This window comes from Streptomyces sp. NPDC056347, assembly GCF_042262625.1.
GTDB lineage: Bacteria > Actinomycetota > Actinomycetes > Streptomycetales > Streptomycetaceae > Streptomyces.
In genome coordinates, this window is the sequence record NZ_JBHJQP010000049.1 from 1 (window position 1) to 46,055 (window position 46,055).

The following is a 46,055-nucleotide window of genomic DNA, read 5'->3' on the forward strand; positions in this document are numbered from 1 at the left end:
CCCGTACGCCGTGGCGTACGGGCCCGCTCCGTCGTCGGGCGGCTATCTCTGCTGCTCGTGGGTGTAGAAGAGGTAGAACGCGGTGATGAACATGCCGAGGCCGACCGAAAGGCCCAGCATCGAGGAGCGCAGGACGCTCGACCCGGTCAGCCCGACCAGCAGCCCGATCGCCGCCGAGGTCAGCACCCCGTAGGCCAGCCCGCGCACCAGGGGAATCATCCGGTGCTGGACCTGGCCCACCGCGAAGCAGAGGACGGCCAGCACCACCGCGGTGATCAGGCCGTACCAGAACTGGCGGTAGCCGGTCGCGCCGTTGTTGCGGAGGATGAACGAGGCGTACAGGCCGTACGCCCCGCCCAGTACGACGGGGATCGCCCAGGAGAGCGCGCTGTGCCCGCGTGTCTGTACCCGCGGTCCCGAGCGGCCGCGCGTCGGCATTGCTGCGTGTGTGGACATGGCGGAGTTCTCCTTCCGTGACTCCTGTCCCTCCAGAGCACACCCGGCCGGGTCACCCGGCAACTCGGATGGCGTACGGCCCGGGGCGTGCCGCCCGTCCGCGGGATTCCCTGGGAGGGTGCGGACCTATCTCTCGGCGGCCTGTTCGGCGGTACTGGTGGTGCTGCTCGCCGTCCTCGTCCCGGTCGGCGCGCTCTCCGCCTGGGTCGCCCTGGAGATCGACAACACCGACCGTTACGTCGACGCCGTGGCCCCGCTCGCCGACGACCCCGACGTCCGCGGCACCGTCGCCGACCTCATCACCGACGGGGCGATGCAGCAGATCGACGCCGGGCCGCTCCAGGGCGCCGCACGCGACTTCCTCCACCAGGCCGTGCTGTCGTTCACCACCACCGACGCCTTCCGGGACGCCTGGACCACCGCCAACCGCACCGCCCACGAAGCCGTCACCGCCGCACTGGACGGCAGCACCGGCGAGGCCGTGACCATCGACCTGGCACCCGTGACCGAGCAGGTCAAACGGAACCTGGAGGAGAACGGGGTGCCGTTCGCCGACCGCATCCCGGTCCAGCACACCGACATCACCCTGATCTCCGCCGACCGGGCCGACCAGCTGCGCCAGAGCTTCCGGCTGCTGCGCGGCGGCAGCGTGTGGCCCGCCGTGGCGACCGTGGTGCTGGCCGTCCTGGCCGTGGCGGGCGCCTGGGCGCGCGGCGACGGCCCGGGGCACCGGCGCTCCGGGACCGCCGCGCTGCGCGCCCTCGCGCTGACCGGGCTGGGCTTCGCGCTGGGGGCGCTGGTGCTGCGCGCGGTCGTCGCGTTCGCCAGGGGGCGGGTGCTGTCCGAGGTGCCGGGGGACGAGACGGCGGGGGCGGCGGCGGTGTACGACGCGCTGACCGGATCGCTGCGCACGACCGCGTGGACGGTGTGTGCGGCGGGGCTGGTGGTGGCGGTGGTCTGCGCGGTGCCGGCATGGCGGCGAAGGGCCGTGGACGGCGGGAAGAACCCGGGGCACGGCGTCGACGTGCGGTGAGGGGCGGGCCGGGGAAGAGTGGGTCCCGTGAGTGCCGGACCCGGGGGCGACTGAGAGGCCTTCCGCATGCGAGCCATAGCCGTCGGCGCGTTCCGGGCCGACCCCGAACTGGTGGAGCTGCCCAAGCCCGAGCCGCAGGCCGGAGAGGTGCGGGTCAGGGTCGAGTACGCCGCGCTCAACCCGTCCGACTGGCGATCGGCCGAGGACGCCCCGGACGACGGAACGCCGCCGCGGGTGTTCCCGCTGGTGGTCGGCGTCGACTTCGCCGGCCGGGTCGACATGATCGGCAGCGGGCTCAACCGCTTCCGGGTCGGCGACCAGGTCTTCGGCCGGGTGGCCGACCCGAACCCGACCGGGGGCGGCAGCTACTGCGACTACGTCTCCGTACCGCAGGACTCCGCCATCACCGCCGTACCGCCCGGCCTCTCCCTGCGGGCCGCCGCCGCGCTGCCGTCCGCCGGGATGGCCGCGGCGCAGCTCCTGGACACGGCCGCGCTCCGCGGCCACGAGACCCTGCTGCTGATCGGTGCGGCGGGCGGCGTCGGCAGCTATCTGACCCAGCTCGCCTCGGCCCGCGACATCCGGGTCATCGCCGTGGTGCGCGGGGACGAGCACCGGCGGATGGCGGAGCTGGGCGCCGCCGTCACGATCGACACCCTCGCGCGCCCGTTCGGCGCGGCGGTGCGCGAGAGCTGTCCGGACGGCGTCGACGCCGTGGTCGACCTGGTCTCCGCCACTCCGGAGGCCTTCGCGGACCGGGCCGCTCCGGTGCGGCGCGGTGGTGTCGCCGTCACCACCCGGGGCGTCGCCGCGGGGGCCGCGCTGCCCCGGGGAGTGACCGGGATCGACTTCCGGCTGGAGCCCAGCCCGGTGCTGCTCGACGTGCTGGCGGCGGGGGCCGCGGAGGGCGTGCTGCGGGTGCCCGTCGACGCCGAACTCCCGCTGGAGAACGCCCCGCAGGCCCTGGACCGGAACCGGACGGGCGGGGCGCGCGGCAAGACCGTGATCGTGCTCTGAGCCCCCGCCGTACCTCACTGGCCGGGGTCGGCTCCCCGCAGCCGGTCCATCTCGCGTCGGTCCCGTTTCGTCGGGCGGCCCGCACCCCGGTCCCGTACGGGGACCTGGACGGCCAGCTCGCGCGGTGGTGGCGGCGGACTGTTGTCGACGTAACACTCCACCGCCACCGGCGGGCCGACCCGCTTCTTCACGATCCTCGACACGACCACGATCCGGTCGCGGCCCGCGTGCCGGACCCGTACCTCGTCGCCGACGCGCACCGTCTGGGCGGGCTTGGCGCGCTCACCGGCGACCTTCACATGACCCGCGCGGCAGGCGGCTGCGGCCTGCGAACGGGTCTTCGTCAGCCGGACCGACCAGATCCAGACATCGACCCGAACACTGCCCTCCGCCTGCGGCGCCTCACCGGAAACCATGGGTCCGACTGTAGAACGCGGGAGCCGCGGGCGGGGGGACCGGCCGAAGTCGCCGGTCCCCGGGGGACCGGCCCGAGCCGTCGGTCCGTGGGGGATCAGCCGAAGTCGCTGATCACTTCCGCCATGTTGTAGCTGTAGACCTCGCGCTTGCACGACCCGCAGACACTCGGCGCGTGTTCGCTCAGTGACCACAGCTGCGGCGCGAAGCCGTCACCGCGGCCGTGTGCGAGGTAGAGGTCCTCGGGGCCGAACGACGACTGCAGGGTCTTCGCGTTGCCGACGAGCTGGGACGTTCCGTCGACGGTGCCGGGCGTGGCCTGGAGCAGCCGGCCGTTGCTGGTGGCGTTGGAGCGGTGGAAGTACCACTTGCCCTCGTACCGGGTGACGCCCTGGATCTTGTGCCACAGGGCCTCGCCGTTGAACGTGGCCCCGGTCGGCAGGCCGTACGCCAGGTCCGCGTCGGCGACGGTGCCGGGCGCGCCCTCGACCGCGGCGGTCAGCGCCGTCATCGGGTACGTGCCGACCCGGCCGGGGCTGGTGCCGCCGTTGTTGGTGTTGCAGTACTCACCGAGGATCATGTGGTCGGTGTCGGTGCGGTCCAGCGAGATGTACGAGGCCTTGGGGCGGCCGGTGGCGTAGCACTGGTTGCCGCCGGTCTCCCCGCCGTTCTTCGCCGTGCTGAACTTCAGCGTGGCGACCTGCGGCATGACGTAGCGGTAGCCGTAGCCGTACCAGACGTTGTTCTGCCGGCCGATGCGCCGCTTGTCGACGACGTTGCTGGTGAGACCGTCCGGGGTCTTGTCGTCGACGTCGGCCTTGTTGTCCGGGTTGAGGTCCATGATCTTGCGCAGGTCGAAGACGCGCATGCCGTTGGCGGTGTCGGCGACGTACAGGTAGTTGCCGTACCAGACCATGCCGCCGGCGTGGATGCCGTTCTGCGCGGCGCAGGACGCCGTCACCGTGCCGACGCACTTGCCCTCGCGGGCGTGCAGGGCGTCGAAGGAGATGTGGTCCTTGGAGTTCATGTACGGCCAGACCAGCAGGACATGGCGGTACATCTGGGTGGCCTGGTTGAAGAAGCTGACCCGGATGCCCTTCTCGTTGCAGGCGTCCGTGGTCGTGCTCGCCAGACAGTTGCCGGCACCCGAGGCGTAGTTGCTGCGGCCCGGGTTCTGCGCGTCATAGGCGGCCACCGCGATCGGATCGGAGTTGGACGTGCCCCAGTCCTCGTCCTCCTGCGCGTCCGAGACCCCGGTGATGGCCTGCGGCACCCACTCCGAGGAGGAGGCGTCGTCGCTCTGCCAGCAGACGCGGTGGTTGACCGCCAGGTCGGAGCCGTAGATTCCGGCGGTGCCGCAGGCGCTCTCCCAGCCGGCGGGGCGGTTGGCCTGCTCCATCAGCTCGGTGAGGCCCTGCTTGGGGAGCGCGGCGTCGAGCTTGGTGACGAGCCCGGAGATGTCGCTCCCCGTGACCAGCTTGAAGTCCCCGGCCCGGCCGGGGACGGGGGCGGCGGCGAGGGCGGAGGCACGCGGGGCGGGGGTGGTGGCCGCGGTTCCGGTTCCGGTTCCCGCCAAGTCGTCCTGCTCGGACTCGGATTCGTTCTCGAAACCGTCGTCCGGCATTCCCTCGTTACCCGTCGCGGGGTCCTCGGCGGCCCGCATCGCGGACGGGGCTCCGGCGGCCGGGGCGGCCACCGCACCGGCCGCGGGAACGAGGCCGGAAAGCATCGCGGCGGCTACTGCCGCACCGATGGCAAAGCGTGTTCTGCGCATTGGTTTTCCCACGTGGGAGCCCTTCTTGGAGATCTGTTCCGGATAACGGACAACGGTGTGCCCGCAATTGATTCGGACACACCGCGCGGTCACGTTAACAAGGCATCTCACGAGCCGATGAGCAGATTTGACCGACATACATCAGCCCCGCACGTCATACGCACAGGACTCGTCCAGAGAGCCGCGCCACCGAAGGGCCGGATCCGGCCGCTAACCTTACGTATCCGTCCTGGCCAGGGATCAATTCCGGCAGGTCGGACATTTCTCGCACTCAACTCACGCGAAAGGCCTCGCCCATGGGCATTCGGAGCTTGCTGCGCAAGGTGTTCGGCCGTGACCGCGCGGAGCAGGACGCACCGACGGCCACGGTGCCGCCCCAGACCGGACGCACCGCGCCCACGGAATCGGAGCCGCAGGCGGAAGTGAAGGCGGAGTCGGAGGCGGAAACGGAAGCGGAGCCCGAGCCCGTCACGGCTACGGCTACGGCTACGGCTACGGCTACGGCGGACGGGTCGGCCGCGGAGTCGGCTCCGGCCCCGGCGGCCAGGGTCTCGGTACCGGCCCCGGCCTCCCCGCGCTCCCTCGGCGACGACGGCGATGCGGTCTCGGACCTGGTGGCGGCCGCCTTCGACCGGCCGTCCCTCTCGACGGTCCCGGCACAGGGCTCGGCCCCGAAGCCGGAGTCGACCGAGCCGGAGGCGACGGAGACGAAGGCCGAAGAGACGAAGGCCGAAGAGACGAAGGCGGAGGCGCCGAAGGCCGAGAAGCCGGCCGCAGAGCCGGAACCCGAGCCGGAACCGGCCCCGGAACCGGTCGAGGAGCCCAGGGCCGACGTCGAGCCCGAGCCCGAGCCCGAGGCCGTCAGGACCGAGATCGCGCCCGAGCCGAAGGCCACGCCCGAGCCCACCCCCGCCCCCGCGCCGGTCGAAGCCGAAGCCGAGCCCACCCCCGCGCCCGAGCCGGTCCAGACAGAGGTCGAGCCCGAGCCGGTCAAGGCCGAGGCCGCCCCCGAGCTCGAGCCGGTCAAGGCCGAGGCCGCCCCCGAGCCGGAGGCCCCCAAGACCGACATCACGCCCGAGCCGGAGGCCACGCCCGAGCCCGTCAAGGCCGCGCCCGCCCCCGAGCCGGTCGAAGCCGAAGCCGAGCCCGAGCCCGCCAAGGCCGAGCCCACCCCCGCCCCCGCTCCCGAGGTCCCGGCCACCACCACCTCGGCCGCCAAGCCCGCGTTCAGCCTCGCGAAGGTCAAGTCCCGCGCTCCCGGGCTCGTCGACGCGTACAAGGCCGCCCAGTCCGGGCTGAAGGCGCACGGGCTGACCGGCCGGCGCGCCACCGTCTACCTGGTTCTCGACCGCTCCGGCTCCATGCGGCCGTTCTACAAGGACGGCAGCGCCCAGCACCTGGGCGACCGCACGGTGGCGCTCGCCGCGCACCTGGACGAGAACGCGACCGTCCCCGTCGTCTTCTTCTCGACGGACATCGACGGCACCGCCACCGTCGGCCTCGCCGACCACGAGGGCCGGATCGACGAGCTGAACGCGGGCCTCGGCCGCCTCGGCCGTACGAACTACCAGCGCGCCGTCGAAGAGGTCGTCACGCACTACGAGGGTTCGGGAGCCACCGGCCCCGCCCTGGTGATCTTCCAGACGGACGGGCCGCCGGACGCCAAGCAGGCCGCCAGGCAGGCACTGGCCGACGCGGCGCGGCTGCCGCTGTTCTTCCAGTTCGTCGCGTTCGGCGAGGAGGACGGCAAGGGCTTCGACTTCCTCCGCAGGCTGGACGCCCCGAACGCCGGCTTCTTCCACGCGGGCCCCGCCCCCCGCGAGGTCCCGGACGCCCGGTTCTACCGCGAGGTCCTCGCCGCGTTCCCCGCCTGGCTCACGGCCCGGGGCGCCGACGCCGAGTCCGCCGCCGAGTCCGCGGCCGGAGCCGAGACCGGCGCCTGATCGACCGGCAGCCGTACGGTCACGGCGAGCCCGCCCTCCGGGCCCGGCACCGCCGTGACCGTACCGCCGTGCGCGACCGCGATGGAGCGCACGATCGAGAGGCCGAGCCCCGAGCCGCGCCCCATCCGGTCCTTGCCCTCACCGCGCCGGAACGGCTCGAACAGCCCCGGGATGTCCGCCGCGTCCACCACCGGCCCGGTGTTGCGCACCTCCAGCAGCGCCCCGCTCCCGGCGGTCACCAGGGACACCTCCACCGTCCCGCCCGGCACGTTGTAGGTGACGGCGTTGGCCAGCAGGTTCCCCACCAGCTGCGCGAGCAGCAGCCGGTTGCCGCGCACCACGCAGAAGTGCGTGTCGGCCTTCACCCCCGGACGCCCCGGACGCTCCGGATGCCGGGCGGTCTCCTCCTCCACCACCAGCGCCAGGTCCACCGCCTCCCGCTCGCCCTCCGCGAGTCCGCGCTCGCTGCGCGCCAGCGACAGCAGCCCCTCGATGAGCCGCTCGCTGCGCCGGTTGTTGTCCAGGAGCGTCTGCCGGGTCCGTACGAGGTCCTCCGGGGTCGGGTCGTCCAGTCCGATCTGGATCGCGGCCCGCTGGGTGGCGAGCGGGGTCCGCAGCTCGTGGGAGGCGTTGGCGATGAACCGCCGCTGGCTGTCGAACGCCTTCTCCAGCCGGCCCAGCAGCGCGTCCAGCGTGTCGCCGAGCTCCTTCAGCTCGTCGTCCGGGCCGCTGGAGGCGATCCGCTCGTGCAGATTGTGCTCGGAGAGCCGCCGCGCCTTCGCGGTCATGGCATGGACCGGCCGCAGCACCCGGCCCGCCGTCCACCAGCCCACACAGACCGCGCAGGCCGTCATCACCAGCAGCGCCGCCACGGACCAGATCATCAGCTGGTGCCCGGCCGCGTCGCTGACGTTGTCGGTGAGGTCGTAGACGGTGGGCGGGCCCAGGCTGCGCCGGGTGATCAGCGGACCGTTCACCGCGTAGCCGGGCTGGACGACGGCCGCGGTGCGGGCGATGTCCCGCGCCTGGGAGTCCGTACCGGCGCGGGAGGCGAGGTTGACGGTGGCCAGCAGCGCCGTGCCGAGGATCAGGAAGACCCCCCCGTACACCAGGGCGATCCGGGCCCGGATCCGGGAGTGCGGCACCCCGGAGAGCCACTTCGCGGGGGGCGTCACAGCGCGTACCCCACGCCCTGCACGGTACGGATCAGGGCCGGCTCCCCGAGCTTGCCGCGCAGCTTGCTCATGCAGACCCGCACCGCCCCGGTGAAGGGGTCGGCGTTGGCGTCCCAGGCCCGTTCCAGCAGCTCCTCGGCGCTGACCGTGGCACCGTCGGCCTCCAGCAGCAGCTGGAGCACCGAGAACTCCTTCGGCGAGAGGTCCAGCTCCCGCCCGTCCCGCGAGGCGGTACGGCGCACGGTGTCGAGCCGGATGCCGTACCGCTCCAGCTGCGGCGGGACCGGGCGGGCGCTGCGCCGCCGCAGCGCCCGGACCCGCGACACCAGCTCGGGGAACTCGAAGGGCTTGCCCAGGTAGTCGTCGGCGCCGAGGTCGAGCCCGGAGACCCGGTCCTCCGTCGAGGCGGCGGCGGTCAGCATCAGGATCCTGGTCCGGGAACCGGAGGCGACCAGCCCGCGCGCCACGTCGTCGCCGTGCACCCGCGGCAGATCGCGGTCCAGGACGACCACGTCGTAGTCGTGCAGCCCCAGATAGGCGAGGGCGGCGTCACCGCTGTACACCGTGTCGACGGCGAAACCGGCCCGGCGCAGCCCGGTGGCGACCAGCTCCGCCAGTATCTCCTCGTCCTCGGCGACCAGTACCCGCATCGTGATGTCCCCTGCCTCGTACACGCGTGTCCACTCCCTCCCAGGATGCGTCTTTCCTACGGGAAGGGATGTTTCGCAAAGGTCTCCGTGCTCCCGGGAGGTTTATCGGTGTGAGCCGGTCCCCCGCAGGCCGTTAGGATTTCGACCATGGCGGCCACTGGATCCGAGAAGCAAGGGGGCGACGGCGTGAAGAGTTTCTACGTCTCGACCCCCATCTACTACGTCAACGACGCTCCTCACCTGGGCCACGCCTACACGACCGTCGCAGGCGACGTGCTCACCCGCTGGCACCGCCAGCGTGGCGAGAAGGTGTGGTTCCTCACCGGCACGGACGAGCACGGTCAGAAGATCATGCGCACGGCCGAGGCGAACGGCGTCACTCCGCAGGAGTGGTGCGACAAGCTCGTCGAGGAAGCGTGGAAGCCCCTCTGGGAGCACCTGAACGTCGCGAACGACGACTTCATCCGTACGACGGAGAAGCGTCACACCGACCGGGTGCAGGAGTTCGTGCAGGACCTGTACGACAAGGGCGAGATCTACAAGGGCGGGTACGAGGGCCCGTACTGCGTGGGCTGTGAGGAGTACAAGCTCCCCGGCGACCTCATCGAGGACGAGAACGGCGTCAAGCTGTGCCCGGTGCACAAGAAGCCGGTGGAGATCCTCAAGGAGGAGAACTACTTCTTCAAGCTGAGCGCCTACGGCCCGAAGCTGATGGAGTTCTACGCCGAGAACCCGGGCTTCATCCAGCCCGAGTCCGCCCGCAACGAGGTCGTGAACTTCGTCAAGCAGGGCCTCCAGGACCTCTCGATCTCCCGCTCGACCTTCGACTGGGGCGTCCCGGTGCCGTGGGACGACAAGCACGTCATCTACGTGTGGGTCGACGCCCTGCTGAACTACGCCACGGCGGTCGGCTACGGCTCCAACCAGGAGAAGTTCGACGCGACGTTCCCGGCCGACGTGCACCTGATCGGCAAGGACATCCTCCGCTTCCACTCGGTCATCTGGCCCGCCATGCTGATGGCGCAGGGGCTGCCGCTGCCCGGCAAGGTCGTCGCCAACGGCTGGCTGATGGTCGGCGGCGAGAAGATGTCGAAGTCGAACCTGACGGGCATCAAGCCGCAGGACCTGACCTCGCACTTCGGCGTGGACGCGTACCGCTGGTACTTCCTGCGCGCCATCGCGTACGGCAACGACGGCTCGTTCTCCTGGGAGGACTTCGCCGCCCGCTACACCTCCGAGCTGGCCAACGACTACGGCAACCTCGCCTCGCGCGTCGCCGCCATGGTCGGCAAGTACTTCGGCGGGGAGCTGCCCGCGGCCACCGCGCCGGGCGACGCCGAGAAGGCCGTCCAGGAGGGCCTGGCGAAGGCCGTCGCCACCGCCGACGCGAAGATCGGCGAGGAGCTGGACTTCCAGGCGGGCATCCTGGCGATCTTCGACTTCGTGAAGCAGGTCAACGGCTACATCACGGAGCAGGAGCCCTGGAAGGTCGCCAAGGACGACTCCGCCGAGGGCCGGGCCCGGCTCGCGACGATCCTCTACACGGCCGCCGAGTCGCTGCGCGGTGTCGCGGTGCTGCTGAACGCCGTGATGCCGGAGACCTCGCAGAAGCTGTGGGAGTCGCTGGGCGCCGAGGCGTCCCTGGGCGCCCTGGCCGACCAGCGCGTGCAGGACGCCGGAACCTGGGGCCGCCTCCCGGCGGGCGCCACGGTGACGAAGGGCGCGGTGCTGTTCCCGCGCCTGGAGGAGAAGCCCGCGTAGGCGGCGTTCACCTCGCACGGAACGGAGGGCGGGACCGCACGGCCGGTCCCGCCCTCCGCCGTGTTCGGCGGACCCGGTTCTTCAGCGGTTCAGTGGCCGCTCACGGCGTACGGGCCCGTTCCGTGGCCCGTTGCCGGTTCAGCGTTCCAGGCCCTCGGCGTCGCCCATGACGACGACGGGTTTCTTCGCCGGGTCCAGGGCGGTCAGGAGGTCCCGCATGCGGTCGGCGGGGAGGGAGACGCAGCCCTGGGTGGGGCCGCCGTGGTCGACGTGGAGCCAGATGCCGCCGCCGCGTTCCTCGCCGAGCGGGCGGGTGCGGTCCAGGGGGGTGGTTCCGGGGGTGCGGTTGTAGTCGATGGCGACGACGTAGTCGAAGGAGCCTTCGAGCGGTTCGCCGTCGAAGCCCTCACCGCCGACGGTGAACAGCGGGTTGTGGTCGTACGGGAACGCCGTGCGGGGCGGGGAGAGGAGGCCGCCCGCGTAGGTGAGGCCGTAGACGCCGACCGGGGAGCGGAGGTCGCCCTGTTCGTGCCGGTCGGTCCAGCCGTCCAGCGCGTTGCGGGCGGGCCAGCGGCCGGTGACGGGACGCCAGCCCCGGGCCGGGTCGTCGCGGGTGTAGAGCACCGCGGTGGAGAGGCTGGAGTCGTAGTCGTCGCCGGTGACGACGAGGGCCTGGCGGGAGCCCGCCGGTATCGCGGCGCGGGTCCTGGGCCCCAGGCCGGGTATCCCGCGCGGCGCGGCGTGCGGGGCGTGGGGCACCGGGGCGGCCCGGACGGGTGCCCGGCCCGGTGGGCCGCCGACGCCGGGCGAGGCCGGGGCGCCCGGCCGCAGGGCGGGGTGCGTGACGGAGGCGTTCTCCGGGGTGCCGCCGCAGCCGGTGAGCAGCAGCAACGCGGCGGCACAGGTGCCTATGCCTATGCCTGTGCGGGTGGAATGCGGGGCGCGCCGGAGGACCGGCGGACGGGACACGGACATGCGGGGCTCCTCGACGGTCGGGGCGGCCGGGGCGGGCGCTCACCGCCACGCACCGGTCCGCCGCCCCCAGTCAACGCCGCGCCGCGCCGGTGCGAATCCGTACGAGGGCCATACGGCGGTATCGCCCGGCCCGCCACGGTGACGGTCCCTCACCGGCCGGCCCCGTACCGCTCCCGTCGCTCGCCGGCCCCGTCGCTCGTCGGCCCCTCAGCTCGCCGGCCCCTCAGCTCACCGGCCCAGGAACTCCGCGCACCGGAACGGCCCCAGCGGCTCGCCCTCCGTCGGGCGGAAGGTGACCCGGACGTCGTCGGCCCTGGTCCTCGGGTCGAGCACCGACTGGGCGCGGGCCAGGGTGCACACCACCTGGCCGGTCTCCTGGTCGCGCCCCGATCCCCCGTACGGTCCCTCCAGCCGCACCGTGACCCGGTCGCCCGAGCCGGTCGCGGAGTAGCCGCCGAGCCGGACGAGGGAGACCAGCTGCTCGCCCCGGTCCGCGGGCGGCTCCGCCGCGCCGAGCAGCTTCAGCGCCCCGTTCAGGTCGTCGATCCTCCGGTCGATCAGGGGCACCGCGCGCAGCCCGTTCGGCGACGCGAAGTACAGCCGCAGGCCCCGGGTGAGCCCGGTGGCGGGTTCGCCCGCCGTCACGACCCCGGTCGGCTGGACCCCGGTCGGCGCGGCCCCGCAGCCGGTCAGCGCGGCGCCCAGGGTGCTCCCCAGTACGGCGGCCGCGGCCGCCCGTCGAAGCCTCATGCCGTCCCCTCGTCCTCTCCGGTGCGCCGCAGCGGCAGCCGGAGCGTGAACACCGCGCCGCGCGGCGCCTCCCCGGACGCGTCCGCCACCTCGATCGTGCCGCCGTGCAGCCGGGCGTTCTCCAGCGCGATCGCCGTCCCGAGCCCGCTGCCCTGCCCGCCGCCACCGTCGTCGTCGCGGTCGGCGGAACGCGTACGGGCCGCGTCCGCCTTGTAGAACCGGTCGAAGACCCGCCGTTCCTCGCCGGGCGGCAGCCCGGGGCCGCGGTCGGCGACCGACAGCACCACCCACGACGTGCCGTCCGCCTCGTGGCAGGTGTCCAGGGTCACGGTGACCGGCGGGGCACCGTGCCGCAGCGCGTTGCCCACCAGGTTCGCGACGATCACGTCGATCCGGCGCCGGTCGACGACCGCCCGTACGCCCGCGCCGAGCTCCGTGCGTACCCGGTCCGTCCAGCCGCGCAGGGCCAGCGACGCCCGTACGGTGTCGGCGAGGTCGGTCTCGGCGGCGTTCAGCCGGGCCGCCTTGGCGTCGAAGCGGGAGATCTCCATCAGCTCCTCGACCAGCCGGGCCAGCCGGGCCGTCTCGGCACCGACGGTCCGGGCGGCCCGGGCCGCGTCCGGGGGCAGCTGGTCGGCGTCCTCCTCCAGGACGGTCGCCACCATGGTCATCGCGGCGAGCGGGGTGCGCAGTTCGTGGGAGACGTCCGCCACGAAACGGCGCGCCCTCGCCTCCTGTTCGCGCAGGTCCGCGTCGGACGCCTGGAGCGCGTCGGCGGTCTCGTTGAACGTCCTGGCCAGGTCGGCGAGTTCGTCGTGCCCGGTGACGGCGACCCGGCTGCCGAGGTCCCCGGACGCCAGCTCACGGGTGGCCCGGCCCAGCCTGCGTACCGGCCGCAGCACCGTACCCGCGGCCAGCAGCGCCAGGACGGCGGCCAGCAGCACCACCGGCACGATGCCCGCCCGCACCGAGTCCAGCAGGGCCGCGGTGTCGTCGCGTTCGGCCCGCAGATCGGTGATCGCGTAGACCTCCAGGCCGGAGGTGCCGCGGTCCCCGTCCGCGTACGTCACCGGCATGCCGACCACCAGATACGGCTCGCCCCGCCACCGCACCCGCTGGAACACCGCGTCGTCGCCGGTGCGCACGGCGGTGCGCAGATCGGCGCCGATCCGGGCCGCCGTGTCGGCGTAGGTGTCGGAGGTGGCGGACAGGTCCCGGTAGCGGACGACGACGATCCGGCCGCCGATGCCCTCCGAGACCAGGGCCGCGAAACGGGCCATCGCCTGCTGGTCGGGCGGCAGGTCGAAGTCGGCGGCCACCGCGCCGACCCGTTCCCGGACGTCGTCGACGGCCGCGTTCTGGGTGCGCTGGAGGACGGCGGTGCGGGCGTCCCGGTAGGCGAGGGCGGTCGCGGTGACGGCGCTGATGAGGGCGACGGCGACGAAGGTGACGACCAGCCGGGTGCGCAGCCCGCCGGCCGGGTGGCGCAGCCGGGCACGTATGCGGGCGGCCATCGGGCTCACAGCGGGCCGAACCGGTAGCCGAAGCCGCGCACCGTCTGGACGTAGCGGGGCTTGGCCGGTACGTCCTCCAGCTTGGCGCGCAGTCGGCCGACGGCCGCGTCCACCAGCCGGGAATCGCCCAGGAAGGTGTGGTCCCAGACCGATTCGAGGAGCTGCTCGCGGCTGAAGACCCGGCCCGGGGAGGCGGAGAGTTCCAGCAGCAGCCGCAGTTCGGTGGGCGGCAGCGGGACGGGTACGCCGTGTTTGGTGACGGTCAGTCCGAGCCGGTCGATCACCAGCCCGGCGAGGTCGCCGCCCCCGGCCGGATGTGCCCCTCCGGTGGGTTCGGCGCGCCGCAGCGCGGCCCGGATGCGGGCCTCCAGGACCGGGGCGGTGACGGGTTTGACGACGTAGTCGTCGGCGCCCGCCTCCAGCCCCGTCACGATGTCGTGGTCGTCGCCGAGCGCGGTCAGCATGATGACCGGCAGGGCCGCCGAACGGGCCCGGATGCGGCGGCACACCTCGAAGCCGTCCATGCCGGGCAGCATCAGGTCGAGCACGGCCAGTTCGACCCGGGCGCCCTGCTCGCCGGCGAGCAGGGCGAGGGCCTGTTCGCCGGTGGCGGCGGTCGACACGCCGTACCCGTGCCGGCGCAGCACCAGCTCCATTCCGTCCCGTACGGACGCGTCGTCCTCGATGAGCAACACATGCGGCATGGGGCCGATTATGTGCATGTCCGGGCCCGTTCCGTCCGGTGTCCGTAGGGACGAATGCGCAGGCCGGGGGCATTGTTACGTTCCCATCATGTGGCCATGGACGGGCCGTCATCCGCACCGGACAACGTGCCGCCCATGAACCTTTCCCACCGAAGGACCGCTGCCGCCCGGCTCCGCATCGCCGCGCTCGTGGCGCTGCCCGTGCTCGCCCTCTCCGTCGGCTGCGGCGGCGGGGACGACGGCGCGGGCGGTACGAAGAAGAGCGACGTGGTCGCCGACGTACCGGACGACGCGAAGCCGTCCGCCTCGCAGGACGACGAGAAGGGGCCGGACAAGCCGGCCGCGGGCCGGAGCGAGTTCTACGACGTCCAGGTCAAGTACGTGCAGTGCATGCGCGCCAAGGGCGGCTATCCGGACTTCCCCGACCCCAGGCTCAGCGGGTACCTCGACTGGGACAGGATCAACGAGATCGGCTCCCAGCCCGGCCGCAACGAGGGCATCAAGGGCGGCAAGAACGGCGCCTGCGTGGCCGAGCTCAGGGCCACCATGGACGCCGAGCCCAAGATCGACCAGCGCAAGGCCTACGAGTCGATGCTGGCGCACGCCGCGTGCATGCGGGACCACGGCGTCTCCCGGTTCGCCAACCCGACGATGAGCGGCGGCATCGCCCAGCCCGGCGGCGACCCCAACCCGGCCTCCCCGACCATCGACGGGGACTCGCCGGCGTACAAGAAGGCCCGCGAGGCGTGCCGGACGAAGCTGCTCGACGGCCTGGACGGCATGCAGTGAGGCGCGCCGCCGCTCTGCTCGCGGTCGGCGCGGTGGCGGTGGCCGCCGCCGTCACCGGGGGATGGCTGTTCCTCGGCGACGGCGGCGCGGGCGCCACCTCGGGCGGCGGCGGTCTGCCGCCCGCCACCACGACCGTGACCCGCGCCGACCTCGTCCGGTCCACCACGGTCGACGGCACCCTCGGCTTCGCCCGGCGCCGCGCCGTCAAGTCCGCCGTCGAGGGCACCGTGACCGTGGCCGCCACCGAGGGCCGCACCCTGACCAGGGGACAGGCGCTGTACGAGCTGAACGACAAGCCTGTCACGCTGCTCTACGGCCCGGTCCCGATGTTCCGCGAGATGAAACTCGGCGACCGGGGCAGCGACGTGCTCCAGCTGGAACGCAACCTGCGCGACCTGGGGTACGGGGCCGGGCTGTACATCGACGTCCGGTACGACGCGGGCACCGAGGCCGCCGTCAAGCAGTGGCAGAAGTCGCTGAACCGGGACGCCACCGGCCGGGTCGGCCAGGGGGACGTGGTCTTCCAGCCCGGCCCGGTCAAGGTGGTCTCCGCCGACGCGGCGCTCGCCGACCGGGTCGGCCCGGACGGGGCGGTGCTGACGATCGCCTCCACCGACCCGGTGGTCCGGGCGGACCTCGACCGGGGCGAGGCGGCGCTCGCCGCGCGCGGCACCCGTGTCGAGGTCACCCTGCCGAGCGGGCGGACCAGGGCCGGGCGGGTCACCGGGACGGTACGGCCCGAGGACTCCGGGGCCGGGGAGGGCCAGGACACCGGGGACGGCGTCACCGTGGAGATCTCCCTGGACGGCGGGGCGCGTGCCGTCAGGGGCGAGGACCCCAAGGCCCCGGCGAGCGTGAAGTTCGTCAGCGAGGAACGCAAGGGGGTGCTCACGGTCCCGGTCGAGGCGGTCGTCGCGCTGCGCGGCGAGAACGGCGGCTACGGCCTCCAGGTCGTCGAGGGCTCCACGTCGCGGATGGTGCGGGTGGAGACGGGCATGACCGCCGACGGGCGGATCGAGGTCAGCGGCCCGGACGTGCGCGCGGGCCTGAAGGTCGGTGCGGCCGCGTCATGAACCCCGACCCGGCGAACCCCACGCCACCCGCGCCGGTACCCCCCGCCACCACGGCGGCCGGCACCCCGTCCACCCCGGTGATCGAGCTGCGGGGCGCCGCCAAGGCGTATCCCGGCGGCGTCCACGCCCTGCGCGGGGTGGACCTCACCGTCGGGCGGGGCGAGCTGCTCGCCGTCGTCGGCCCGTCCGGCTCCGGCAAGTCCACCGTGCTCAACCTCATGGGCACCCTCGACCGGCCCACCGCCGGCACCGTCCGGATCGCCGGTCACGACGTGTCCCGGCTCTCCGACTCCCGGCTCTCCGCCCTGCGCTCCCGCCACATCGGCTTCGTGTTCCAGCACTTCCACCTGGCGGCGGGGCGCGACGCGGTGGAAAACGTCGCGGACGGGCTGCTCTACGCGGGCGTCCCGCCCAGGGAGCGCCGGGCCCGGGCCCGGGAGGCGCTGGCCCGGGTAGGGCTGGACCACCGCCGCTCGCACACCCCGGACGAGCTGTCCGGCGGCGAGAAGCAGCGGGTGGCCATCGCCCGCGCCGTGGTCGGGGCGCCCACCCTGCTGCTGGCGGACGAGCCGACCGGGGCGCTGGACACCGCGTCCGGCTCCGTCGTCATAGAGCTGCTGCACGAGCTGAACGCGGCGGGCACCACCGTCTGCGTGATCACCCACGACAACGAGATCGCGGACGCCCTGCCGCGCCGGGTCCGCTTCAGGGACGGCCGGATCGTCTCGGACCTGTGCTCGGACCCCGGCCCCGTTCCGGCCACAAAGAGCGTGGCACCCCGCACGGAGGAGACCGGTTCATGAGGCAGGACCTCCGGCCCGCCCGCCTCGCCCCGGGCGACGTGCTCCGGGTCGGCGCGGTCGGGCTGCGCGCCCGACGGGCCCGCGTGGTGCTCTCGGCACTCGGCATCGCCATCGGGATCGCGACCATGGTCGCCGTCGTCGGACTCTCCGAGTCGAGCCGCGCCGACCTGATGGCCCGGCTCGACCGGCTCGGCACCAACCTCCTCACCGCCGAGGCCGGCGAGGACGCCCAGGGCGACAAGCTCAAGCTGCCCAAAAACGCGGTCGCGATGGTCGAGCGCATCGGCCCGGTGCGCCAGGCCACCGCCTCCGCCGACATCGACGCCCGCATCCGCCGCAGCGACGTCGTACCCGAGGAACGCACCGCGGGCGTGACCGCCCAGGCGGTCCGCACCGACCTGCTGGCCGCGCTCGGCGGCGAGGTACGCACCGGCGGCTGGCTCGACCGGGCAGGTGAGCGGCTCCCGGTGACGGTGCTCGGCACGGTGGCCGCGGAACGCCTCGGCGTCACCCGCACGGGCGAGACGATCATGATGAACGACGTCCGGGTGGTCGTCGTCGGCATCCTCGAACCGATCGAACTGGTCCCCAACCTGGACCGGGTCGCCATGGTCGGTTTCCCGGCCGCCGAGCGCTGGTTCGGCTTCGACGGCCACCCCACCACCGTCTTCGAGCGCTCCACCGACGCCTCCGTGGAGGACGTGAGGGCGGTGCTCGGCCGCACCCTGAACCCCGGCGACGGGATGGGCGTCAAGGTCTCCCGACCCTCGGACGCACTGGCCGCCAAGGCCGCCACCGACGCCGGACTGACCCGGCTGATGCTCGGCCTGGGCGCGGTGGCACTGCTGGTCGGCGGGGTCGGCGTGGCCAACACCATGGTCATCTCGGTACTGGAGCGCCGCCGGGAGATCGGGCTGCGCCGCGCGCTGGGCGCGACCCGGGGGGCGATCCGGCTCCAGTTCGTCACGGAGTCGCTGCTGCTGTCGGCGCTGGGCGGGGCGGCGGGCGCGCTGCTGGGCTCGGCGGCCACCTACGGCTTCGCCCGGGTCCAGGGGTGGACGGCGGTGGTCCCGCCCTGGTCCCTGGCGGGCGGGCTGGCCGCCACCCTGCTGATCGGCGTGGTCGCGGGGCTGTACCCGGCGGTCCGGGCCGCCCGGCTCGATCCGACGGCCGCCCTGAACGCGACGTAGCCGGTCCCGGCGCGGAAGAGCGGCGGATACGCGAACATCCCCCGGCCGACCCGGCCGGGGGATGTTTCACGTGGAACGACGGACCACCGAAGAGGCGGCGCGGGACTACTTCTCCGTCTTGTCCTCGTCCTTGCCCTTCGCCGCCGCGACCGGCTTGCGGAGCTGGATGTTCAGCTCGCGCAGACGGGACTCGTCCAGCTCCGTCGGCGCGCCCATCATCAGGTCCTGGGCGTTGCCGTTGAGCGGGAAGGCGATCGTCTCGCGAATGTTCGGCTCGTCGGCCAGCAGCATCACGATGCGGTCGACGCCCGGGGCGATGCCGCCGTGCGGCGGGGCGCCGAGCCGGAAGGCGCGGAGCATGCCCGCGAACTCGTGCTCGACGGTCTCACGGTCGTAACCGGCGATCTCGAACGCCTTGAGCATGACGTCGGGCTCGTGGTTCCGGATGGCGCCGGAGGACAGCTCGATGCCGTTGCAGACGATGTCGTACTGCCAGGCAAGGATGTCCAGCGGGTCCTTCTCCTCCAGGTCCTTCATGCCGCCCTGGGGCATCGAGAAGGGGTTGTGGGAGAAGTCGATCTTTCCGGTGTCCTCGTCCTTCTCGTACATCGGGAAGTCGACGATCCAGCAGAACCGGAAGACGTCCTCCTCGAACTGGCCGGCCCGCTTGGCGGCCTCGACGCGGACGGCGGACATGATCTTGGAGACCTCGTCGAACTCGCCCGCGCCGAAGAACACGGCGTGGCCCGGCACCAGCGAGAGGCGCTCGGTGAGGGTCTTGACGTCCGTCTCGGTGAGGAACTTCGCGATCGGACCGGCCAGCGCGCCGTCCTCGCCGACCCGGACCCAGGCCAGGCCCTTGGCACCGTGCTGGACGGCGTAGTCGCCCAGGCCGTCGAAGAACTTCCGGGACTGGCCCGCGGTGTCCGGGACCGGGAGGGCGCGGACGTGCTTGCCGGCGAACGCCTTGAACTCCGAGTCGGCGAAGATGTCGGAGATGTCGACCAGTTCGAGCTTGGCGCGCAGGTCGGGCTTGTCGTTGCCGTACTTCAGCATCGACTCGCGGAACGGGATGCGCGGGAACGGCGAGGTGACGTGGCGGCCGTTGCCGAACTCCTCGAAGAGCTCGGTCATCAGCTTCTCGATCGGCTGGAAGACGTCCTCCTGCTCGACGAAGGACATCTCGACGTCGAGCTGGTAGAACTCGCCGGGCGAACGGTCGGCGCGGGCGTCCTCGTCGCGGAAGCAGGGCGCGATCTGGAAGTAGCGGTCGAAGCCGGAGATCATCAGCAGCTGCTTGAACTGCTGCGGCGCCTGCGGCAGGGCGTAGAACTTGCCCGGGTTCAGCCGGGACGGCACGACGAAGTCACGGGCGCCCTCGGGGGAGGTCGCGGTGAGGATCGGCGTCGCCATCTCGTTGAAGCCGAGGGCCACCATCTTGGCGCGGATGGACGCGATGACCGCCGAGCGCAGCATGATGTTGCGGTGCATGCGCTCGCGGCGCAGGTCGAGGAAGCGGTACTCCAGGCGCCGCTCCTCGTTGACCCCGTCCTCGGTGTTGATCGTGAAGGGCAGCGGGGCGGCCTCGCCCAGCACCTCGACCTCGGTGACCTCGATCTCGATCTCGCCGGTCGGGAGCTCCGGGTTGACGTTGTCGGCACCGCGCGCGGAGACCTTGCCGTCGATCCGGACGACGGTCTCCTTGGTGAGCTTCGACAGCGCCTCGTTGCCGGGCGTGCCGGGGCGGGCGACGAGCTGCACCAGACCGTAGTGGTCGCGCAGATCGATGAAGAGGATGCCACCCAGGTCTCGGCGATTGTGCAGCCAGCCGCTCAGCCGGACGTCGGTGCCGACGTCAGAGGCGCGGAGCTCGCCGCAGGTGTGGGACCTGTACCGATGCATCGTCGTTCATCCAGTCTTCGCGGTTCGGGGTGGATACAGCCACCCCAGGCTACCGCCCGCGCCCGCACCGAATCATTGACATTGACATTTCAAGATCATCCGGACGCGCCCGTCACGGCCTCCCGCGGCGGCACCACGGTGGCATTCGAGCCGCAAATATTCTTAAAGTAGGGCAATGCGCACCGAGGATGTCCTGGCCGCGACCGCCACCGGCCTGTGGAGCTGGGACAACGGCGCCGGGACCGTGACACTCGACGCCGAGGCGGCCCGGCTGCTGGAGCTGCCCGCCGCGGCCGGCGTCTTCCGCGAGTCCGCGGTGCGCTCCCGCTTCCACCCCGTCGACTGGAACGAGATCTACGGCGTGGTCAGCCTCGCCCGCGCCGAGGGCACCCTCGCCGAGGCCCGGCTGCGGATCGTGGACGGCGAGGGCCGGGTGCTGCGCACGGTACGCAGCCGCTCCAGGCCGCTGCCCGCCAGCGACCGGGACTACGTACTCGTCGGCACCCTCCAGGAGGTCCCCGAGCCGCAGCCCGGCGCCACCGGCACGCCGATACCCATCACCGGCGACTGGCGCCGCTCCCGCGAGGCCTTCCTGCTGGACGCCGGGCGGGCGCTGGCCGAGGCGAGGTCGACCGAGGAGGTACTGCGGGTCGCCTCCTCGCTCTCCATGCCGGGCTTCTCGCCGGACGGACTGGCGGTCTTCGGCATCGCGGGCGACCGGCTGACGATCGTCGGGCACCACGGGCACGGCCTCGGCGACGAGGGACCGTTCACCGACATGCCGCTGGAGACCGACTACCCGGCCGCCGTGGTCGTGCGTACCGGGCGGGCGGTCTATCTGCCCTCGCCCGAGGAGTACAGCCGCCGCTTCCCCACCACCTGGCCGCTCGCCGGCCCGTTCGGGCGCCGCTCCTGGGCCTTTCTGCCGCTGATCGTCGCGGGGCGCACGATGGGCGCCTGGATGGCGGGGTTCAAGCATCCGGTCTCCTTCTCCCCGGACGAGCGCTCGGTGCTGACCACCGTGGCGCGGATGCTCGCGCAGGCGCTGGCCCGCGCCGGGGTCGCCGAGACGGAGCGGGAGCTGTCACTGGGGCTCCAGCGCTCGATGATGCCCAGGCTCGGCCCGGGGATCCCCGGGATGACCGTCGCCGCCCGCTACATCCCGACCGGCGGCGGGCTCCAGGTCGGCGGCGACTGGTACGACATGATCCCGCTCCCCAACGGCCGGATCGCCCTGGTCATCGGCGACGTCCAGGGCCATGACGTACGGGCCGCCGGGCTGATGGGGCAGCTGCGGATCGCCCTGCGCGCGTACGCCTCCGAGGGGCACCGCCCCGACGCGGTGCTCTCCCGCGCCTCGCGCTTCCTGTCCGGGCTCACCGAGGCGTACGAGGACGGATCGGCACCCGGCCCCCGCTTCGCCACCTGCCTGTACGCGGAGGTCGACCCGGCCACCGGCACCCTCGACATCGCCCGGGCCGGCCACCCCGACCCGGTGGTGACCACCGCCGACGGGACCGCGATGATCCGGCAGACCGAGGGCGGGCTGCCGCTCGGCATCGAGGAGGACGCCGACTACCCGACGAGCCGGCTCACCCTGGAGACCGGGGAGACGATCATGCTCTGCACGGACGGGCTGATCGAGACCGGCGGCCACGACATGTTCTCCGGCTGGGACCGGCTGCGCCCGGTCCTGGAACAGCACCCGGCCGACCTGGAGAAGCTGGCCGACGCCCTGGTCCAGACGGTGCACGGGCCGGCCTCGCACTACACCACGGGCCCGCTGTCGGACCGCCGGGAGGACGACGTCGCCCTGCTCCTGCTGCGGCGCGACGGCGGCACCGGCCGACGGCCGACGGCCCGGCGCACCGCGCTGACCATCGCGCAGGCCCAGCCGGAACGGATCGCGGCGGCCCGGCGGCAGCTGCGGGACCTGCTGCACGACTGGGCCGATCCGGAGCAGGTCGACTCGGCGGTGCTGATGGTCTCCGAGATGGCCACCAACGTCCTGGTCCACACGGACGGCGACGCGCTGATGCTCGCCCGGGCGACCGGGGAGCACGGCGAGCGGCTGCTGCGGGTGGAGGTGTCCGACGGCAGCGACGAGCTGCCGCACAAGCGGCGCCCGGGGGAGATGGCCTCCAGCGGCCGGGGGCTGGTGCTGATGGAGATGCTCGCCGACGCGTGGGGCGTGGACCCGCAGGGAGCGGGCAAGTCGATCTGGTTCGAACTGAACGAGTCGTTCCCGGACCAGGAACCGGCGCAGCCGTGGGAACCGGCGGACCTGGGCCCGGCGGACCTAGCGGCCCCAGTGGACCGGGCGGCCCCGGAGGCCTGACCGGAGCCGTACGGGCCCTCAGCCCCCGTCCGCGCCGTCCGCTCCGCCCGCGCCGTCCGCCGCCGTCCCCCGGTACCCGTCGCGCAGTTCCCCGAGGATGCCGAAGGCCGCCGCGCAGAGCGGCACCGCGAGCAGCATCCCCAGCAGCCCGGCCACACTGGCCCCCGCGGTGAGCGCGATCATGATCATGGCGGGGTGCATCTGCACCGTACGGCTCTGGATCACCGGCTGGAGCACGTGCCCCTCCAGCACCTGCACCGCGAGCACCACCCCCAGCGCCCAGAGCGCGATCACGACGCCCCGGTCGGCGAGCGCGACCAGCACCGCGACGGCGCCCGAGACGAAGGCCCCGAGGTACGGGATGTAGGCCCCGACGAAGACCAGCGCCCCCAGCCCCACCGCACCGGGCACCCGCAGGACCAGCAGGCCCACGGTGATGCAGACGGCGTCGATCAGCGCGATGAACGTGGTGCCCCGCATGAAGCCCTCGACGGCCTCGAAGGCCCGCCGCCCCATCGCCTCCACCAGTTCGCCGGTGCCGCGCGGGGCGATCGAGTGGGCGAGGTCGCCGGCCCGGTCGGAGTCGCGCAGGAAGAAGAAGGTCAGCAGCAGGGCGAGGATGCTGGTGGCGATGAGCGTGCCGATCAGGCTGAGCCCGGAGAGCAGGCCCCCCGCGGCGCTCGCGCCGAACTTCTCGACGAGCTTCTGCCCGTTGGCCACGAGGCTGTCCACGTCGGTGTTCCCGCCGATCCCGAAGTGGTCGACGAACCACCGGGCGGCGTCCTTCAGCGAGCGGATGATCTGGTCGCCGCTGTCGATGAGCGCGGTGACGACGATGTACCCGGCGCCGCCGACCACCGCGACGAGCAGGACGCAGGTGAGCCCGGCGGCGAGCGAGCGCTTCACCCCCCGGTCGGTCAGCCTGCGGTGCACCGGGCCGAGCAGCGCCGTACCGAGCAGCGCGAGCAGCACCGGGGTGACCGCCGTCTTGAGGGCCACGCACAGCCAGACGGCCACCGCGGCGACCCCGGCGACCAGGAGCAGCACACCGCACCAGGCGGCCGTGCGGCGTGCGCCGTCGGGCAGGAGGGGCTTGTCGGTCTGCACCCTCCCACCCGATCACGGCGCGGGCGGACTGTCCCGCCGGCGTCGCCGTACGGGTGACGGACCGTCACCCGTACTCCGGCTCACATTCCGTGGACGGCGGGCACGGTGCCGAGGCGGCCGGCCTGGAAGTCCTCGAAGGCCTGCTTCAGCTCGGCCTGGCTGTTCATCACGAACGGCCCGTAGTGCGCCATCGGCTCACGGATCGGACGGCCGCCGAGGAGCACGACCTCCAGGTCCGGGGTGTGGCCGTCCTGCTTCTCGTCCGCCCGGACGGTCAGCGCGGAACCGTTGCCGAAGACCGCGGTCTGCCCCATGTGGACGGGGCGGCGCTCCGCACCGACGGTGCCGCGCCCGGCCAGCACGTAGGCGAGTCCGTTGAAGTCCTCGCGCCACGGCAGGGTCACCTCGGCGCCGGGGCGCACGGTGGCGTGGATCATCGTGATCGGCGTGTGGGTGATGCCGGGGCCCTCGTGCCCGTCGAGCTCACCGGCGATGACGCGGAGCAGCGCGCCGCCGTCCGGGGAGGCGAGCAGCTGGACCTGGCCGCCGCGGATGTCCTGGTAGCGGGGGTTCATCATCTTGTCGGCCTTGGGCAGGTTCACCCAGAGCTGGAGGCCGTGGAAGAGGCCGCCCGACATGACCAGGGACTCCGGCGGGGCCTCGATGTGCAGCAGGCCCGACCCGGCGGTCATCCACTGGGTGTCACCGTTCTGGATGGTGCCGCCGCCACCGTTGGAGTCCTGGTGGACGAAGCTGCCGTCGATCAGGTAGGTCACGGTCTCGAAGCCGCGGTGCGGGTGCCAGGGCGTGCCCTTCGGCTCACCGGCCGCGTACTCCACCTCACCCATCTGGTCCATCATGATGAACGGGTCGAGGTACTTGTAGTTGATCCCGGCGAACGCACGGCGCACCGGGAAGCCCTCGCCCTCGAATCCGCTCGGCGCCGTGGTCACGGCGAGCACGGGACGGTCGGTCGCGTCGCCCGGGGCGGCGACCTTGGGCAGGGTCAGCGGGTTTTCGACAGTCACTGCGGGCATTGGGAGCCACCTCCGGGGATCGTTCTGCCTTCAATTTAGTTGAATGGTGAACATCTCGCAAGGCCTCATCCATTCCCGCGCCCGCCGAACGCCTCCCGCCCACCCGTCCGGCGCAACGCGAAAGGGGCCCGCACCACCAGGTGCGGGCCCCTTTCCGAAAGCCGGAGGGCCGGGATCTCGGCCGTACGCCTCAGCCGTACATGCGGCGCATCGCGAAGTCGACCATCTGCTCCACGGCCTTCGCGTCGAAGACCATGCGGTGCTCGCCCTCCATGTCGAGGACGAAGCCGTAGCCGGTCGGCAGCAGGTCGATCACCTCGGCCCCGGTGATCACGAAGTACTTGGACTCCTTGCCCGCGTACCGCCGCAGCTCCTTGAGCGTGGTGAACATCGGGATCACCGGCTGCTGGGTGTTGTGCAGCGCCAGGAAGCCCGGATTGTCACCGCGCGGGCAGTAGACCTTCGACGTCGCGAAGATCTGCTGGAAGTCCTCGGCGGACAGCGAGCCGGTGGTGAAGGCCCGTACCGCGTCACCCAGGGACGGCGGCGAGGGCTCGGGATACAGCGGCTGCTCGCCGTAGCCGCCGCCCATCTGCTGCTGTGCACCCGGGTTCTGGTCGTAGCCGTACATACCGCAAAGAGTAATCGGACACATCGGGGCCTTGAGGGGTTGCGTCTTATTACTGACGGGTAGCATCATCGTAGAGGTCAGCTGATATCCGCGTCGCCAGCTCGTCGCCCGCCCGGCCCGCACCCCTTCCCCGGGGGCGCCATACGCCACTGCTATTGATTACGGAGCCTTCCATGGGGCACTACAAGTCGAATCTCCGCGACATCGAGTTCAACCTCTTCGAGGTCCTCGGTCGCGACAGGACGTACGGCACCGGCCCGTTCGCCGAGATGGACGTCGAGACGGCGAAGAGCATCCTCGACGAGGTCAACCGCCTCGCGGAGAACGAGCTGGCCGAGTCCTTCGCGGACGCCGACCGCAACCCGCCGGTCTTCGACCCCGAGACCAACACGGCCCCGGTCCCGGCGAGCTTCAAGAAGTCGTACCAGGCGTTCATGGACTCCGAGTACTGGCGTCTGGGCCTGCCCGAGGAGATCGGCGGCACCACCTCGCCGCGCTCCCTGATCTGGGCCTACGCGGAGCTGCTGCTCGGCTCGAACCCGGCCGTGTGGATGTACTCCTCCGGTCCGGCGTTCGCCGGCATCCTCTTCGAGGAGGGCAACGACGCGCAGAAGAAGATCGCCGAGATCGCCGTCGAGAAGCAGTGGGGCTCGACGATGGTGCTGACCGAGCCGGACGCCGGTTCGGACGTCGGCGCGGGCCGCACGAAGGCCGTCGAGCAGGAGGACGGCTCCTGGCACATCGAGGGCGTGAAGCGCTTCATCACCTCGGGCGAGCACGACATGTCCGAGAACATCATCCACTACGTGCTGGCCCGCCCCGAGGGCGCCGGCCCCGGCACGAAGGGCCTCTCGCTCTTCATGGTCCCGAAGTTCCACTTCGACTGGACCACCGGCGAGCTGGGCGAGCGCAACGGCGTGTACGCGACCAACGTCGAGCACAAGATGGGCCTCAAGGCGTCCAACACGTGCGAGATGACCTTCGGCGACAACCACCCCGCCAAGGGCTGGCTGATCGGTGACAAGCACGACGGCATCCGCCAGATGTTCCGCATCATCGAGTTCGCCCGCATGATGGTCGGCACGAAGGCCATCGCCACCCTGTCGACCGGCTACCTCAACGCGCTGGAGTACGCCAAGGAGCGCGTCCAGGGCTCGGACTTGTCGAAGTTCATGGACAAGTCCGCCCCCAAGGTCACCATCACGCACCACCCCGACGTGCGCCGCTCCCTCATGACGCAGAAGGCGTACGCGGAGGGCATGCGCTCCCTGGTGCTGTACACCGCCTCCGTCCAGGACGCGATCCAGGAGAAGGAGGCCGCGGGCGAGGACGCCAAGGCGCTGCACGGCCTCAACGACCTGCTGCTCCCGATCGTGAAGGGCTACGGCTCCGAGAAGTCCTACGAGCAGCTCGCGCAGTCGCTCCAGACCTTCGGCGGCTCCGGGTACCTCCAGGAGTACCCGATCGAGCAGTACATCCGTGACGCCAAGATCGACACGCTGTACGAGGGCACCACGGCGATCCAGGGCCAGGACTTCTTCTTCCGGAAGATCGTCCGCGACCAGGGCGCCTCGCTGAACGCCCTCGCCGAGGAGATCAAGAAGTTCCTCGCCGGCGCCCAGGGCAACGAGGAGCTGGCCGGTGCGCTGGACTCGCTCGCCAAGGCCGCCGTCGACCTGGAGGCGATCGTCGGCACGATGATCACCGACCTCACCGCGACCGGCGAGGACGTCAAGAACATCTACAAGGTGGGCCTCAACACCACCCGCCTGCTGATGGCCTCCGGCGATGTCGTCGTCGGCTACCTGCTCCTCAAGGGCGCGGCCGTCGCGGCCGAGAAGCTGCGCGACGCCTCCCCGAAGGACGTGGCCTTCTACCAGGGCAAGATCGCCGCCGCGAAGTTCTTCGCCGCGAACGTCCTGCCGGGCGTCTCGGCCGAGCGCGCGCTCGCCGAGACCGTCGACAACTCCCTGATGGAGCTGGACGAGGCCGCGTTCTGATTCCGCTTCCGCGGGGTCTTCCGCTCCCGCGGGGCTTCTGCACCACCGCACACCGCCGCCCGGGCACGTTCCCGGGCGGCGGTGCCGTCGTACCGGTGCCGGGGGCGCCCCGGACGGCCGGGCCCAGGACCGGGCGGCGATGATCGAGCTGAGGGGGAAATCGTTCGTGGACGACAGGGATTTCGGCACCGGTACGGGCTTCGGCGGTACCGGCTTCGGCGGTACGGGCTTCATGGGTGGGCGGCGGGGGCTGGGAATCCTGGCTGCCGGGACGGCCGTGCTGCTGCTCGCGGGCTGCGGGGGCGGGGACGCCGAGGCCACGGCGCTCGACCGGAAGCAGGTCGCCTCGGTGCTGCCCGACGCGAAGGCCGTACCGGGCTGGCGGAACTACATGAAGCCGGATGCCCAGGAGCCGGTCCCGGACTACCCGCCGTCGGTCTGCCGGGTCGGCCCGAAGGACAAGCGGGAGGCCGCCTGCGAGGAGGTCGCCTTCTGGGGCACCTCGTCCTTCGCGCACGAGCCGGACGGCACCACGCTGAGCTTCTGGGCCCTCGCCTACAAGGACGAGAAGGCCGCGGACACCGCGTACGACCTCCTGGCCGGATGGTACGGCGGGGACCGGGTCGGGGTGGGCGCCAAGGAGGTGGACCTCGGCGACACCGGCGCCGAGCGCGAGGCCAACCGCGCCGAGGTCGGCGCCATGGGCGGACCGGGCACGATCGCGCAGGTGCGGGTCGGAACCACGGTCCTCGGCATCAGCACCGGCACCCAGGGGAAGACCATGATCCCGGACGAGCGGATCAGGGCCTTCGCGGCCACGTTCGCCGAGCGCGCACAGCAGGCCCAGGACGGCGACAGGCCGACGGCGGCCGTACCGAAGGGCTGAGGGGACGCCCGGCGGGCAGCGGCACCGGTGACGACCCGGTACCGACCGCGTCCTGAGCCGGTGACAGCGGTGCGGGCGGCCCGGCCGCGCTCGTTACAGTGAAGAACATGAGTTCCTCCCTCCGCTTCGACCGCGGGCACACCGACGACCTGATGGCCTTCCTGATGGCCTCCCCCTCCCCGTACCACGCCGTGGCCACCGCGGCCGCCCGGCTGGAGAGGGCCGGGTTCCGGCAGGTCGAGGAGACCGCGGCCTGGGACGGGACCAGCGGCGGCAAGTACGTGCTGCGCGGCGGCGCGATCGTGGCCTGGTACGTGCCGGAGGGCGCGGCGGCGCACACCCCGTTCCGGATCGTCGGCGCGCACACCGACTCGCCCAACCTGCGGGTCAAGCCGCTGCCCGACCTCGGGGCACACGGCTGGCGGCAGGTCGCCGTGGAGGTCTACGGCGGAACGCTCCTCAACACCTGGCTCGACCGCGACCTCGGCCTCGCCGGCCGGATCTCGCTGAACGACGGCACGCACCGCCTGGTCAACATCGACCGGCCGCTGCTGCGCGTACCCCAGCTGGCCGTGCACCTGGACCGGTCGGCCAACCCGGACGGGCTGAAGCTCGACCGGCAGAAGCACATGCAGCCGATCTGGGGGCTCGGGGACGTCGAGGAGGGCGACCTCATCCGGTTCGTCGCCGACGAGGTGGGCGTCGACGCGGCGGACGTGACCGGCTGGGACCTGATGCCGCACGCCGTCGAGGCCCCCGCCTACCTGGGCCGGGACCGTGAGCTGCTGGCCGGGCCCCGGATGGACAACCTGCTCTCCGTGCACGCCGCGACCGCCGCGCTCGGCGCCGTCGCCGGGCAGCCGGACGAGTCGCTGCCGTACATCCCGGTGATGGCCGCCTTCGACCACGAGGAGAACGGCTCGCAGTCCGACACCGGCGCGGACGGCCCGCTGCTCGGCACGGTGCTGGAGCGCTCCGTCTTCGCGCGCGGCGGCACGTACGAGGACCGGGCCCGCGCCTTCGCCGGGACCGTCTGCCTCTCCTCCGACACCGGCCACGCGATCCACCCCAACTACGCCGAGCGCCACGACCCGACCCACCACCCGGTGGTCAACGGCGGGCCGATCCTCAAGGTCAACGTCAACCAGCGGTACGCGACCGACGGCAGCGGCCGGGCCGTGTTCGCGGAGGCCTGCCGGAAGGCGGACGTCCCGTGGCAGACCTTCGTCTCCAACAACTCGATGCCCTGCGGCACCACGATCGGCCCGATCACCGCCGCCCGGCACGGCATCCAGACCGTGGACATCGGCGTCGCGATCCTGTCGATGCACAGCGCCCGTGAGCTGTGCGGGGTGGACGACCCGTACCTGCTGGCCAACGCGGTGGCGGCGTTCCTGGCGGGCTGATCCGCCCGCCGTCCGACAGCCCGGCGGGGCGCCGTTTCCCGTAGCGGAAGGCGCCCCGCCGATCGCGCTCAACCCGTCGTCGGCTCCCCGGCACCCCCGATATCCTGGGACTTTCGCCGTGCCCGGCCCCGGGCGCATCCCGCCCGGAAGGAAATCCGCCCGTGGAGTTCCGGCTGCTCGGCACCGTCTCGGTCGACACGTTCACCGGGCCGCTGCCGCTCGGCCCCGCCAAGCGCCGCAGCCTGCTCGCCGCGCTGCTGCTGTCCGCCAACACCCCGGTCTCCATCGCCAGGCTGACGGACTCGCTGTGGGACGACACCCCGCCGCTGCACGCCCGCAGCGTCATCCAGGGCCATGTGTCCCGGCTGCGCGCGCTGCTGGTCGGCGCGGACGCGGAGGCGTACGGGGTGGAGCTGGTCACGCTCGGCGACGCGTACGTCCTGCGGCTGCCGGAGACCCTGCTGGACGCGCAGCGCTTCGAGGAGCTGCTGACCCTGGCCCGGGAGCAGCGCAGCCCGGCCGACGCGGTGCTGATGCTGAAGGAGGCGCTGTCCCTGTGGCAGGGCCCGGCGCTCAGTGGCGCGTTCACCGGACGGCCGCTCCAGGCCGCCGCGCACTCGCTGGAGGAGTCGCGGCTCGCCACGGTCGAACAACTGGCCCGCGCCTACGGGGCGTTGGGGGAGCACAACCGGGCGGCTGCGGTGCTGCGGGCGGAGGCCGTCGCCCATCCGATGCGGGAGTCGCTGGCCGCGGCGCTGATGACGGCGCTCTACCGGGCGGGACGCCAGTCGGAGGCGCTGGACTGGTTCCACCGTACGCGGCGGCTGCTCGCCGACGAGCTGGGCATCGACCCGGGGCACGAGCTGGCCGACGCGTACGCGCTGATCCTGCGCGGCGACCCAGGCCCGGACGCGGGCCGGGAGAGCGGGCGGAACGCACCCGCCGGGCAGGGCACCCCGGCGCACGGCCCGGTCCGGGGCGGCGGCGCCCGAAACGGCGGAGCCGGCAGCGGCGGCGCCGACAACGGGGCGGGTGCGGGTGCCGGGAGCGCGGCCGTGTCCGCCGTACGCCCGGTCGCGGCGGTCCACGACGCACCGTCCACCACCACGAGCCCCGCACCCGCACCGGCCGTGCCCGCGCCCGCCGTCCCGGCGCCCCGGCCGCTCCCCGTGCCGGGCCTGGTCGGCGAGCCGCACCCCACCGATCTGCTGCCCCGCGCGCCCCGCGGCTTCCAGGGGCGGGTGGCCGAGCTGGCCGCGCTCACCCGGGCCGCGGCGGGCGAGGCCCCCGTCTGCCTGGTCACCGGCCCGGCCGGGGTCGGCAAGACCGCGCTGGCCCTCCAGTGGGCACACCGCAACTCGGCCGCCTTCCCGGACGGGCGGCTCTTCGCCGATCTGCGCGGCTTCAGCGACACCGGCGAGCCCGCGCTCATCGAGGTGCTGCGCGAGTTCCTGCTGGCACTCGGCGTCGCGCCCCGCCGCGTCCCGGAGTCCGTGGCGGCCGCGGCGGCGCTCTTCCGTTCGCTGACCGACCGGCGCCGCCTGCTCGTCGTGCTCGACAACGCCCGCCACTCCGCCATCGTCCGGCCGCTGCTGCCGGGCGGCACCGACTGCGTCACGCTGATCACCAGCAGGCACCGGCTGGAGGGGCTCATCGCCTCGGACGCGGCCCGGCCCGTCCCGCTCGACGTGCTCGAACCCTCCGACAGCACCGCCCTGCTGGCCGGTGTGCTCGGCGAGGACCGGGTGCTGGCCGAGCCGGTCGCGGCCCGGCGGCTCGCCGAGCTCTGCGGCGGGCTGCCGCTCGCCCTGCGGGTCACCGCGGCCCGGCTGGCCGGGCGCCCGAGCCGGACACTGGCCGGGATCGCCGACGAACTGGCCGACGAGCGCAGCCGGCTGACGTATCTCGACGTGGACGACACCGGTGTCTCGGCCGCGCTCCGGCTGACCGTGCAGCAGCTGCCGCGGGACGCCGTCCAGCAGCTCGCCCGGCTCGGCCACCACCCCGGCGGCCACTTCGACCCGTACACGGCCGCCGCGCTCGCCGGTACCGACCCGGTCGTCGCGGCCGCGGCGCTGGAACGGCTCGCCGCCGCCCACCTCGTCTCCGAGGTGACGCCCGGACGCTGGGTGCTGCACGACCTGATACGCCTCTACGCCCGCACGATGGACCCCGAGGGGTCGGCCGCTTCGCTCGTCGGCGTCCTCGACCACTACATCGCCACCGCGCTCGCCGCCGCCGACACGGCCGAACCGGGCGGCGAGCCCTGCTTCGTCCTGCCGGAGGACTACCACCGCCCGTGCGCGGTACGGGACTTCGTCGACCGGGAGGAGGCCATGTGCTGGCTGGCGACCGAGCGCGACGAGCTGGCGCTGGCCGCCGTCGCGGCCCGGACCGCCGGGCTCCACGACCGGGCGTGGCGGATCATCCTGCTCCAGTGGCCGCAGGTGGTGTGGCGGGTGCGGGACAGCTGGTCCCCGCTGCTGGAGCTGGCGCTGGACTCGGCCCGCGCCGAGCGGGACACGTACGCCGAGTCGCGGGTGCTGAACCTGCTGGGCTGGGTGCTCACCGAGGAGGGCCGGACCGCGGAGGCCGTCGCCCTGCTGGAGCGGTCGCCCGGCCTGGCCCGGCAGGCCGGTGACCGGCTCGGCGAGGCGACGGCGCTGATCAACCTGGCCGTCGTCCAGGCCGAGCTGGGGGAGCTGGGCACGGCCCTGGAAGGCTGCGAGCGGGCCGTCGGGCTGGCCCGCGAGGAGCGGGACGCGCACACCGAGATGCTGGCCCTCCAGCACCTCGCCCGGATGCAGCTGGCCGCGAACCTGCCGCGCGAGGCCCTTGCGTCCACCCGGACCGCGCTCGACCTGGGCCCGGAGCAGGAGGAGGTGGCCCGCCGGGTGCTGCTGCTGACCACCAGCGGCGAGGCCCGGCTGGCGCTCGGCGAGGAGGAAGAGGGCATCCGGCTGCTGGACACGGCGGCCACGGAGGCGGAGCGGACCGGTTACGACGAGGGCGCGGTGCGGGCCCTGGAGGCGCTGCTGCGGGTGACGGCGCGGCCGGAGTACCGCAAGCGGTACGAGCAGGCGGTACTCCGGCTCACCGACAACGGCTGACCGGCCCGCCGACGGTACGTCAGTGGTGCGGGCGGACCGGTGCCCGTCAGCCCTGCTCGTCGTCCATGCCCGCCAGCACCAGCGGCAGCCGGGACACGCCCGCCGCCTCCACCCTGACCGGTACGCCCCAGTCCTGCTGGTGGACATGGCAGGCCGGGTACTCGTTCGCCGGGTCGTCGTCGCAGGACGCCGCCATCGCCGACACGTGCAGCACCCCTTCGGTGACGCCGTCGGCGAGGACCAGTTCGCGGCAGAGGTCGCTGCCGGCGCCCGCGCCCTCGGCGAGCAGCTCCGGCGGGGTCGCCGAGACCAGCAGCCGGGTCGAGGGCCCGTACCGGGTGTCGAGCTTCTGCCCCGCGGGCGCCCGGAAGACCACGTCGAGCCGGAGCGTGCCCGGGGCGATCGCGGTGGCCGCGCGCCGGGTGCGGTGGGCCCGGTCGGCGACGCGTACCGCCTCCTCGGGCAGGCGCAGCCGGGTCAGCCGGTGCCGGGCGGACTCGACGACGACGAGATCGCCGTCGACCAGCACCGCGGCGCTGGGCTCGCGCAGATCCGTGGCCAGGGTGGTGACCTCGTCGGCCACCGGGTCGTAGCGGCGCAGCGCGTGGTTGTACGTGTCGCAGACGGCGACGGACCCGTCCGGCAGCGCGGTGACTCCCAGCGGGTGCTGGAGCAGGGCCTGTCCGGCGGCGCCGTCGCGGTGCCCGAAGTCGAAGAGGCCGGTGCCGACGGCCGTACGGACGGCGAAGCCGGTCCCGTCCCGCTCGACGTACCGCAGCGCGGAGGTCTCCGAGTCGGCGACCCAGAGCCGCTCCCCGTCGGCGGAGGCGGCGAGCCCGGACGGCTGGGCGAACCACGCCTCGGCGGCCGGTCCGTCGACCAGCCCCTCGTTGGTCGTCCCCGCCGCGGCCTCGACGCGCCCGGTGGCCGGGTCGTATGTCCACAGCTGGTGGACGCCCGCCATGGCGATCCACAGCCGGTCCGCGAACCAGGCGAGGTCCCAGGGCGAGGAGAGGTCGACCTCGCGGGCGGGTCCGAAGGACGGCGAGCCCTGCCACCACTGGCGGCCGGTGCCGGCGAGCGTCGTGGTCTCCCCGTTGGCGGGGTCGAGGGCGCGGACGGCGTGGTTGACCGTGTCGGCGACCGCGATCCGGCCGTCCGGCAGCACGGCCAGGCCCTGCGGCTCGGAGAACCGGGCCTCGCCGGGGCCGCCGTCGGTGAACCCCCTGTCCCCCGTTCCGATGTGACGCCTGACCGTGTCACCGTCACGTTCGATCTCGACCAGGCGGTGGCGGGTGGTGTCGGAGACCAGGAAGCCGCCGTCCGGCAGGGTCAGGGCCTTGCCGGGGAAGCGCAGATGCGTGGCGACCGGCTCCGGCGCGACATAGGGGCCGTCGCCGCGGCGCAGCGTGCCCTTCGCCCCGTGCTCGGCCTCCAGTTCCTCGACCAGCTTCTCGATGGCGTGCGCGTGGCCCTCGCCGGCGTGCTGGGCGACGACGTACCCCTCGGGGTCGATGACGACGAGCGTCGGCCAGGCCCGTACGGCGTACTGCTTCCAGGTCGCGAGCTCGGGGTCGTCGAGGACCGGGTGGTGCACCCCGTACCGCTCGACGGCGTCCACGACGGCCTGGTGATCGGCCTCGTGGACGAACTTCGGCGAGTGCACCCCGATGATCACCAGGGTGTCGCGGTGCTTCTCCTCCAGCTCGCGCAGCTCGTCGAGCACGTGCAGACAGTTCACACAGCAGAAGGTCCAAAAATCCAGAACCACAATGCGTCCTCGCAGGTCAGCGAGGGTGTACTGCTGGTCGCCTGTATTGAGCCAGCCGCCCTTGCCGACCAGCTCGGGGGCCCTGACGCGCGCACGTGTTGCCATGTGAACAGTCAACATCACCGTGGCGTCCCCACATTCCGCGGCTGCCTCGGGGAACCTGTGGGCCATGAGATTCCTGGTGCGCGAACGCCTCTTCGCCGTGGGTGACGACTACTGGATCGAGGACACGGACGGCCGCAAGGTGTTCCTCGTCGACGGCAAGGCCCTGCGGGTACGGGACACCTTCGAGCTGAAGGACGCGCAGGGCCGCATCCTCGTCGAGATCCGGCAGAAGCTGCTCAGCCTGCGCGACACGATGCTCATCGAGCGGGACGGCGAGCAGCTCGCCACGATCAGGCGCAAGCGGCTCTCGCTGCTGCGCAACCACTACCGGGTCACTCTGGTCGACGGCACGGAGCTCGACGTCAGCGGCAAGATCCTGGACCGCGAGTTCGCCGTCGAATACGACGGCGAGCTGCTGGCCCAGATCTCCCGGCGCTGGCTGACCGTCCGGGAGACCTACGGCATCGACGTCGTACGGGAGGACGCCGACGCGGCCCTGCTGATCGCCGTGGCGGTCTGCGTCATCGTCCTCGCCGACAAGGAACGCGAACACGGCTGACGGGGCCGGCCGTTCTCCGATCCTTGCCCTGTTTCACGTGAAACAGGGCAAGGATCGGAGAGCAGGGCAGAGATCGGAGAACGGGGCAGGGCTCAGAGGCCGGGTGCGGCCAGTCCCAGCCGACGGTCCTTGAGAGCCGGGAACTGCTCCCGGATCTCCGTCACCTTCGCCGGGTCGAACTCCACGTCGAGCACCTCCTCGCCCGCGCCCGCCTCGGCCAGCACCTCGCCCCAGGGGTCGACGACGATGCTGTGCCCGGCCTGCTCGACACCGGCGTGGGTGCCCGCGCAGCCGACGGCCAGGACGTACGACTGGTTCTCCACCGCGCGGGCACGGGCCAGCAGCGTCCAGTGCGCGCGGCGCCGCTCGGGCCAGCCGGCCGCGACGACCAGCGTTCCGGCGCCGGCGTCGACCAGGCCCCGGAACAGCTCCGGGAAGCGCAGGTCGTAGCAGGTGGCGAGGCCGAGCGTGGTCTCCGGCAGCGGGACCGTGACCAGCTCCTCACCGGCGCCCATCATCACCGCCTCGCCCCGGTCGAAACCGAAGCGGTGGATCTTGCGGTACGCGGCGGCCCGCTCGCCGGTCGGGGCGAAGACCAGCGCGGTGTTGTAGAGGGTGCCGTCGGCGGCGCGCTCCACGAAGGAACCGGCGTGCAGCCAGACCCCGGCGTCGGCGGCGGCCTTCGCCATGGCGTCGTGCGTGGGCCCCTGGAACGGTTCGGCCTCGGCCTCGAACTCGGTGTACGCGAAGGCGCCCACCGGCCAGAGCTCGGGAAGCACCACCAGATCCGCGCCGCGCCGGTCCATGACCAGCGATACCGCGCGCTCTCTGCGGGCGTCGGCGGATTCGTCCGGGTCTACTGCGATCTGGATGAGGGAGGCGCGCACACTACCACCGTCCTGGCATTCAAGCCGTCAACACGGGCCTACGATCGTCACACGAAAGCACTGCCGGGGTGCCTGATCGCAGCGTAACTTAGCGATTGAACCTCCCACGCAGCCCGCCGCCCGCGCCCAGCTCTCCAGCCCATGCACCGCAGAACCGCACGAGGGGTCCAGTGACCGTCCATCCCAGCCTTCAGACCTATGCCGATGCCTGGACCCACTCCATCGAGTCGATAGCCGAGCTGGTGAAGCCGCTCGCCGAGGGCGAGTGGAACCGCCGTACGCCCTGCCCCGCCTGGTCGGTGCGCGACATCGTCTCGCACATCATCGGCATGGAGTCCGAACAGCTCGGCGACCCGCGCCCGATCCACACGCTGCCGCGCGATCTCTACCACGTGCAGAACGACTTCGCCCGCTACATGGAGATGCAGGTCGATGTGCGGCGGCACCACACCGCACCGGAGATGACCTCCGAGCTGGAGTACACGATCATCCGGCGCGCCCGTCAGCTGCGCAACGAGTCGCGCGCCCCCGAGACGATGGTCAGGGCGCCGCTCGGCGCCGAGCAGACCCTTGAGCTGGCGCTGCGGATGCGGGCCTTCGACGTCTGGGTGCACGAGCAGGACCTGCGGGCGACGCTGGGGCAGCCGGGCAACCTGGACTCCCCCGGCGCCACGATCGTCCGGGACACCCTGCTGGAGGCGCTGCCGAAGGTGGTGGCCAAGGACGCGGGGGCACCGGCCGGTTCGGCGGTGGTCCTCGATGTGCACGGGCCGCTGGAGTTCCTGCGTACGGTCCGGGTCGACGCGGAGGGGCGCGGTTCGGTGGACGGCTCGCCCTCGCTCGGACCCGCGGTGACGCTGGCGATGGACTGGGAGACGTACTTCCTGCTGGCCTGCGGGCGGGTACGCGCGGCCTCGGTCGCCGAGCGGGTCAAGATCGAGGGCGACGAGGAACTGGCCGAGGCGATCCTGCGGAACTTCGCCGTGACGCCCTGACGCCGTCACGCCACGACTCCCCGGAATCAAGGGGCGTCGGAGGGCCGGGGACATGACCGGCGGCGCCCGTCGCGGGACGAACGGACGGGTGCGCCGCCGCTCCCCGCTCACACCGGTACGTGCACGGCCTCCACGCGGCTGACCACATGATGGTCCCGCTCGCGGTGCGCCGCCCTGGAGCGCAGCCGCAGGATCTGTACGACCCCGAGCGCCTCCAGCACGAAGACCGAGGCGAACGCGATCCGGTAGTTGTCACCGGTCGCGTCCAGCAGCACCCCGACGGCGAACAGCGTGGTCATCGAGGCGATGAAGCCGCCCATGTTGACGATGCCCGACGCGGTGCCCTGACGCTCCGGCGGGTTGGCCGGGCGGGCGAAGTCGAAGCCGATCATCGAGGCCGGACCGCAGGCGCCGAGCACCACGCACAGCACGATCAGCAGCCACATCGGCGCGTGGCCGGGGTGGAGGACGGCCGAGGCCCAGAGCAGCGCCGTCGCCGCGACGGTACCGAGGGCCAGCGGGGCGCGGGCCGCGTGGTGGCGGGCGATGACCTGCCCGTAGATCAGCCCGAAGACCATGTTGGAGAGCACCACCAGGGTGAGCAGCTCACCGGCGGTGGACCGGCTGAGTCCCTGCGCCTCCACCAGGAACGGCAGCCCCCACAGCAGCAGGAACACCATGGCCGGGAACTGGGTGGTGAAGTGGACCCACATGCCGAGCCGGGTGCCGGGCTCGGCCCAGGACGCGGCGATCTGACGGCGTACGTAGGCGGCGCCCGCGTGCTCCACGGGCGGCGGCTCGTGGCCCTCGGGGTGGTCCTTCAGGAAGAGCAGCAGCAGGACGAGCACCACGACCCCGGCGACGGAGCTGCCGACGAAGGTGGTGGTCCAGCCGAAACCGTGCAGGGCCCGGGCGATGAACAGCGTCGAGACAAGGTTGCCCGCCATCCCGAAGAGCGCCGCGATCTGGCCGATCAGCGGACCGCGCCGGGCCGGGAACCAGCGGGCGCCGAGCCGCAGCACGCTGATGAACGTCATCGCGTCGCCGCAGCCGAGCAGCGCCCTGGACGCCAGCGCCGTCCCGTACGAGGGCGAGAGCGCGAAACCGAGCTGGCCCAGGGTGAACAGGACGGCCCCGAGCGTGAGGACCTTCTTGGTGCCGAGCCGGTCGACCATCAGGCCGACGGGTATCTGCATGCCCGCGTAGACGAGCAGCTGGAGTATGGAGAACGTGGAGAGGGCGGAGGCGTTGACGTGGAACCGGTCGGCGGCGTCCAGCCCGGCGACCCCCAGGCTGGTACGGAAGATGATCGCGACGAAGTAGACGGCGACCCCGATGCCCCAGACCCACGCGGCACGCCGGCCGCCGGGTGGATCACCGGGCAGGGAGAGGGTGGGGGCCGCGGCGGAGCTCATCGGTCCTCACCCCTGACCAGCACCTTGACCCGGCCGACATGGCGCCGTACGACCTGCGCGGCACCCTCCGGGTCACCGGCCCTGATGGCTTCCAGCAGCTCGGCGTGCTCGGTGATGTTGGCGGCGATCCGGCCGGGGTGCGCCTCCATCACGGCGACGCCCATCCTCAGCTGCCGGTCGCGCAGCTGGTCGTAGAGGCGCGAGAGGATCTCGTTGCCCGCGTTGCGCACGATCTCGGCGTGGAAGCAGCGGTCCTTCACGGACACCGCCGCCAGGTCCCCGGCCTCGGCCAGCTCCCGCTGCTCGGCCAGCAGCTCCTCCAGGCGGCCGAGCAGCCGCTCGGAGGCGGGCACGGCCTTGCGGGCCGCGAACTCCTCGACCAGCAGCCGGGTCTCCACCACGTCCGCGATCTCCTGCGCGGAGACCGCGAGGACCAGGGCGCCCTTCTTCGGGTAGAGCTTGATCAGCCCCTCGACCTCCAGCCGCAGCAGCGCCTCGCGCACCGGCGTCCGGGACACCCCGACGGCCTGGGCGAGATCCCCCTCGGTGAGGAGCGTGCCGCCCTCGTAGCGGCGGTCCAGGACCGCCTCCTTGATGTGTGTGTACACGCGCTCGGCGGCGGGGGGCCGCTTGATGGTCGGCTTCACGGCGGACGGCTTCACGGTCGGAGGTGCGGCAGGCATGCGTACAGCATAGATACAAGATGCGTACATGGAAGTGTCATTCCGCGATCCGGACATGCGCCACGCCCCTCCTCCGTGCGGCGGACCACGGGCGGCGCGGCGGCGGATCAAGGGCGTCGCGACGGATCGCCGACGTACCTCCCAAACCGCCCTTGACCCACCCCTGAACAGCCCTTGACCTCAAAATTGCTCTGGAAGCCCCGGAAATCGGCACATCCTTTCCCGCACCCCAGGAGTCTCACCACCGAGCGGCACCTTCATGTGGCCGCATTCCAGGGGCATTTGGAGCATTCAAGTTGAAAATCGGCATTAAGGGCATAAGCCGCGCCACTGCCACGGCCACCGTGGCCCTCACGGCCGGTGCCGTCATCGCGGGCAGCGCCTTCGCCTCCACCGCGCAGGCCGCCACGCTCACCACCCCGAAGATCACCGCCGCCGGCGGCTTCACGATGAACAACGGCACCGCGAAGGCCCTGTACTCCAAGGCCGCCGACACCCGCCGTTCCACCGGCTCCACCACCAAGATCATGACGGCCAAGGTGGTGCTGGCGCAGAAGAACCTGAACCTGGATTCGAAGGTCACGATCCAGAAGGCGTACAGCGACTACATCGTCTCCAAGGGCGCGTCCTCGGCCCGCCTGATCGTGGGCGACAAGGTCACCGTCCGCCAGCTGCTGTACGGCCTGATGCTGCCGTCCGGCTGCGACGCCGCCTACGCGCTGGCCGACAAGTTCGGCTCCGGCACCACCCGCGCGGCCCGCGTGAAATCGTTCGTCGGCAAGATGAACGCCCAGGCCAAGTCCCTCGGGCTGAAGAACACCCACTTCGACTCGTTCGACGGCATAGGGAACGGCTCGAACTACTCGACGCCGCGCGACCTCACCAAGATCGCCAGCAGCGCCATGAAGAACTCCACCTTCCGCGCGGTCGTCAAGACCAAGTCGACCAAGCAGAAGGTCACCACGAAGTCCGGCGGCTACCGCTACATGTCGTGGACCAACACCAACACCATGCTCAGCAGCTACAGCGGCGCCATCGGCATCAAGACCGGCTCCGGCCCGACGGCCAAGTACTGCCTGGTCTTCGCCGCGACCCGGGGCAGCAAGACGATCGTCGGCACGGTGCTCGCGTCCACCAACGCGACCAACCGCACCGCCGACATGAAGAAGATCATGGACTACTCCTTCAAGAAGTAGCCCACCCGGTCACGACGGCACCGGCACACGGAGGGCCCCGCAGCCATGCGGGGCCCTCCCGCGTTCCCTCGCCCCTTCCCCCGCCGACCGCGGTGTCCCAGGACGTCGGCTCCACGGAGTCCTCGAACGGCTTCGGCCGCAGGTGGCCGGACAGCGCTCAGGCGGAGGCGGGGGCGGAGGCGGAGGCCGCGAAGAACGGAACGGCGACGAGGAAGCGGCCCGCCTCGGCGCGTCGGCGCTGCTCGGCGAGCCACTCGTCCGCCCGGTCACGGCCGACGGCGCCGACGGCGCAGGCCGGCTCGACGAGCCCCGCGAGCAGCGGCAGCATCGCGGGGTCGGTGAACACACTGGTGTGCGCCTCGACCGCGACATCGTCGAAGCCGCCGGCCAGGAGCAGGCCGCGGTACTGGCGGCCGGCGCGCGGCGCGCCCAGGAGGTCGGCGCGGGCATGCACGATCGTGCGGGTGAGCGCCGCGTCATCCGAGTCGATCATGATGGCGTCCCAGTCCTGACCTACCAGGACGATCCTGCCGCCCGGGCAGAGGACCCGTCGCGCCTCCGCCACCGCGCGCCCCGGCTCCTGGAGTACGTGAAAGACCTTGTCGGCACGGTAGCCGCGCACGCTTCCGTCGGCGAACGGCAGATCCTCCGCCCCTGCCTCCAGGAACTCGGCTCCCGGCCACCGCTCCCGGGCTGCGGCCAGCATCCACTGGCCGGGATCCACGCCCACCGCGTGGACACCCCGTTCGGCCAGCTCGGCGACGGCCCGTCCGGCGCCGCAGCCGATGTCCACGACGGTCGAGCCCGGGACGAGGGACAGCAGTTCGTAGGAGCGGGCCCGCAATCGAGTGGCGCTCGGCATCCGGTCCGCAGCGTCGAGAACGGCCAGCAGGGCTTCGATGTCGTGGTGCTCTTCCACCGCTTCCTGATTCTTGGACATGGACGTCATGCTGCGACTTAATGTCGGCATGAAGTCAAGCGAGGACGGCGACGTCGGCGCCTTGAGCATCGGCGCCCTTGCGTCACGGTTCGGCCTGGCCACGCACGTGCTGCGGCATTGGGAGGCGATGGGCCTGTTGCACCCGGGACGGGACGCCGGCGGGCGCCGCCGCTACGGTGCGGACGACCTCACCCGCGTGGCGACGATCCTCGTCATGAAGGAGGCCGGCCTCGGCCTGAACACCATCAGGAGCCTGTCCGTAACCGCCGACCGCGCCGCCCGGCACGAGATCCTGCGGCCCGCGGCCGAAGAACTCCGGTCGAGAATCGCGGCGGCCCAGGCCTCGTTGGAGCTCATCGAGGGCAGCCTGAACTGCGCGTACGAGGACGTCACCCAGTGCCCGAACTACCGGCGGATCATCGCCGAGCGGGGCGGCCCCCGAAGTCCGGCCGGAGACCAGTGAGCGACGCCGTGGCACCGACCTCCTGAGGAGGCACGGCCACATGCGGAGGCACGGCTAACCGACCGGCCCCAGCCAGGTACGGAACCGGCTGCCGAAGGGCTCCACGCCCTCCCGCAGCGCCCGGGCGAGCCGGTCCGCCGCCTCGGTGGCCCGCGCCACGACCTCCGGCGGGTACCCGTACAGGACCTGGTGGGCCGCGAACTCGTCCTCGTCGTCCACGAAGACGGCACCCGTCGCCCGCGTCCGGCAGACATCGAGGTCCAGGTCGACCATGGTGACCTCCGCCGGGCCGCACCACACGGACGGCGTGGTCACGTCGCAGTAGACGTCCAGCCGCGCGGGGGCCGCCTGGAAGAGCGCTGTCCACCAGGCATCGCGGGGCAGGAGCATGACCCGCGCCTCCTCGGTCACGTAGACCGCGTCCGTCTCACCCGTACCGCAGACCGTGCCGGCGGACGCCCCCAGCCACACCCCGTACTCGTCCTCCCCGAGCCGGACCATCGGCTGCTTCCGGTGCGGCCTTCCGTCGAACTTCCTTACTGAAAGCAGAACTTCGGGACCTGTCATGCCTGGAACGCTATCCGTCGGGCTCTCCCGGGCCCGGGCCCCGGTGGGCGTCGAACTCGTGACGGGAGAGGGGAGCCGGGGCGGAGGCCGGGACTGTTCCGGAGCCGAGCAGCACTCCCGGCCGGTGCGGGACCCGCAGGAGCCGGTCAGCCGGTCAGCCGGTCAGCCGGTCAGCCGGTCAGCCGGTCAGAACTCAGTCGAGGCAGAACTCGTTGCCCTCGATGTCCTGCATCGTGATGCAGGACTCGTTCTCCTCATCGGCGTACTGCACCAGCACGCACACCGCGCCGAGCGCCATCAGCCGGTCGCGTTCGGCTTCGAGGACGGCCAGGCGCTCCGCGCCGACGAGCCCGATACCGGCCCGTACGTCGAGGTGCACCCTGTTCTTGGCGACCTTCCCCTCGGGAACGCGCTGGAAGTACAGGCGCGGGCCCTCACCCGTGGGGTCGGAACACGCGAACCACGCGCCCCGCTTCTCGGACGGCAGCGAGTCGTTGTAGGCGTCCCAGGTCTCGAAACCCTCCGGCGGCGGCGGTGCGACGTAACCCAGCACCTCGCACCAGAAACGGGCGACGCGCTCGGGATCCGCGCAGTCGAAAGTGACCTGAATCTTCCTCACCGATGCCATTCGGCCACCCTAACAGCGGCTGTCCGCAGGTCAGTTCCTATTTTTCACCTCGCCAGCAGCAGGGTTCTCACGAGTGGGTACGCGGGTGGCGAACCGGGCCGTCCCGGGGACGGCGAGCGCTCCGTACGTGGACCCGAGCAGCACGACGGCGGCGACGGCCGCGAAGGTTGCCGTCCCGACGAGCCGGACGAGCAGCGGCGTCGCGGCGAGCGCGATCGGCTGGAGGCCGAAACTGGCCAGCCCCTCCAGGGCGAAGACCCGGCCCTGCACCCGTTCCGGGAACTCGCGCTGGAGCGAGCTGTACCAGAGGACCATGAAGCAGCCGACCCCGGCCGAACCGGCGGCACCCGCCGCGCAGAACACCCACAGCGGTACGTCGACCGCGAGGCACACCGGCGTCAGCACGCAGGGAGCCAGCGCGTTCATGGCCCACAGCCCCGGGCGGGCCGAGGAGACCCGGCCGCCCAGCAAGGAGCCGGCCACCGAGCCCGCGAGCGTCGCGGCGCTGACCCAGCCGAAGGCGGAGAGACCGTACCTGGTCTGGCTGACCATCGGCACCAGGACGTAGTTCGGGGCGAAGAGGAAGAACACCTGCGCGGTGCCCTGCAGCATCAGGACCGCCACCCAGGGCCGCCGACGGACCTCGACGAGCCCCTCCCGCGCCTCGGCCAGCATCCCCCGCAGCCCGCCGGGCGCGTCGGCATCCGCCCCGTCGGCCCGCGCATCGGCCGCGGCACGGACCGGCGGCAGCCGCAGCCACACCAGCGTGACCAGGCTCACCACGAACGTGGCGGCGTCCACCAGGAGGGTCCTCGGCGGCGAGACCCCGGCCAGCAGGACGCCCGCCAGCAGGGCCCCGGCCATCGAGCCGAGCCGTCTGGTGGACACGTCCAGGGCGTACGCCTGCTGCCGCAGCTCCTCCGGGACCACCTGGGCGAGGGCCGCGCGGTGGGCCGGTTCGTACAGCGCCGCGCCCGCGCCGGTGACCGCCGCGGCGGCGAGCAACGGCGCGAGCGGCCCCTGCGAGGCGAAGAGGAAGAAGCCGACGATCCCGGCCAGGCGAAGCACATCAGCGACGGCCATCACGGTGCTGCGGGAGTACCGGTCGGCAACCACCCCGCCGGCCAGCAGGAGCACGCCCATGACGGCGGATTCCACGGCCAGCACCAGGCCGAAGACGCCCGGCCCACGGTCCGGCACGACCAGCGCGGCGAGCGCCACGACGGTGAGCTGGTTCCCCACGGTGCTGGTCACCTGCCCGAGCCAGAAGGCCAGATACCGCCGACCGCGCAACAGAGCCCGTATCTCGGGCTGCGACATGGCCCTCCTCATCGAAGCGCGGAAGCGCGGGAACGAAGGGAGCCGGAGCTCACTCCGGCGAAGCCCGGAGTCTGTCGCACCGTCCTACGGCACACCACCAATTTTTGATGGCACCGGAGAGGTACGTGTCAGCCCGTGTGGCGCCACCAGAAGGAGGCCGGGCGGAAGTGGTCGGTCACACCGAGCCGGCGCCAGAGCGGGGCGAGAATCCGCCGCAGTTCCGGATCGGCGTGCACGAAGGCGTTCGGCAGCCGGACGTCGAATCGCTCCGGCGCGGCGGTGAGCAGCGCGGCCAGGAGGTACTGCTCCGAGTACATGCGCCAGCGCCAGGACTCCGGGTAGTCCGCCGGGAGCATGATGTCGTGGACCTGGACGAGCACCCCCGGCTTGAGGCGGGGCAGCAGTTCGAAGAAGAACACCATGACGTCGGAGCCCATGTGGAGCCGGTGCGAGCCGTCGACGAAGAGGATGTCCCCCGGCTCCAGTTCGGCGAAGACGCCGAGGTCCGCGTCCTGGAGCGGTACGCGGACGACGTCGTCGCAGAGGTGGTCGACATGGGCCCGGGGCTCCGGGTCGATGGACGTGATGCGGGTGCTCAGGCCGAGGTCCTGGATGGCCCGGCGGGCGAACTTGGTGGAGTTCCCGGAGCCCACCTCCAGGTAGCGGGCCGGTTTCTCGGTGGCGAGGAAGCCGTAGAGCGAGGCCGCGTCCAGCGGGGGCAGCCAGGTGTTGCCCCAGTAGGCGGTGGACGCCTTCTCCACCCCTTTCAGGGGGATCCCGGCCAGTTGGTCGGCGTACTCCAGAAGGCCGGTGAGGTGTGCGGCGTACCGCTCCCGGTTCTTCTCCAGGAGCTCGCGCACGGCGCCGAGTTCGGCGCGCGGCTCGGGTCTCACCACATGGTCCAGGAACACCGGTTTGGCCAGCCCGAAGGCCCACATGACCAGGCCGAACGCGGTGGGCCTGCGCTCCAGCCGGTCGAGCCCGCGGCGCAGCACGGGAAGCCGTTCCAGCAGGGTGGGAGTGGGTTCGGGCACGGTGCTCGGGGGCTGCGTGTGCACGGCGGGAGAACCTTTCGATCGGTGGGACGGCCGAGAAGGGTGAGCCGGGGTTCCGCGAGTGCTGTTCGGTCGGAGCCGGTGGATCGTCGGACGCGGGCGGGGCTCCGGACGCCGGTGATCCTTTCCCGGATTCGGGCTCCGGTATCCGGGGAGACCGTCAGACAGGGGGCGAGACGGCCGATATCCACCGCAGGCCGCCGCAAGGGCCCCGGCATCCGCGGCGAGGACATTCCCGGCGGCCGATCGCCCGTCCCGTGCGACGCGCGATATCCGGCCCGGGCTCCGCCACGTGCCGCTTCCTCACCGCGCGGCTCCGCTCGGATCCTGGCGGGCACCCCGTCGGCCTTCCTCGGTCCGGGGCGGCCCTGAGCAAGCCTTCTCGCTGGCAGAGCCGCCTCGGCTGTGCTCAGATCTCTACATCCAAGGCTTTTCAGGCATTTCGCCCGCCTGTCGCTCACGTCCGGAGTGCGGGGCGAGCCCGGAAGCCGAGCAACCCGAGGAGGACAGCTTGAGACGGAAACACACGGCCGCGCTGCGGAGTGCGGCCCTGCCGGTGCTGGTCGCCGCACTGCTGACGGGAGTGATGTCGACCCAGGCCGCGGCCAGCGGTGAGGACGGCGACAGAGGGGGCGGCGACTGCCCGAAGACCTGCCCGCACGGAAAGCCCGGTCCTCCCGGACCTCCTGGTCCCCCCGGACCTCCTGGACCTCCCGGACCTCCTGGACCGACCCTGCCGACCCAGATCATCCAGACGACCTACACATTGGCATCGGGACCCAACACAGGGACCGCGACCTGCCCGCCGGGAACCGTCATCACGGGCGGCGGCATGAAGACGCCCCTCGGAGGCAACAACCTCACGGTCCAGACGTACGAGTCGTACCCGTCCGCCGACAACGTCTGGACGGTGTCCTTCAACAACTCGGCCAGCACCACGGGTTCCTACGTGGTCTACGCCGTCTGCCTCCCCGTGACCCCGACGGGCTGACAGCCGTTCGGGTAGCGCGCTCCTCGCTCCGGCTGCCGCGGC

40 protein-coding genes are annotated in these 46,055 nt (G+C 72.3%); 18 read left to right on the forward strand and 22 right to left on the reverse strand.

Translation table 11 applies throughout. From position 1 onward, the window contains the following. Window positions 1–42: 42 nt before the first annotated feature. A complete protein-coding gene (locus ACFCV8_RS14035) occupies window positions 43–456 on the reverse strand; it encodes a hypothetical protein (protein WP_376685573.1) in 414 nt (137 codons plus the stop codon). Between the two features lie 118 nt (window positions 457–574). Between ACFCV8_RS14035 and ACFCV8_RS14040 the strand changes: the two genes are divergently transcribed. Next, window positions 575–1,489 (forward strand): hypothetical protein, encoded by a 915-nt coding sequence (locus ACFCV8_RS14040; RefSeq protein ID WP_376685574.1) that lies wholly within the window; start codon window positions 575–577, stop codon window positions 1,487–1,489. Between the two features lie 66 nt (window positions 1,490–1,555). Then, window positions 1,556–2,506, forward strand: coding sequence for an NADP-dependent oxidoreductase (locus ACFCV8_RS14045; protein ID WP_376685575.1), 951 nt, complete (start codon window positions 1,556–1,558; stop codon window positions 2,504–2,506). A gap of 14 nt (window positions 2,507–2,520) precedes the next feature. Here ACFCV8_RS14045 and ACFCV8_RS14050 read toward each other — a convergent pair whose 3' ends face one another. Then, window positions 2,521–2,922, reverse strand: coding sequence for an RNA-binding S4 domain-containing protein (locus tag ACFCV8_RS14050; RefSeq protein WP_376685576.1), 402 nt, complete (start codon window positions 2,920–2,922; stop codon window positions 2,521–2,523). 95 nt (window positions 2,923–3,017) lie between these two features. After that, a complete protein-coding gene (locus ACFCV8_RS14055; RefSeq protein WP_376685577.1) occupies window positions 3,018–4,694 on the reverse strand; it encodes a hypothetical protein in 1,677 nt (558 codons plus the stop codon). A 296-nt stretch (window positions 4,695–4,990) separates the two neighbouring features. Between ACFCV8_RS14055 and ACFCV8_RS14060 the strand changes: the two genes are divergently transcribed. Then, complete coding sequence (locus ACFCV8_RS14060; protein WP_376685578.1) at window positions 4,991–6,637, forward strand: VWA domain-containing protein; 1,647 nt, start codon at window positions 4,991–4,993, stop codon at window positions 6,635–6,637. Here ACFCV8_RS14060 and ACFCV8_RS14065 read toward each other — a convergent pair. Further along, the gene (locus ACFCV8_RS14065) at window positions 6,535–7,812 is read right to left on the reverse strand and encodes an ATP-binding protein (protein ID WP_376685579.1); all 1,278 of its coding nucleotides are present in this window, start codon (window positions 7,810–7,812) and stop codon (window positions 6,535–6,537) included. The two genes, ACFCV8_RS14060 and ACFCV8_RS14065, sit on opposite strands and share 103 nt — an antisense overlap. Further along, window positions 7,809–8,462, reverse strand: coding sequence for a response regulator transcription factor (locus ACFCV8_RS14070; protein ID WP_376685610.1), 654 nt, complete (start codon window positions 8,460–8,462; stop codon window positions 7,809–7,811). The genes ACFCV8_RS14065 and ACFCV8_RS14070 overlap by 4 nt, the downstream gene beginning before the upstream one ends. A gap of 147 nt (window positions 8,463–8,609) precedes the next feature. On the opposite strand from ACFCV8_RS14070, the gene metG reads away from it, so the two are divergent. After that, window positions 8,610–10,223, forward strand: coding sequence for a methionine--tRNA ligase (gene metG, locus ACFCV8_RS14075; protein ID WP_376685580.1), 1,614 nt, complete (start codon window positions 8,610–8,612; stop codon window positions 10,221–10,223). A gap of 138 nt (window positions 10,224–10,361) precedes the next feature. On the opposite strand, the gene ACFCV8_RS14080 is transcribed toward metG, so the two are convergent. From ACFCV8_RS14080 to ACFCV8_RS14095, 4 genes are all read right to left on the reverse strand, one after another. Further along, window positions 10,362–11,198 carry a L,D-transpeptidase family protein gene (locus ACFCV8_RS14080; protein WP_376685581.1) on the reverse strand — a complete coding sequence of 279 codons (837 nt, stop codon included), beginning with the start codon at window positions 11,196–11,198 and terminating at the stop codon, window positions 10,362–10,364. A gap of 228 nt (window positions 11,199–11,426) precedes the next feature. Beyond that, window positions 11,427–11,948 (reverse strand): hypothetical protein, encoded by a 522-nt coding sequence (locus ACFCV8_RS14085; protein ID WP_376685582.1) that lies wholly within the window; start codon window positions 11,946–11,948, stop codon window positions 11,427–11,429. After that, window positions 11,945–13,462, reverse strand: a complete 1,518-nt coding sequence (locus ACFCV8_RS14090) for an ATP-binding protein (RefSeq protein WP_376685583.1) — start codon at window positions 13,460–13,462, stop codon at window positions 11,945–11,947. The genes ACFCV8_RS14085 and ACFCV8_RS14090 overlap by 4 nt, the downstream gene beginning before the upstream one ends. A 5-nt stretch (window positions 13,463–13,467) precedes the next feature. Further along, window positions 13,468–14,166, reverse strand: a complete 699-nt coding sequence (locus ACFCV8_RS14095) for a response regulator transcription factor (protein ID WP_376685584.1) — start codon at window positions 14,164–14,166, stop codon at window positions 13,468–13,470. Between the two features lie 135 nt (window positions 14,167–14,301). Between ACFCV8_RS14095 and ACFCV8_RS14100 the strand changes: the two genes are divergently transcribed. Genes ACFCV8_RS14100 through ACFCV8_RS14115 form a run of 4 tightly spaced genes read left to right on the forward strand, consistent with a single transcriptional unit; the run spans window position 14,302 to window position 18,021 of the window. Beyond that, a complete protein-coding gene (locus ACFCV8_RS14100) occupies window positions 14,302–14,955 on the forward strand; it encodes a hypothetical protein (RefSeq protein WP_376685585.1) in 654 nt (217 codons plus the stop codon). Continuing rightward, window positions 14,952–16,028, forward strand: a complete 1,077-nt coding sequence (locus tag ACFCV8_RS14105) for a peptidoglycan-binding protein (RefSeq protein ID WP_376685586.1) — start codon at window positions 14,952–14,954, stop codon at window positions 16,026–16,028. The genes ACFCV8_RS14100 and ACFCV8_RS14105 overlap by 4 nt, the downstream gene beginning before the upstream one ends. Beyond that, window positions 16,025–16,831: an ABC transporter ATP-binding protein gene (locus ACFCV8_RS14110; RefSeq protein WP_376685587.1), complete on the forward strand. Its 807-nt coding sequence runs from the start codon at window positions 16,025–16,027 to the stop codon at window positions 16,829–16,831. Before ACFCV8_RS14105 ends, ACFCV8_RS14110 begins: the two co-directional genes overlap by 4 nt. Further along, window positions 16,828–18,021, forward strand: a complete 1,194-nt coding sequence (locus tag ACFCV8_RS14115) for an ABC transporter permease (protein ID WP_376685588.1) — start codon at window positions 16,828–16,830, stop codon at window positions 18,019–18,021. The genes ACFCV8_RS14110 and ACFCV8_RS14115 overlap by 4 nt, the downstream gene beginning before the upstream one ends. A gap of 105 nt (window positions 18,022–18,126) precedes the next feature. On the opposite strand, the gene aspS is transcribed toward ACFCV8_RS14115, so the two are convergent. Continuing rightward, window positions 18,127–19,923, reverse strand: coding sequence for an aspartate--tRNA ligase (gene aspS / locus ACFCV8_RS14120; RefSeq protein ID WP_376685589.1), 1,797 nt, complete (start codon window positions 19,921–19,923; stop codon window positions 18,127–18,129). Window positions 19,924–20,098: 175 nt separating this feature from the next. On the opposite strand from aspS, the gene ACFCV8_RS14125 reads away from it, so the two are divergent. Next, a complete protein-coding gene (locus ACFCV8_RS14125) occupies window positions 20,099–22,261 on the forward strand; it encodes a SpoIIE family protein phosphatase (RefSeq protein ID WP_376685590.1) in 2,163 nt (720 codons plus the stop codon). Window positions 22,262–22,279: 18 nt separating this feature from the next. Here the strand turns inward: ACFCV8_RS14125 and ACFCV8_RS14130 are convergent, their stop codons facing one another. The 3 genes from ACFCV8_RS14130 to ACFCV8_RS14140 form a co-directional block, all read right to left on the reverse strand. Beyond that, window positions 22,280–23,368 (reverse strand): AI-2E family transporter, encoded by a 1,089-nt coding sequence (locus ACFCV8_RS14130; protein WP_376685591.1) that lies wholly within the window; start codon window positions 23,366–23,368, stop codon window positions 22,280–22,282. A gap of 80 nt (window positions 23,369–23,448) precedes the next feature. Continuing rightward, on the reverse strand, window positions 23,449–24,405 hold the full coding sequence (locus tag ACFCV8_RS14135) for a pirin family protein (protein ID WP_376685592.1): 957 nt from the start codon (window positions 24,403–24,405) through the stop codon (window positions 23,449–23,451). A 190-nt stretch (window positions 24,406–24,595) separates the two neighbouring features. Continuing rightward, complete coding sequence (locus ACFCV8_RS14140) at window positions 24,596–25,036, reverse strand: SseB family protein (protein WP_148836880.1); 441 nt, start codon at window positions 25,034–25,036, stop codon at window positions 24,596–24,598. A gap of 173 nt (window positions 25,037–25,209) precedes the next feature. Here ACFCV8_RS14140 and ACFCV8_RS14145 point away from each other — a divergent pair, with 173 nt between their 5' ends. From ACFCV8_RS14145 to ACFCV8_RS14160, 4 genes are all read left to right on the forward strand, one after another. Continuing rightward, window positions 25,210–27,036, forward strand: coding sequence for an acyl-CoA dehydrogenase (locus ACFCV8_RS14145; RefSeq protein WP_376685593.1), 1,827 nt, complete (start codon window positions 25,210–25,212; stop codon window positions 27,034–27,036). 166 nt (window positions 27,037–27,202) lie between these two features. Further along, complete coding sequence (locus tag ACFCV8_RS14150; protein WP_376685594.1) at window positions 27,203–27,922, forward strand: hypothetical protein; 720 nt, start codon at window positions 27,203–27,205, stop codon at window positions 27,920–27,922. Between the two features lie 107 nt (window positions 27,923–28,029). After that, complete coding sequence (locus ACFCV8_RS14155) at window positions 28,030–29,328, forward strand: M18 family aminopeptidase (RefSeq protein WP_376685595.1); 1,299 nt, start codon at window positions 28,030–28,032, stop codon at window positions 29,326–29,328. A gap of 161 nt (window positions 29,329–29,489) precedes the next feature. Continuing rightward, on the forward strand, window positions 29,490–32,438 hold the full coding sequence (locus ACFCV8_RS14160) for a BTAD domain-containing putative transcriptional regulator (protein WP_376685596.1): 2,949 nt from the start codon (window positions 29,490–29,492) through the stop codon (window positions 32,436–32,438). Window positions 32,439–32,484: 46 nt separating this feature from the next. On the opposite strand, the gene ACFCV8_RS14165 is transcribed toward ACFCV8_RS14160, so the two are convergent. Beyond that, window positions 32,485–34,314 carry an NHL domain-containing thioredoxin family protein gene (locus ACFCV8_RS14165; RefSeq protein ID WP_376685597.1) on the reverse strand — a complete coding sequence of 610 codons (1,830 nt, stop codon included), beginning with the start codon at window positions 34,312–34,314 and terminating at the stop codon, window positions 32,485–32,487. 64 nt (window positions 34,315–34,378) lie between these two features. Here ACFCV8_RS14165 and ACFCV8_RS14170 point away from each other — a divergent pair, with 64 nt between their 5' ends. Further along, window positions 34,379–34,873, forward strand: coding sequence for an LURP-one-related/scramblase family protein (locus ACFCV8_RS14170; RefSeq protein ID WP_376685598.1), 495 nt, complete (start codon window positions 34,379–34,381; stop codon window positions 34,871–34,873). 92 nt (window positions 34,874–34,965) lie between these two features. On the opposite strand, the gene ACFCV8_RS14175 is transcribed toward ACFCV8_RS14170, so the two are convergent. Continuing rightward, entirely contained in the window at window positions 34,966–35,760 is a 795-nt protein-coding gene (locus tag ACFCV8_RS14175) for a carbon-nitrogen family hydrolase (RefSeq protein ID WP_376685599.1), read from the reverse strand. 170 nt (window positions 35,761–35,930) lie between these two features. Here ACFCV8_RS14175 and ACFCV8_RS14180 point away from each other — a divergent pair, with 170 nt between their 5' ends. Continuing rightward, a complete protein-coding gene (locus ACFCV8_RS14180; protein WP_376685600.1) occupies window positions 35,931–36,755 on the forward strand; it encodes a maleylpyruvate isomerase family mycothiol-dependent enzyme in 825 nt (274 codons plus the stop codon). A 107-nt stretch (window positions 36,756–36,862) separates the two neighbouring features. Here the strand turns inward: ACFCV8_RS14180 and ACFCV8_RS14185 are convergent, their stop codons facing one another. Together ACFCV8_RS14185 and ACFCV8_RS14190 are read right to left on the reverse strand one after the other, a co-directional pair. Continuing rightward, window positions 36,863–38,170 (reverse strand): nitrate/nitrite transporter, encoded by a 1,308-nt coding sequence (locus ACFCV8_RS14185; protein WP_376685601.1) that lies wholly within the window; start codon window positions 38,168–38,170, stop codon window positions 36,863–36,865. Further along, window positions 38,167–38,853 carry a GntR family transcriptional regulator gene (locus tag ACFCV8_RS14190; protein ID WP_376685602.1) on the reverse strand — a complete coding sequence of 229 codons (687 nt, stop codon included), beginning with the start codon at window positions 38,851–38,853 and terminating at the stop codon, window positions 38,167–38,169. The genes ACFCV8_RS14185 and ACFCV8_RS14190 overlap by 4 nt, the downstream gene beginning before the upstream one ends. A 296-nt stretch (window positions 38,854–39,149) precedes the next feature. Between ACFCV8_RS14190 and ACFCV8_RS14195 the strand changes: the two genes are divergently transcribed. Continuing rightward, window positions 39,150–40,049 (forward strand): D-alanyl-D-alanine carboxypeptidase family protein, encoded by a 900-nt coding sequence (locus ACFCV8_RS14195; RefSeq protein ID WP_376685603.1) that lies wholly within the window; start codon window positions 39,150–39,152, stop codon window positions 40,047–40,049. Between the two features lie 157 nt (window positions 40,050–40,206). Here ACFCV8_RS14195 and ACFCV8_RS14200 read toward each other — a convergent pair whose 3' ends face one another. Further along, window positions 40,207–40,989, reverse strand: a complete 783-nt coding sequence (locus ACFCV8_RS14200) for a methyltransferase domain-containing protein (protein ID WP_376685604.1) — start codon at window positions 40,987–40,989, stop codon at window positions 40,207–40,209. A 28-nt stretch (window positions 40,990–41,017) separates the two neighbouring features. On the opposite strand from ACFCV8_RS14200, the gene ACFCV8_RS14205 reads away from it, so the two are divergent. Then, the gene (locus ACFCV8_RS14205) at window positions 41,018–41,452 is read left to right on the forward strand and encodes a MerR family transcriptional regulator (protein ID WP_376685611.1); all 435 of its coding nucleotides are present in this window, start codon (window positions 41,018–41,020) and stop codon (window positions 41,450–41,452) included. A gap of 54 nt (window positions 41,453–41,506) precedes the next feature. On the opposite strand, the gene ACFCV8_RS14210 is transcribed toward ACFCV8_RS14205, so the two are convergent. The 4 genes from ACFCV8_RS14210 to ACFCV8_RS14225 all read right to left on the reverse strand — a co-directional run bounded on the left by ACFCV8_RS14210 (window position 41,507) and on the right by ACFCV8_RS14225 (window position 45,025). Next, the gene (locus ACFCV8_RS14210; RefSeq protein WP_376685605.1) at window positions 41,507–42,019 is read right to left on the reverse strand and encodes a DUF402 domain-containing protein; all 513 of its coding nucleotides are present in this window, start codon (window positions 42,017–42,019) and stop codon (window positions 41,507–41,509) included. A gap of 193 nt (window positions 42,020–42,212) precedes the next feature. Further along, entirely contained in the window at window positions 42,213–42,647 is a 435-nt protein-coding gene (locus tag ACFCV8_RS14215) for a VOC family protein (RefSeq protein WP_376685606.1), read from the reverse strand. Window positions 42,648–42,677: 30 nt separating this feature from the next. Further along, on the reverse strand, window positions 42,678–43,967 hold the full coding sequence (locus ACFCV8_RS14220; RefSeq protein ID WP_376685607.1) for an MFS transporter: 1,290 nt from the start codon (window positions 43,965–43,967) through the stop codon (window positions 42,678–42,680). 128 nt (window positions 43,968–44,095) lie between these two features. Then, window positions 44,096–45,025, reverse strand: a complete 930-nt coding sequence (locus tag ACFCV8_RS14225; protein ID WP_376685608.1) for a class I SAM-dependent methyltransferase — start codon at window positions 45,023–45,025, stop codon at window positions 44,096–44,098. Window positions 45,026–45,854: 829 nt separating this feature from the next. On the opposite strand from ACFCV8_RS14225, the gene ACFCV8_RS14230 reads away from it, so the two are divergent. Continuing rightward, complete coding sequence (locus ACFCV8_RS14230; protein ID WP_376685609.1) at window positions 45,855–46,013, forward strand: hypothetical protein; 159 nt, start codon at window positions 45,855–45,857, stop codon at window positions 46,011–46,013. Window positions 46,014–46,055: the final 42 nt, after the last annotated feature.

Bases quoted from the DNA above. Each gene is read 5' to 3' on its own strand.
- ACFCV8_RS14115 (WP_376685588.1), top strand. From the start codon at position 16,828: ATGAGGCAGGACCTCCGGCCCGCCCGCCTCGCCCCGGGCGACGTGCTC.
- ACFCV8_RS14155 (WP_376685595.1), top strand. From the start codon at position 28,030: ATGAGTTCCTCCCTCCGCTTCGACCGCGGGCACACCGACGACCTGATG.
- aspS (WP_376685589.1), bottom strand. From the start codon at position 19,923: ATGCATCGGTACAGGTCCCACACCTGCGGCGAGCTCCGCGCCTCTGAC.
- ACFCV8_RS14135 (WP_376685592.1), bottom strand. From the start codon at position 24,405: ATGCCCGCAGTGACTGTCGAAAACCCGCTGACCCTGCCCAAGGTCGCC.
- ACFCV8_RS14140 (WP_148836880.1), bottom strand. From the start codon at position 25,036: ATGTACGGCTACGACCAGAACCCGGGTGCACAGCAGCAGATGGGCGGC.
- ACFCV8_RS14210 (WP_376685605.1), bottom strand. From the start codon at position 42,019: ATGACAGGTCCCGAAGTTCTGCTTTCAGTAAGGAAGTTCGACGGAAGG.
- ACFCV8_RS14070 (WP_376685610.1), bottom strand. From the start codon at position 8,462: ATGCGGGTACTGGTCGCCGAGGACGAGGAGATACTGGCGGAGCTGGTC.
- ACFCV8_RS14190 (WP_376685602.1), bottom strand. From the start codon at position 38,853: ATGCCTGCCGCACCTCCGACCGTGAAGCCGTCCGCCGTGAAGCCGACC.
- ACFCV8_RS14085 (WP_376685582.1), bottom strand. From the start codon at position 11,948: ATGAGGCTTCGACGGGCGGCCGCGGCCGCCGTACTGGGGAGCACCCTG.
- ACFCV8_RS14045 (WP_376685575.1), top strand. From the start codon at position 1,556: ATGCGAGCCATAGCCGTCGGCGCGTTCCGGGCCGACCCCGAACTGGTG.
- ACFCV8_RS14050 (WP_376685576.1), bottom strand. From the start codon at position 2,922: ATGGTTTCCGGTGAGGCGCCGCAGGCGGAGGGCAGTGTTCGGGTCGAT.
- ACFCV8_RS14145 (WP_376685593.1), top strand. From the start codon at position 25,210: ATGGGGCACTACAAGTCGAATCTCCGCGACATCGAGTTCAACCTCTTC.
- ACFCV8_RS14220 (WP_376685607.1), bottom strand. From the start codon at position 43,967: ATGTCGCAGCCCGAGATACGGGCTCTGTTGCGCGGTCGGCGGTATCTG.
- ACFCV8_RS14215 (WP_376685606.1), bottom strand. From the start codon at position 42,647: ATGGCATCGGTGAGGAAGATTCAGGTCACTTTCGACTGCGCGGATCCC.
- ACFCV8_RS14090 (WP_376685583.1), bottom strand. From the start codon at position 13,462: ATGGCCGCCCGCATACGTGCCCGGCTGCGCCACCCGGCCGGCGGGCTG.
- metG (WP_376685580.1), top strand. From the start codon at position 8,610: ATGGCGGCCACTGGATCCGAGAAGCAAGGGGGCGACGGCGTGAAGAGT.
- ACFCV8_RS14100 (WP_376685585.1), top strand. From the start codon at position 14,302: ATGAACCTTTCCCACCGAAGGACCGCTGCCGCCCGGCTCCGCATCGCC.
- ACFCV8_RS14230 (WP_376685609.1), top strand. From the start codon at position 45,855: ATGAAGACGCCCCTCGGAGGCAACAACCTCACGGTCCAGACGTACGAG.
- ACFCV8_RS14095 (WP_376685584.1), bottom strand. From the start codon at position 14,166: ATGCCGCATGTGTTGCTCATCGAGGACGACGCGTCCGTACGGGACGGA.
- ACFCV8_RS14165 (WP_376685597.1), bottom strand. From the start codon at position 34,314: ATGGCAACACGTGCGCGCGTCAGGGCCCCCGAGCTGGTCGGCAAGGGC.
- ACFCV8_RS14055 (WP_376685577.1), bottom strand. From the start codon at position 4,694: ATGCGCAGAACACGCTTTGCCATCGGTGCGGCAGTAGCCGCCGCGATG.
- ACFCV8_RS14060 (WP_376685578.1), top strand. From the start codon at position 4,991: ATGGGCATTCGGAGCTTGCTGCGCAAGGTGTTCGGCCGTGACCGCGCG.
- ACFCV8_RS14080 (WP_376685581.1), bottom strand. From the start codon at position 11,198: ATGTCCGTGTCCCGTCCGCCGGTCCTCCGGCGCGCCCCGCATTCCACC.
- ACFCV8_RS14110 (WP_376685587.1), top strand. From the start codon at position 16,025: ATGAACCCCGACCCGGCGAACCCCACGCCACCCGCGCCGGTACCCCCC.
- ACFCV8_RS14125 (WP_376685590.1), top strand. From the start codon at position 20,099: ATGCGCACCGAGGATGTCCTGGCCGCGACCGCCACCGGCCTGTGGAGC.
- ACFCV8_RS14170 (WP_376685598.1), top strand. From the start codon at position 34,379: ATGAGATTCCTGGTGCGCGAACGCCTCTTCGCCGTGGGTGACGACTAC.
- ACFCV8_RS14200 (WP_376685604.1), bottom strand. From the start codon at position 40,989: ATGTCCAAGAATCAGGAAGCGGTGGAAGAGCACCACGACATCGAAGCC.
- ACFCV8_RS14185 (WP_376685601.1), bottom strand. From the start codon at position 38,170: ATGAGCTCCGCCGCGGCCCCCACCCTCTCCCTGCCCGGTGATCCACCC.
- ACFCV8_RS14205 (WP_376685611.1), top strand. From the start codon at position 41,018: ATGAAGTCAAGCGAGGACGGCGACGTCGGCGCCTTGAGCATCGGCGCC.
- ACFCV8_RS14035 (WP_376685573.1), bottom strand. From the start codon at position 456: ATGTCCACACACGCAGCAATGCCGACGCGCGGCCGCTCGGGACCGCGG.